This is a genomic window from Mucilaginibacter aquariorum (assembly GCF_024498135.1).
Taxonomy (GTDB): Bacteria; Bacteroidota; Bacteroidia; order Sphingobacteriales; family Sphingobacteriaceae; genus Mucilaginibacter; species Mucilaginibacter aquariorum.
On the sequence record NZ_JANHOH010000002.1, the window covers coordinates 692,057 to 749,727 of the forward strand.

The window sequence follows — 57,671 nt, forward strand, 5'->3', positions numbered from 1 at the left end:
TCAAGCAATATGGCTTCTTTGTTATTGAAATATTCATAGATAACGGGCGGCGTATATTCAATTGCATCAGCAATTTTGCGCATGCTTAAAGACTGCCATCCTTCCTCGATCGCGATGCGCAGCGATGCATCCAGGATATTGATCCGGGTTTCATCTTTTAAGCGTTGAATTCTGTCTTTACTTGCCACTTTTGTGTTATTAAATTGTCTAACGGCGTTACGAAACGGGAACTTTGTTATTTGTGTTGATTTCCTTAAAGTATTTCGATTAGCCGGGAATAAGATCACTGCTCCCGGATCTGGCCGGAAACAGTGATCAGTAATAATTTTAGAAGATCAGGATGTTATACCCCTCATTTCTCAGGTTAAGGAAACTTGGAAGTCCTGGTGTTCCGGGTACTTCGTTATCACCCAACAGGTCGTAACCCGATACTTCGGTTCCGAATACAGCAACGCAGCCTTTGGAAAGCCCGTGAACATGATCCTTCACTTCCTTATAAAGCCCGTAAACCGGATGCTCAGGTTTCTCCAGTTGCTCAGGCCACCTGATGCCGGCACCCTGGAAAATAATTTTTACATCTTCACCAGCATGTTTGAATTCATATGCCGATGCCAAAGCGTTGAATACGCGTCCGAGTGCTTCTTCTGAACCAGCCTTGGGATCAGACAGAATTATGATAGCTGTTTTGCTCATATTATCTTTTGTATTTATTTACAATGCAAAGATGCCCTGCTATTCATTCGTCATGAATGGAGGATTCCTACTATCTAATGGATGATTTTTATAAAGCTGGCACCGGTGCGCTAACAGAAATGACCCGTATGACAGACCGGCTTTCATTGACCGGCCACATCATTTTTTGAAAATAAAAAGGCCTGCAAGTAGAATACTCGCAGGCCTTTCCATATGGTTTGACAGATACTAAGGCGACGGTGAAACAGACAATATCACCTTTCAGTGTGCATAAGATCAGCGTTTATAACTGACAATAGTTCACGGATCATTTTAGCCGTGGCGCCCCAGATCTTGTGGCCCTCTACTTCATAATGCGGTGTTAAAACCCGGTCACCAGGAATCAGGATTTCGCTGCATCCGACGCTGTTTGGCTCCAAAAAATGATCAATCCGGGTTTCAAAAACAGCTTTGACTTCTCTGGGATCGGGCAGGAATTCCGGCCTGTAATTGAGGTAGCCGATGACCGGAAGCACCAGAAAATCGCTTGGTGCGATATAGATCTCGGTGAGCGTTCCCAATATTGTTACGTCTGCTATCTTCAACCCGATCTCTTCCTGCGCCTCGCGGAGCGCGGTTTGGATCAGATCGCTGTCAGTCACTTCGTGCCTGCCGCCCGGAAATGCAACCTGCCCCGAATGAACGCCATCATAGGAATTCCGCAATATCAAAGGCAAATAGATCCCATCCCTGAAAGGATATAACAACATTAATACAGCGCTCTTCCGGGATCCCTCGTTAGGTTTGATACCAAGATATGCCGCGGATGTGGCTTCCATCATCTGGTGAGCCGCTTCACCGGGAAGCTGCTCTTTCAGGTTACAACTAAGCTTTTCTATAAATGAAGAGAATATTTTTTTTGCAGCCATATCAGGTATTTTAAAACGGTTCATTGCCGTAGTGAGAGTTAGCAGCCATTGATCACGGCGAGTTTGGAAAAACGATCGTCTGCCATCCCCGTAAGTGATTGATAAAGCGCTCGGGAAGTCCTCCCTGACGTAAATGTTCTGCCATCACCGGCATTTTTACGCTTTCGTATGCCGGGTTTGCCTTTACCTGAAGCGGAAAGTCCCGCTGAATAATTCCTGCCCGCGCGATCAGCACAAAATCGCAGCCTTCATCCAGCAACTCTCCGGCACGCCGGGCGGTCATGATCTTGCCGGCTACACCCAGGCGAACGCCCTTGCGGGGAAGCTCTGTAAAAAGACTGAGCATGCTTTTTCCCTTGAATTGTCCTTCGTGAACGACCTGGGCTGAATCCCATAAAGCCAGGTCCAGGTAGTCGATCAGTTCGCGATCAAAGATATAAGCGGTAACAGCACGCAGTTCTTCCAAAACCAGTCCATATCGCTCGATAGATAAGCGCCAGCCGATTTGAAAATCAGGGCCGCATTCCCGGCGGATGCCCTCGATGACCTCGATTGTCAGACGTGCACGGTTCTCCAGGCTTCCCCCGTACTTATCATTACGGTCATTCAAATAGGGTGACATAAATTCTGAAAGGATCCAACCAAAAGCTCCGTGTACGGCGACGCCATCGAACCCTGCGAGCTGGGCTCTCTTTGCGGCCGTGATAAAGCTGTCGCGGATCCGCTCCACCTCTTCGGTGGTGATCGCATCAACTCCAGGTACCGTGTCGCTCGAAGCGGGTGCAGGTATCCCTCCTAAGAGCGGGTTGGCACGGTGTCCGGCATGGTGTAATTGCACCGCGGACAAACCGCCGCCCACTCGTATGGTTGACGCTATCCTTGTCAGTCCCGGCAAATGTTCATCGCTGTGAATACCAAGCTGGCGGGCAAACGCAATGCCACTTGCTTCCACAGTAGTAGCACAGGTTTGGATCAGTGCATAACCGCTTTCTGCAAGCTGTTCGTACCATATATGGTCAAATTCGGATGCCGTGCCGTCGAATTCACTTTGTTGATTCGTAAGCGGTGCCAGCATGAAACGGTTTCGCATGGCCGGACCATGTAGCAGCGGCAGCGGCTTAAACAGATCAGATACAGCCATCTTGATTATATTTTACTTTATACATCATTTCTATTGTTTAGCTTTCACAAGTATCACCTGAACACGATCCCCCGTTACTTGGCAGCGGAACATGTTGACTGTTTAACCAATCGTCGACAACGATTTTCAGGCCGTCATAATCCTGAAATCCACGGGTGATGACTTTAATCTTTCCGTTATCGATGGTAAGCAGCGTCGGAAAGCCCTGAACGCCTAGCTGACGGCTAAATTGAAAGCCCTGATTTGTTTTTAGCTTCGTTTCTTCGGAGTGGAACCGCTCCAAAAAGACCGGCTTCTCAACGCCGATTTCTGCAGCCAGTTCTGCGAGTACCGCGCCATTGGTAATATCCTTTCCTTCTACGTAGAATGCTTTTTGCATCAGGCTCAGAAACACGAAGTCCTGATCAGGCAACAATTCCTTTATCACCATTAATGCACGGCTTGACGGTTCGGTATCATAGCGGAAGGTATCAGAGATGAACTTCATCGAGTGATCGAAAAACTGTCCGCTCCGCGCGTTTACATTGTTCCAGTGATAAGCCAGGAATTCCTTATATTCATCGTCAACAACTTGCTTGCTATAGGGCGAAAATCCGCCTGAAATGATCTCAAGGTCTATATCTTTGTAGTTCTCTTTCAATTTTTTTACGGCAGGACTAAAGCCATAGCACCACGAACACATTGGGTCTGTAAAATAATACATTTTCATAATTCCAACTTTTACTTCTGAATAGTTTTGTTTACTTAGCAAAGGTGCCGTGTCAATCCTTTTAATAGAATGGAGGATTTTTACTATCTGATGGAGGATTTTTTAGAAGTTGACAAGTCCGCGTTGACTTATAGCCGGGGGTGATGAAGGATGCTGACCAAGGTATTTGGCATAGGCATTCACACTATTAAATTTAATGTGGTGCTGATAAGACCGCCTTATGGTCTGAAAGGTAGCCTTATTCATTAAGAAATCACAGTACCGCTTCCTGAACTAGAACTTTTTGTTCAGCCGCGATCCGGTACATGTTATGGTTTTTTCCCTGACAGTTTCTTACGAATCCATCGTAGTGGAACGGGTAGAGATCAAGGAAGATTATTATACAGAACTGCTGGAGCAGCACCTGATCGGCTTTCTTACTTTACAGGCTGAATAGTCGTGATCAAACAAGGAGCGGGTGGATCTGCCAGCTTCATCTTTGATTTACTTATTCTTTATAATTTTTGATAGTGTCCTCGAAGCGCAATTTCGCTCTTTCGGGATTATCGATTATCTCCTTTATAATGAGTATCGATATGAGCACCGCGAATCCACCAGCAAGTTGTTTTGGCATTATCAAAACGTAACTTACTTTGCCGCTTTACTTCATGAAATATAGGGCGAGTTTAAGGGGACAATTTAAATTGCCTTATAATAAGTAAGACTTAGTTTTTGAATTGACCAAAATTTCCGCATAATCAAATTATTTAAGGCTTAATAATTACAATCGAGCCAAAGACAATTTCGCAACTTTACTGTTACATTCACATTGCTTGAAAATTTCTTATCAACTTTGAGCAAAAATTGCGTTATTAGACGTATGAGTGCGAAAAAATTCTGTTATCTCTTATTTTTTGCCGTGTTCATGCTGGCTGCAAAGCCATTTCTGGGCTTTCTTGCCGTTAAGAAAATCAAAGACGGTAAACCTATTGGCATTTGCATAAAGGCTTTCACAAAACGGAAGATAGAATATGTTCAAGATAGTGCCTTCGATGTTTCCGCCGTCCAAAAACGTTTAGCAAATCCACTGCTGCCGTTGACTATCCTATTCACATTCTTTATCAATGCTTTTTTTCCGTCGATTTTCGGGAAATTACGTCAAATCACGATCGGCTTTTTATCGACTATACATTTAAGTTTGTTCCCTCCGCTGCATCGTTATCTACTTTCAGGTATATTGATCATTTGATATAATATCTCCCCAATACTTCCGGGACATTCTAACCTAGCCAATGACTAGGCTATACTGATTTCTATTTCTTTATTTTTTTCTAACAAATTATCAGATGCACTATCTTAAAAGATATGGGTGCGTGGCAATATTGTGTTTCATTGCAATAAATGTCCATGCCCAGCAACGGGTTACGCTCAAATACCTGTTAAACAGAGTAGAGCAGAGAGCGCCGGCTTTAATCGCAGATTCAGCTTCAATTGCCGTCAGACAGGCGCAGGCGGTTGAGACCCGCAACAATTGGCTGCCTAATTTAAAATTGAATTACCAGGCTGATATTGGTACAAATAACAATACCGCCGGCCCTTATTTCGGCTTTGGACTAATACCCTCTAACTCGCGCGGGGTGCGTACGGAAAATAATACCTCCGCAGTTTTAACAAACCTCGGCATCGCTGCCCTGGATTGGGAAATTTATAATTTCGGCGCATATGCGGCACAAAATAAAGTAGCCGGATCTGATATTGCAGTTGAACAAAATCAGTTCCAGCAATCTAAATATAAACTTCAGGCCTACACCATTGGTAACTTCTTGCAGCTGCTTCGGTTGCAGGATTACATTTCTATACAATCGCGCAATATTGACCGTAACCAGCAGATCAGACGGTCTATTCAATCACTCGCTAAAAGCGGCATCAGGCCGGGTGTGGATACAAGTATTGCCGAAGCCGAACTTTCCAAAGCACGGCTGATTTATATCGAACTGGATAACCAGCTCAAACAGACACAGCTTCAATTAGCCGCCGTTAGCGGCTTGCCTTATCAGGCAATTGTTCCCGATACGGTTGCAGAAACCCGGTTGGCACAGGCAAATGTACCTGAAAGCATTGTTATGGATACAGCCAACCATCCCATTATCAACTATTACAAGTCCATTGTTGACAATAGCCGGCAAAGGGAGGAACTTGTTAAAAAGCAATATAATCCGAAGATATTGCTGGAAGCCGCTGCCTGGGGCCGCGGTTCCAGCGTCGATGCTAATGATCAGTTTAACAACTTGTCAAGCGGCTGGGGATTCAGCCGGAACAACTATCTGGTTGGCGTCGGTATCTCCTATAACCTGTTCGACCTGCGGCATAAGCAGCTAAAGCTTCGTACGCAAAAGGCAACGACAAACTACGCTATAAGGGAACTTGATGAACAAAAGTCCCTGCTTGCATTGGGCGTTAGTCAGGCTGATGTGGAACTGAATACAGCAAAACAGCGACTGATGGAAATTCCCAATCAATTAAAAGCGGCAAACGCAGGCTACCGTCAAAAATTGTCACTATATAAAAGCGGCTTAACAGATATTATCGAGTTAAATGCCGCCCTCAATATTTTATATCGGGCGGAGACAGATTACGCCCGGGCAAGGTTTGCATATGCCAGTGCTTTATTCCAAAAAGCGGTTACCGGTAACCAGGTCGGTTCCATCTTAAATCTTTTAAATTAAAAATTATGTCAATGGTCACCTCCGCGCTTAAACGGCCTATTACTGTGGTAGTTATTACCATGAGTTTAATGATCTTCGCCGTGCTCAGCGCTATCAATATACCCATAGATATTTTCCCGCAGCTTAACTTGCCTACTATCTATGTGATCGAATCTTACGGCGGTATGTCACCACAGCAAATGGAGGGCTTTTTCAGTACCCGGTTGCAGGATCAGTTCCTTTATGTGAATGGCATCAAAAATATTTCCACCAAAAATATTCAGGGCCTTACCATGCTGAAGATCAGCTTTTATGAAAGCACCAACATGGCCGAAGCCCAGGCGCAGGTAGCACTACAGGTTAACCGGGCCATGAAGTTCTTTCCGCCAGGGGCGCTGCCACCGCAGGTGGTCAGGTATGATGCATCATCGTTACCTGTTGGCCAGTTGGTATTATCCGCTCCGGGGCGCAGTCTCAAGGAAATATACGATATGGCCGCTACCCGAATCAGGCCAATGTTTGCATCGGTACCGGGGTTATCGGCACCGCCTCCATTCGGGGCCAACTCCCGGTCAATTACGGTTAGTGTAGATCCTGCTAAGATGCGCAGTTATGATCTTACCCCCGACCAGGTAGTGGAAGCGCTGGCTAAATTTAACGCTATGTCGCCATCAGGCAATCTCCGTATTGATAATACGATGTTTACCACGACCATCAATTCGCTGGTGCAAAAGTCGGAGGAATTTGGAGATATTCCCATTAAAACAAAGAACGGTGTATCGGTACTGGTTAAAGACGTTGCCCGTGTAGCGGATGCCTCTGACATTACCGTAGATTATGCCCTGATCAACGGTAAGCGGTCTGTTTATATTCCGATCGTGAAAACGGCAGACGCCTCAACTTGGTCAGTGGTTCAGGGGTTAAAGGCCAAACTGCCCGAAATGCAAAGCTTGCTGCCTGACGATATAAAGGTGTCCTATGAGTTTGACCAGTCAGTCTTCGTAATTAACGCGGTTAAAAGTTTGATGACAGAGGGCGGACTAGGCGCTTTACTGACCGGATTAATGGTATTGCTATTCTTGCGGGATTGGCGAAGCAGTCTGATCGTGGTGGTAACGATACCGGTGTCCATTCTTTTAGGTGTAATGCTCTTAGGGGCATTTGGTCAAACGATTAACATTATGACGTTAAGCGGATTGGCGCTGGCTATCGGGATTCTGGTCGATCAGGCGACAGTAACCATAGAGAATATTCACCAGCATCTGGAAATGGGAAAGTCAAAAAAGCAGGCTATATATGATGCCTGCGAAGAAATATCTTTTCCTTTATTGCTGATCCTGCTTTGTATCCTCGCGGTATTTGCGCCGTCATTCCTGATGAACGGCGTGCCCAAAGCGATGTTCCTGCCGCTGTCCATGTCTATTGGGTTAACGATGATCGTGTCCTATGTTCTCGCCCAAACGCTGGTGCCGATCTTAAGCAACTGGCTGATCAAGGCCGAACAATACCAGCATTACCATCATGGTGAATTGCATGCACATGCTGGGGAAGCATTAAACCGTAAAGAAGAAATACAGGTAAACAAACATCTGAAAGAAGAACAGGAACATCCGGAGGATAACGATTTCTTTGAAAAAGTAAAGATGCGTTTCATGGGTATTATCACCCGCTGGATGCCGAATAAAAAGCTGATCGTACCGGTTTACGTGGTTTTAGTAATCGTATTGGCCGGAATAGGATTTGCCATCATCGGTAAGGATATGATGCCGAAACTCAATAATGGCCAGTTTCTGATCCGTATCAAAGCGCCTGATGGTACCCGTTTGGAACGGACGGAAGATAAATTCAAACAGGTGTTAAGTATTATCGATAAAACTGTTGATCATCACATCGAGATCAGCTCCGGCTATGTGGGTATCATTCCCAGCAGCTATGGCAGCAGCAACCTATACATATTCAATACAGGTACCCATGAGGCCGTCTTGCAGGTCAAGCTCGACGAGAACTACAAAGTCAATATGGATGAGCTTAAAGATGCATTGCGTAAAAACATCGGCCATGCCATGCCTGATCTGCGCATCAATTTTGAGCCGATAGACATGACTGAAAAGATCATGAGCCAGGGTGCTGCCACGCCAATTGAAATAAGGGTGGCTGGTAAGGACATGGCCCAGATTGAAAACTATTCAAACAAAGCAGTCGCAAAATTGAAAAAGATCAGCTACCTGCGGGATGTTCAGATCGTGCAACCGTTAAAAATACCTGTGATCGCCATTAAGCTTGACAGGCAAAAGGTGTCACAGTTAGGGTTGAATGTGACCGATATTGCGCGTTCAGTTACCGCCAGTACATCTTCCAGCCGTTTTACTGAAAAAAACCAGTGGCTGGATGAAGACAAACAATATACTTACCAGGTACAGGTGCAAATACCGGAATACACCATGAATACGATGGATGAATTAAAGGAAATCCCTTTACTAAAAGGACAAAGCACGCCCACCCTGGCTGATGTGGCTGACTTTAAAATGACCTACGCACCGGGAGAATTTGACCGTGCCGGGCCAAGGAGATTTTTAACGGTCAGTGCTAATATTAATAAAATGGATTTGGGTACGGCAACGGCTGACGTGCAGAAGGCGATTAAAGAAATAGGCACACCGCCAAAAGGCCTGGTACCGGAATTAAAAGGCATGACCAGTTTATTAACGGAAACAATGGGCAGCTTACAAAGTGGATTAGGCTTTGCGATATTGGTGATCTTCCTGTTGCTGGCTGCGAATTACCAATCGTTTAAGCTATCGCTTGCGGTACTTTCTACAGTCCCGGCTGTAATTTTAGGATCCCTGACAGCATTGCTGATTACCGGTTCTACGCTTAACCTGCAATCTTATATGGGTATGATCATGTCAACCGGCGTGTCCGTAGCCAATGCGATCCTGATTGTAACCAATGGCGAGAAGCTGCGGTTAGAGTTCAAAGATGCGACCCGTGCTTCGATAACCAGCGCCGCAATACGTTTACGCCCGATCCTGATGACGAGTTTAGCCATGATAGCGGGCATGATTCCGATGGCCTCCGGCATGGGAGAAGCAGGTGAACAGACTGCACCTTTAGGCAGGGCGGTAATCGGCGGCCTGTTCGCCTCTACACTGGCTGCATTATTCATCTTGCCATTAGTGTTTGCTTGGGTTCAAGGTAAAACAACCTATGAATCACCATCCCTGATGCCTGAAGAATCAACAGATATTCAAACCTCAACACTATAAAAAACATGAAAACGAAATTGATCATATTAGCCTCGGCCGTAAGCTTTTTAGCCGCCTGTTCGGGCAATCAAAAGCCGGTTGACCTGACCGAAAATAAGTCATCGGCCAATAAAAAGTACGAAATCGGTAATATAACTGAAAAAGCCTTATCCAGTTATGCGCGTTTACCGGGCAAGTTTAAGCCGTTTAACGAAGTAAACCTGTTCCCTAAAGCTAACGGGTTTGTGAAACAGATCTTCGTTGACCGGGGTTCGCAGGTAAGCAAGGGACAGTTACTGTTAACACTTGAAGCGCCTGAAATGGAATCAGCTTTACAAGCAGCGAATTCCAGGTATCTCCAGGCACAGGAAACCGCGAATGCCAGTAAGGAAAAATATAACCGTTTAAAGCAGGCTGCTGCTGAACCCGGTTCGGTATCACCGCTTGATCTGGATAACGCGCTATCGCGGATGAAGTCCGACCTGGCCATCGCTAATTCTGAAAAATCAAACATGGAATCTGTGCGCACCATGCAGGGGTATTTACGCATTTATGCGCCATTTGATGGGGTGATCGTGCAGCGGAATGTTTCACCCGGTGCATTGGTTGCGCCGGGTAAAGCGACCGATCAGCCGATGCTAACCTTACTGGATACCCGCAAACTTCGTTTAGAGGTTGCCATACCGGAGAATTATGTTGACAAGGTTGATCTCAAACAAGCAGTTAAGTTCACCTTTAATGCTATGGCCGGTGTGGAGCATACTGCTAAAATAAGCCGATCGGCCAACGCTCTGACCAGTATGCGTTCAGAAGCTATCGAAATTGATGTGCTTAATAAAGACGGGCAGCTTAAGCCGGGAATGTATGGTGAGGCGAAGATCCCGATGTTATCAGGAGCGAACTCCTTACTGGTGCCGAATACCGCTATCGTCAGGTCTACCGAAAGGGAATATGTGATCGTCGTAAAAGATGGTAAAGCTAAGCTGGTAGATGTTAAAGAAGGCTTAGCGGGAAAAGAAGATACCGAGGTATTTGGTGCTTTAACAGCTAACGACCGGATCGTGCTGAACGCCGGAGACGATATTAAAGATGGTGACCCGATCCAATAACCACTTTACAGCAGCTGTTTAACAGCTGCTGTAATATTATTTACCTTATATGCAGTTTTTACTTTCTAAAAAGTTTCAAAGATTAACCAGGCTTTATCATACGATTATTGCCAGGGACTTGCCTGAACTTCCTTTCGATAACCTAATTGAAATACTGTTGGTGATCCATCAAAGGTTGACAAATAATACGCATACACAGTTTGCTGAAATACTCAATTTAGACAAATCACGTGTCAGCATACATGTGGAGTATCTCAATACGCATGGATTTACAAAAACTGAGATCAATCCGGAAGATCAGCGGCAACATTTGACCTTTCTGACACCCAAAGGCGAAGCGGCGGTAGCCAAAATTGAAGAAGTAATTGCCAGGGTGAATAAGGTAATCAACCAGGATTTGAGTTTGGTCCAGTTAAACATATTCTATACTGTTATTCGGCAGATGGAACATAACCTTTTAACAAATTTAGATTAATGCCAATCCAATGATTGCAAATGATTTACGCCGGATGAGCAAGCTTTATATCAAAGCGCTCGGTCAGTTTCTTCCGCCTCCTCATTCAGAGTTCATGGCGGAAACGATGCTTTTAGTTGCCTGTAGCAAAACACCGGTAACCGTTGAAAGACTTATCTATCATCTGGAAAACGACAAGCGGACGGTTATAAAATTGCTTGAGGAATTGGTTACTATCGGATATGTGTCCGTAATAAAAGTATCATCTGTTAAAAAAGACGATCAGATCGTTCTAACGGAAATCGGAAGGCAGCTACTGCCGCAAATTCAGGAAGCCATAACACTCACTGAACAACGGTTAAAAGGAAAATTTAAAGAGATTGACCTAAAAGCCTTTACTGACACCTTACTGCGGATGGAAAATAATTTAAAGCCCTACTAAAAACATTATTAAACCTGCACGGATAATTAAATTTCTAAAACATTGAATTGGAAAATATTCGATCATATTCATAAAAGCGATCAAATAATCAACTTTGCCGAATTAAAAGACAAACTATTGCAGGTAAACTCGTATCTATGCTTTCAGGCCGTAACAAGGAACATATTTTCATTGGAAATTATTCCATTTGTCTTCAAAACGAATACTGCCTTTTCGCCAGTTTAGATTAACCTAAGGCGGGTGACGCTAATGGCCCGTCGCTGTTTATAGTTACACTCCAACGACGAAAATTCAATTAGCCAATTAAATGGTTCGAAATTTATTCAGTCTCTGTTTCATCAAAGTGTGTTAATTCGCTCAGAACGCACATTTGCTCAATGAATTGATTCGAAATCTGGTCAGTCTGGGGAGCCACATCGGGCAAGCACGTTAAACGGTCGCTTGCCTAAAATAGAAATGGGGCGCTATCTGTAAAGGATGCACGTGGGCTGATTATTAATGCCTGATTAAAGGTTAGGCAAGTCGCGATTGTTAACACAAGGCAATTTGCGCCTTAAAGTTTGCTTGGTTTCGAATGGCTTGAAATGAGCTGGGCAGTTAGCTGCACCTAAACGCTGATCTTCAATTTGCTGACAAGGTCGTGAAAGTATGCCGGCGACCATATCTCCAGCTTTTTCGCGTCACTAATGAAACGGCTGATATCTGCTTTGACATAATCCATCCTAACGCTGTCGATCTTGTCTGCGAGCAGCCCGCGAAACTCTTCCTCGGTGATGGTTTCCTTTTTCCAGTCCCCGCTATCTTGCGCACGCAACAAGCGCCTTTTCAGGTGACGCAACAATCGCGCGCTGATCCCGGCCGAGAAGTACGGAATTCAAGCCGTAGGCATAATAAGGTAGTGGTAAATGCAGGTAAGTGAACAAACCTAGGGGCATGCGAAAATCACGGCTTGCTTTACTGGTCATCGAAATGGTAGAATAAACTCGCTCAGGTATCAGCCCGTAATGACTTAAAGCGGTATCCGCCGACAGATAACTAGGCCCGTAAAGGTGGTTGGCCAATAGCCCGTTTTCCGGCCGGCTGGCACCAATTGCCTTTCCGGGAATATATAATCCGCGCTTAACCGATTCTATCACGCCCTCTTCTTTCAACGCCTTGATCTTGTCATTCGGCCGCTTGTAATTCCTTAAAATGTTCGACAGCAACTAGTAAGTCAATGGCTGGCCGCTGCAATAGCTTCCTTCGGTTCCATATGTAAAATAATATAGATTATCGGTTTTAATCCGATTATCTAATGCCAAGTTTACAATATATGAATGTAAAAAACAACATGGATAATCGGATTAAAACCGATTATCCATGTGTAAATTTACAATATGCCTGTTGCTGAACATACTAATGTGCTTATTCAATAATTTTTATTCCATCATTGAATAAAAAAAAACAGCCGTCGCCGATCCGATTTTATTCAGTCTTTTGACAAGATAGCGGCATAGCATGTTATACTTATGCAATACTGTAAACAAATAGCTCACAACCAAAAGTTGTAAACGGATCTGGACCGTTTCTCAGTATCTAAAATTTATCGATAGTAAATTGCCAAAAAAAACGCTTCTGGCAGGGCAGTCCTGGTTTGCGATCATATTGTGCCGGTCCCGGTGCCTTGTTGCTGTTTTTGTCGATTGAGAGAAAAGGTAAATTCGGCAAGCGGTTCAAAAAGCATTATGTAATTGCTTTACCTGTAAAGCGAAAGTATAGCGGGTAACAATTTTTCTTCGGTCAGATAGGGAATTTCAATAGTTCTGTTTGATAAATTATCGGCGATATTTTGGATGATTAGTCTTTCAGCTGATGCTCGCTTCCTTAAAAGTGGGTCTTGCAAATTTGGTATGGCGGAAAGACATTGATTAATTACCCATGCATAAGGGACAATCCCGGCTCTTTTCAGATCATTTTGAAGCGCTTCAGCTTCTCTCATCGGCGTTCGTTCCGGTAAGGCGACCAGGAGTATTCTTGCAAAAAAATGGTCTTGCAGCATCATATAGGGCGTGGTGACCTTACTCGGATTTGCCACCATTTTTTTTAAGATTTCCTTATGATAACTGCCCGTTGTATCGAGCAGAAGCAGTGTATGGCCGGTTGGCGCGGTATCCATAACCACGAACTGCCGTTTTGCGCGCTGAATAGCTTTAGAAAATGCGTGAAATACAGCTACTTCTTCGGTGCAGGGCGACTGAAGGTCTTCAAGCAACAGTTTTTTACCCTCCTCATCCAAATGTTGCCCCTTTTGTTCGGCGATTTTATCGATGTAATTCTTCGTTTCAATTTTCGGGTCTATCCGTTCAATGCTTAAGTTTTCCGGAATGGCCGCCAATTGATCCATAAAGTCCCTGATATGTGCTGCCGGATCTGTTGTTGTTAAAAGGACGGTATGCCCGCGTTGGGCCAGCATCGTCGCAACGGCTGCCGCTACGATGGTTTTACCCACGCCTCCTTTTCCCATGGTCATAATTAAGCCGCTATGACGATTTCTTTCCAGTTGGTCTACTAATTCTGTCAAATCAGGCAGCGGCTGGTTAATTTCGTTTATTGCAAATTGCTCCTCCGCCGCGATCTTAGCCTGGAGGGCACTATTGAATACCGAGCGCAGCTTTTCCAGGCCCAGCACGTTATACGGCAGTAAGGGATAATTGGTAGCGGCTAAACGCTTTAATGTCTCTGGCATTTCCTGTAATTCTTTTTCCGCTATCTTTTCCATCTCCAGCGCAAAAGTGTCCGTTTGCTCCTTTGCCTGAAATATTCCGTTGATCAGTAAACCTTGATTGGCCATTCCCAAATCGATCAGTTCCTGGCTTGTTTTCCCGGCTTCTTTCAATGATGGCGTGTCGGGTCGCGTTACGAGGAAAAAAATAGTTTGCAAGGGGTCTCTCAAACTGGACACCACCTTTTTATATCTTTCCCTGCTGCTTTTCAAGGCTGATGCAGGCCCGATGCAGGAAGCCCCGCTCGGGTTATTCCCCAGGAAATCATCCCAGGCAGCGGGCAATTCCAGGAGACGGATGGTATGTCCGGTCGGTGCGGTATCAAAAATGACGGTATCAAATATTTCCGAAAGACCTTCCCCGGTTATAAAGCGTGAAAATTCGTCAAAAGAAGCGATCTCCGTAGTACAGGCGCCAGAGAGTCCTTCCCTTATCTTATTGATCATTTCCGTTGAAGCGCTTCCTTTAAGCGGATCTATCACCCGTTTACGGTAATCTTCCGCAGCGATTTCAGGATCGATATTGACCGTGAACAGGTTATTTAGATTTTGATGCGGAGTTATCTGATCGGTCACAGTGGTGCCTAACACATCTTCCAGATTGGATGCCGGATCTGTGCTGATCAAAAGTACCTTTTTTCCTTTATCTGCCCTGGCCACGGCGGTAGCACAAGCCAGCGTAGTTTTACCCACACCACCTTTTCCTGTAAAAAATAGAAATTTAGGTCCCTGAATAGCCATGTTAGCGTTTACTGGATTATTGAATAACTAAAATTACAGTAAACAGCATGAAAATACTGTGACCGTTAACGGCTCATTTAATGATACTCGTCATTAACCCGATTATGCAGAAGCATACCGTCAATCTTTATCTTTTCCATTTTCTTCCTGCGTCGGTGATACCGGATGGTTTCCGATCTCTGTATGCCTGATCTGTCCTCCTAAATACCCGGTCCAGGCGATGAGCCCAAAGCCAGCTAAAGCCGCTACCAGCGCAATTAAAGCAACCGGCCTGATCAGGGAAGAAGTTTTCCATGTCACAAATATCCCAATCGCAGCGATTATGCCTATGACAATCAAACCAATCAAAGATATTAAGGCTGATTCTTCATGTTCTTCAATAACATTTTTAGATATTCCCTGTATATGTTCAACTGCTTCTTCAGCACCTTCGCCGGTAACATAAGCTATACCGGCGCCAATAGCGGAAATGATCAAAATGTTGTAAGCAGCGATCAACGTAATATTGCTTTTTCTCCATATCCCGTGGATCAAAACAAAAGCACCCAGTACAGCGCCGAGGATGGGCAGGTGGGTGATCAGCAGGTGGATGTGTGTCTCGTTCATGACTTTTTTTATCGAAGTTCAGTATTTAACCGTATTATTTAAGTAATTGTGGTCAGGCGCACTCATGATCTTTGTCATTTATTTTTCGCGGGTAAACCTCCAATTTTATGATCTAAAACAACGGCCGTGAAGACGATCCTGATGCTCACTAAGTTTTCCGAAAATGCGAACCACCCTGGGAAAACCACCGCTAAATTTGTTCCCAATTAAAGGCAGACAGATGCTCTACAATGCCTATTATGACCACCCTATATTGCCGACCTAGGCCGGCCGCCCTTTGGTAGCCGAAGAATTTGTTTTTTTTAGAGTGAAAGCACCGCGCAACTCAGCCAACCGGCCATTTAATTAAGCATACCATGCCCGGCATATCTGAAGTGGACGTAGTCTTTTGCTAATGTTCAGACAATTAGCGCTGGACAGGTCCGGATTGATGCCATCGCCAAAAAAATGAAATTAGGAAGGCGGACACGGATATCATTATCAGAAAGCACTACCGGGACGAAAGTAATTATCAGGTTGCCGGTTCAATTTTCCATGAAAAAGTGTCGGAGATCATCGTCAAACCTGACCCTCGACATCGCCGATTCGACCAGAGCCGTTACCTTTAGCTCATATTTAAGATTGAGCAATATGAGCAATTTAGCGAACAAAGTGGCCCTGATCACTGGTGGTGGCTCGGGAATTGGTAAGGCAATCGCCCTATTGTATGCATTGGAGGGCGCAAAGATAGTTATTGCCGATGTCGATAAAAAAGGCGGAAATAAAACACTCGATGCAATAAAAGTTAACGGTGGCGATGCCATTTTCGTCGAAGCGGATACCGCCCTGCCAAACGAGCACAAGAGATTGGTTGAGCAAACTGTTCGGCGATACGGAGGCTTACATATTGCAGTTAACAACGCGGGGATCGGCGGTCCGTTAAATACCGTTGGTGAGTATCCGATCGAGGGCTGGGACAAGGTGATCGCGATCAATTTATCCGGTGTATTTTATGGGATGCATTACCAGATACCGGCTATGCTAACCTCCGGCGGTGGCAGCATTGTTAATATGGCATCGATCCTGGGCAAGGTAGGTACCAAAGGTTCTCCGGCTTATGTCGCGGCCAAGCATGGCGTGATCGGATTGACGGAGGCTGCAGCCCTTGAATATGCTGATCAGGGAATACGCATTAATGCGATCGGACCTGGTTACATACAGACGCCCATGTTGGATGTGTTGGATGATAGCACGACGAAATTAATTAGAAGTTTGCACCCGATGGGCAGACTAGGCAAGCCCGAGGAAGTGGCGGAACTGGCGCTTTGGCTGAATTCGGATAAAGCGTCTTTTGTGACCGGTGCTTATTACAACGTTGACGGCGGCTACCTGGCCCAATGACGAATGCTAGTCAAGTTGCACCTAGCAATGCGAAACGGTAAGTTTTACAAAAAGTTTCTATGAAAAAGCTGACTTTATATATAATTTGCTTCTCAACAATTCTGCTGTGCAGCCAGGCTTCAGCCCAGCAAACCGACCTGAGTTCCGCTGCTTCCAAAGCGCTGCCTGCTGTGGTCCGGATTCAGTCTTTTGTGTCTGACAGCCTATATGTGAAACACGCTAAGCTGGCGACGCGAATGGGAATCAGGTCGCTCGGATCGGGCGGAAGTACACTTGCCGGCAGTGCCTCCGGGGTTCTAGTCAGCCCTGATGGCTATATCTTAACCAATGCCCATATCTTAAATGGCGGCGATAGCCTGGTGGTGATCTTACCCGACCGCAGGACTTACCGCGCCGTTTTGACCGGGATAGATGACGAAGCCGATCTGGCCTTGCTGAAGATACCTGAAAACGGTTTGGATTTTCTGGAACCGGGAAACCCGGACCACGTGAAAATCGGTGAACCTGTACTTGCCGTAGGCAATCCGCTCGATCTTACCTCGACTGTAACTGCGGGGATACTAAGTGCCCGCTACAGAGCCCTGGACGATCGCACAACTCCGGCCCGGATCAATTCTTATCTGCAAACAGACGCCGCCAGCAACGAAGGCATGAGCGGAAGTGCATTGGTGGATCGCTCCGGGAAACTGATAGGGATCAATTCGGCGATTGTTTCTCCCAGCGGGACTTTCGCGGGATACGCTTTTGCTATTCCTGGCGGCGTCGTGAAGAAAGCCTTGCACGACCTGCTGGCGTATGGTATTGTGCGGCATGCTTATCTGGATGCGTTATTCAGCGATATGGATGACGTTCAGTACAAAAAGCTGGATAACAAAAATTTAACCGGCGTGCTGATAACCGGCGTTCAGCGTGCCGGTGCGGGTGAGCGAGCCGGGCTTCGCAGGGAAGACGTCATTATAAGGTTTGATCAGCACCAAATAATTGCCGCTCCCCAATTGCGGGAACTGCTGGCGCAATCCGCCCCTGGCGATTCCGTGAAAATAACCGTCATGCGCGGAAGTATTGCACTCGAAATTTCCGTGGTGCTTTCGGGTGGCAAGGTGGATCAAGCGAGAAATCTGCCGGGTGGCTGGCCGGCTACACGTACCAACCGCATTCACTGATGCGTTGAATGAATTCTCCGGGTGCCTGCAGGCTCGCGTTTCCGGAATATTCACTGTGATATTTACCACGCCACTATCTCTTTTACTGGGCAATCTGCCTGCCCGGATATGCTTATCGCCACCGTGGAATATGGACCAATTTAGGCCACCTGATCTTTGCAACCTCAGTTAATCGGCCCGACGGATTTTGTCAAACACCATGCAGACAATGCACGTCAAAACAGCGCTAGGATAGATATTCTTTTACCTGAAGGAGCAAGTCATTTATATCAAACGGTTTGGAAATATAAGCATCGGCAGCACAGTCTTTGGCTATTTGGTGCAGGTTAGCTTCGGCGGAAATAAGCATTACCGGCAAGTTTTTGGTTTCATAATTGCTTTTAAGCTCCCGGCACATTTCCGTTCCGCTTTTATTCGAACCGGCGATACGGATATCCAGCATAACCAGGTCAGGACGGATCTCTTCAATGTGGCCGGCCGCTACGCCTGTATTGGACAAGATGACCTCATAGCCGGCTTCCTGAAATATCACGTTGAGAATTTCCAAAATGTCCTCGTCATCGTCAATAATCAGTATACGCTTAGACATAGTGGTGTTATTTTATGTACATAGCCATCATTACAAAAGGTAATCCAATAAATGGTTAATTGGAAAAAAAACTAGAATGAAGTCAAATCATTTGGCGGTAGCGCCAGCCGCAAAAAGCAGCTATAGACCCATGTTGTCGTTTGAATACAAACTGTAGCTTAAACCATAACTGTCGACAAAGAGGCGATAGAAACGAAGCCTGGACGCTGATTAGCAGCATGGGTGGTGTCTCTCACAATTCTTACCGATGAGGTATAAGATTCAATGATTTCACGAAACCAAACCAGATAATTTGTGTTATGGACTTCATGGAAAAACAAATACCCGCGTCAGAAAAAACGAGATATTCAGATAATGAGCTGGCTGAGTTCAGGGCTCTGATCAATAGTAAAATAAAAATAGCGAGGGAAGAGCTGGATAGCCTGGTTTCCTCTATGAATAGTACCAACCCTAACGGTACAGATGACACATCGGGCGCTTATCAAACTCTGGAAGACGGTGCCGCGACGCTGGAAAAAGAGTCACTTCACCAACTGGCTGCAAGGCAAAAAAAGTTCATTGAGCAGCTGGAAGCGGCGTTGGTTCGCATAGCTAATAAAACTTATGGCGTCTGCCGTTCGACCGGAAAGCTGATTCAGAAAGAACGGTTAATGGCGGTACCGCATACAACCATGAGCATGGAGGCAAAGTTAAGGGGCGATTAGATCCAGTTAGTTTGGATGGCGCCGGTTTACTTTATTCGGCAAATAATGAGCCGAGGGAATTCACCGGGCGCTGGCAGCGGTAAAAAGTCCAATTGGGAATAATAATAAAGCCGTTTTTACCGGCTAATTGCCCCTAACTAGGCATAACGAGAAATGGACATGGCGGTACGGCCTGTTGTACACGTTAAACAGCAGTAAGTGTGGCTGCGGCCACTTCCTATTTTGACCTTTCCATTAAGTGGATAGAAATTGAATAAATGGTTTCGCTATTCCGTCAAGGATGAAGAATTAACGCTAGGATCCCAAAATATGGACCGTCACGGACTGAGTGGAAACCGCTCACGTGAATCCATTTTCAATACATCCTTGCACATGATACTGCGCCGTCCTGATCCTGTTTATGGAAGGCAGGCTATTTTGTGAAACAACGATTATATAATCCCAACCGTTTCGCGACAATGTTATAACCATCCTCCAACTGATGACAGATTCCTTCCCGGTCAAATTAAAAGTACAATGAGGTTTTCCAATGAAACCCCGACCTTAATTTTCACACCAGGCATTCGACCCTTAACCGCCGGTTCAAATTGCAACGGGTGTGCCAAAATCGTATACAATTCGTCAGTTAATGTGATTGACATTGGTTTAACTATAAGATAAATTTGATATATCCTTAAATGTAATTCCCGCCACAATGAAAAATCAAAACCGCCTGCTTGTAATTTTTTTGTTGATCGGATTGGCCGCATGTAAAAAGGAATTTTTGCCAAGCCAGCCAATAGTTGAAAAAGAAGTTTCAGATCTTGCTCCATTTCCCTCAACCACAAATTTTAATGTGACATTTCCCGGCTACGGTTATAATCGTTTTACCCCGTTTATCAGCGCTTACGCGGATAATGGCTATATTCTGGCCTGTAACATAGGTGTCGACCAACCTCATATCGCGCTCATTAAAATAAACCAGCAGGGGCAAAAAGTATGGGTAAAAACAATTGCCGGTTCCGGCATGGAAGAAGCAGAATCTATAATAGCTATTGCAGATGAGGCCTATTTAATAGGTGGGGTAACTTCCAGCAGAGACGGCGATTTTGCTGCTTTAAAGGAGGAGGGCGGTATGAGTACAAGTTTTATTATGAAAGTCGATTGTAAAGGAAAGGTTATTTGGGTGAAGAGCTTTGGTGGGATTACGAATTTAATCAGCTCTATAATTAGCACCTGTGATAATAATTATGCAGCGGTGGGAGAATCGACCATATTAAAGATTGACAAGGACGGAAAACTGTTATGGAACCGGAAAATTAGTTCCGGCATTGACTTAAGCCGGGTGGTGCAGGATAAAAAGGGCAATTTTGTGATAGGGGGAACTACCTTTAACGGGCCATCTCCAGATTTTTTGCTAATAAAATTAACCGACCGGGGCATCCCGTTGTGGCAAAAATTTTATGGCGGTTCTGGTGTTGATCTGGCTCATGACATGATCATTGATAAAGACAATAATTATATTTTAGTAGGTTCTACATTAAGTAAAGATGGGGATGTGGTAGGTTTGCACCCCCCATTTGAACCGGGCATTGAAAACGTGGATGGTTGGGTGCTAAAAGCAGATCAGGACGGAAATAAGTTATGGGCAAAAGTGTTTGGCGGAACGCTCGTTGACGAAATCAGAAGTTTGACAAGCCTTAATAACGGACAATACCTGGCAGTCGGTTTTTCCAGTAGCTACGATTTTGATTTGGCATCATTTAATTTTACTGAAGTGTTTAGGGGCTGGGCGCTAAAAATCAATACCGATGGAACACTTCATAGCGAACAGGTTTTTCAGCCCGGAGCTACGATTGGCGGTGAATTATTTTATGTCCTAAAGGGGGATGGCAATAATTATTTAGCCGCGGGCCTTTCGCTTAATACTTCGCCATTTTCTCCCTGGTTAATCAGCATACCTAACCCTTGATAAGGGCATGAATTTAACTGTGAGTCAACTTGCCGTGTATTCAATTTAAAGAAAGTCTTCCTGTCATGAAGATCATTCCGCTGTGAATTTTGGCGGAAAAATAAGCAGTGACTGCCTTTGATTAGCCAGCTCCTTCGTGGTTTGACTGGCGTTAAACAGCCGGGAAAAGAACCCCTGGTGATAATGGACGACGGCAAGGATATCGGCGCCGCATTCCTCGCAGTAGCGATTAAGTCGCGGAACAACGTCTTTACCACGTATAGCATGATAAGTAATATCCTGAAATTTTAGTTCGTTGGCAAACTTCTTAAAATCCATTTCCGCTATGATATCCTTATTGGCATCTTCACCAAACACATTAATATGTACAACCTGTATCCGGAAGGTTAAGAGCTTCGCCAGATCGATCAGGTAATTCAGGGCCGCTTTGTCCTTTGCATTGTAGTCGGTAGCGAAAACGACATTTTTGATTTTTTCAAGGTTAACAGCCGGCGGAACGATCAGCAATGGCCTGTCTGTGTTCCTCAGCACTGATTGGGTTTCGCTGCCCGCTAAGAAATGATCCAGATAGCTGCCGGATCGGGCGCCCATAATGATCAGCTCAATATCATTATGTTTTAACAGGTCTTTTATGTTTGGTCCGAGGCCACCGTCGCCCTGAAGGTGATGTATTGACAGGCGGCTTTCCGGGTTGAGTCTTTTAACAAATTCTTTAAGTTTAGCCGAATGTTTGGTCATTTTTTCTTTGCCTTCTTCGGTATAAATGCTGGTTAACTCCCCGGCGTACGGTCCGCCCCCGTCATATGGTGTGATAGGTATCACCTGAGATGTGTGATAAAGCAGTATATCTGCATTCAACTTTACGCAAATATAGGCTGCATTTTCAGCCGCATGCTCTGCATTCGCTGAAAAATCGGTTAATATCAAAATTTTTTTCATGACGATAATTTTTAGACTTTATTCAGGCGATTAATTTGGATCGCCGTTTTGATCAAATATTCAAATAATCTTATAACAGGCGAATGATTCTGATCACCGGATTACATGATTAACGACATATTTAATATTTTAAGCAGCTGATCTTTCGCAGTTCAGCGGATTCGGGTAGCATAACTTCACAAGGCCCGGTACGTCTATCAAATTCATCATCTAAAGAGTTCAAGGATAGGCAAACGGATAATTTTTGTCCGCGCAAAAGATCGAACAGATATTTATAAGGCGAAGACTACAAGGTCGCAGACGATCCCGTGGTGCTCGCAGCTGCCTGCCCGTTCGCCGGTTGATGAGCGGTGACCGTGTATAAAGGTATTTTTTGATACTGTTCCGGGATGATCACTTTTAGCTTCAACTCGTCTTTGATTTTGATCCTTAGCGCTTCCTGCGCGCAGGGTTCGCCATGTACGAGATAAACCTCCGGCGTTTTTTCCTTGAATTGACCTAACCATTCCAATAATTCCGTCTGATCGGCGTGGGCCGATAGGCCTTCAATCTCGATAACCTGCGCCCTTACCGGATAATATTGTCCGTGGATCTTTATTTCGTAAGCTTTGTTGAGCAGGGCTCTGCCACGGGTGCCTTCCGCCTGGTAGCCTATGATCACTATGGTATTTCTGGCATCGCCTATATAATGTTTCAGGTATTCTAAAACGCGCCCCCCTGTCATCATGCCGCTTGCCGCCAGTACGATCTTGCTGCCACGCTGATGAATGATCGCCTGGGTATGCTGATGATTATCATTAATGGTTACCCCGCTGAACATCTGAGCGCATTCTTTTTCACTGATGGTGAACCAATCGGGATAATGCAGTAAAACCTTGCCCGCGGACGCAGCCATAGGACTGTCTAAAAATACAGGTATCGCGGATGGTATGCCTTGCTTCTTTTTTAAACGATATATCAAATGCATAACTTCCTGTGCCCGTCCCACCGCAAAACAGGGAATCAAAATATTGCCATGGTTGAAAACGGTGTTATTGATCACCATTGCCAGTTCATCAGCTGCATCCGTTTTGGCATGCAGGCGGTCGCCATAGGTAGACTCCATCACTACGTAGTCTGCTGGCGGAACGTGTGCAGGTGGCGGCAAAAGTTCGGACTGCTGACGGCCAATGTCGCCCGAGAAAACAATGCATTTGCCGAAACAATTCAGGTTCACTGAACAGGCCCCCGCAATGTGCGCGCTAATATAAAGTGTAAAGTCAATATCTGAATTCACCCTGATGGTTTCTTCCGGGCTGATAACCTTGAAAAAGGCAAGGGCTGCTACAGCATCTGACACTGTATACAACGGCCGGGCCGGTTTATGCCTGGAGTATCCGTTCCGGTTGGCTTTCTCGGCATCTTCTTCCTGTAGTTTAGCGCTATCCCGCAAAATCAGTTCTGCCAGGTCACGGGTGGGCTGCGTCATATAAATTGGCTTCCGGTAACCGTTTTTGACAAGCAAGGGGATGTATCCACTATGGTCAAGGTGAGCATGTGTGAGTATCACCATATCAATTGCCGAAGCGGAGACCGGAAGTGGCTCCCGGTTTTTTTCGCGAAGCGACTTGATCCCCTGGAACAGGCCACAGTCGATCAATATATTCAGTTCAGGGGTGATCAGCAAATGTTTAGAGCCTGTGACCGTTTGTGCCGCCCCCAATGATTGCAAATAAACGGTCTGATCCCGTATGCCCGGTTCATTATCTATTAAGCTGCTCATATATTTATTGTTTAATGAATATAAAAGTAGGGAGATGAACCTAATAAAAATTGACGAAGATCACCTTAAGCAATGATGGCGCTCATTTGCCTGAAAAATCATTTGCCCGAAATTTGACGGTAAACAAAATTTGAAATTATGTCAACTTTAGCAAAAACAAATGGCTTTCCGTCATTAAAGTCAATGATGGAAGATTTCTGGAACACCGATGGCTTTTTTAGCCCTGCGGTCTTTAACCGCGAAGTGCTCCCCGCAGTAAACATTAAGGACACGAAGAAAGGTTTTGAGCTCGAGGTCGCGGCACCCGGCTTCCAGAAGGAGGATTTTAAAATTACGACCGAAAACGGCGTGCTGACGATTAGTGCCGAAACAAAGAATGAGCAAAAGGAAGAGACGGATAACTACACCCGCAGGGAGTTCACCCGCAGTTCATTTACCCGCACATTCAGTCTTCCGGATAACATCCTGGCAGATAATATTAAAGCCAGTTACAAGGATGGCCTGCTCAGCGTAGAAATGGAAAAAGACCAAAAGGCCGCTGTGAGCCGTAAACAAATTGCAATTGCCTGAAAGCGTAACGGGATACCTGCGGTAGCCGGCCGCAGGTATCCCGTTTTCATGCCCGGTCTTTGTCGGGCGAGATACGGCTGAACAATAATTTAGTTGTATAGGACTTTTACCGGGCTGATGACCACTTACATCCATTTGGAAGCAAATCGGTTGAATTCGTGTCTTAGCTGGTTGATCATGTTTTCTTCTGTATGGTACTGTTCCGCCAGCTCATCGTGAACAAGGACTGTGCTTTCACTAACATTGCCGCTGCTTTGCCTGATCTCAGATTCAGCTTTCCGGACATTGGTTTTTATGCGGTGAGCCAAGCCATCGAGATAGTCCCTGTGAATGATCAGTTGATTCTGATAATGCTCAATTCCCTCCGCCACATCTTTTCCTGTATTATCAAAGGCAATTTCTTCCAGCCTTTCCTGCAGGATATGAAGCTCCAGTTTATAAAATTCAATTGCCCTTAGCCATGCGTTGTGCGCAAATTGTAAATGTTTGATACTTGCTGTTTTCATGAAACAATAATACCTCCTGCAAGCCAATTGAAAAATGATGCCGCTCATTAATATTTATGACCGGCAACAAGGGCGGCAACTGAAAAGTGTTCCGAATGAACAATCTGACCACTGTCAGTTCTTTAACTGACAGTCATCATTATTCATACCGGCGATTAACCGGAAATTTACGATGTAAGAACTCTAAAAACGTTTGTTATGGAACCATATATCAAAAAGTTCAAAGATACCGGCATCAAAGACATTGGACTGGTGGGCGGTAAAAATGCCTCATTAGGAGAGCTCATTAATTTTTTGGCACCATCCGGTATCCTGATACCGGATGGTTTTGCGGTCACCGCAGCGGCCTACCGTTATTTTATAAGCGCTAATAACCTGAGTGCAAAACTCGGCGGCCTTATGAAAAGTTTGAACAGGACCGATTATTCAAATCTTTCGGAAATTGGCGGCGGGGCAAGAAAACTGATCCTGGACGCCCATATGCCGGAGGACCTGCAATTGGCAATCTTTGATGCTTATGACTATTTATTCAATTTCAGCGATCAGCCGGTTGCGGTTCGCAGCAGCGCCACTGCGGAGGATCTGCCTGACGCCAGTTTTGCCGGCCAGCACGAATCCTACCTCAATATTAGGGGCCATTGGCCAATTGCTAACGCGGTAAAAAAATGCTTTGCGTCGTTGTTTACCGACCGCGCAATAAAATATAGGGAGGATAAGGGGTTTGATCATCACAAGGTATTTTTGTCTGTAGGTATCCAGGAAATGGTCCGGGCGGATAAGGGCTGTTCAGGAGTCGGTTTTACGCTGGAACCGGAGTCCGGCTTCCGTGATGTCGTGCATCTGACAGGCGTCTGGGGGCTTGGAGAAAACATGGTGCAGGGCACAGTGGTTCCCGATGAGTTTTTATTATTTAAACCAGCGCTCATCAGGAACAATAAGGCGATCATCCAGAAAAATTTAGGTAGTAAAAGCAAGATGCTCATCTATGCGGACGATGACAATGATACACAGTATACCGTCAACCTGGATACGCCATGGGAAATGCGTGGCAAGTTCGTCCTGAACGACGCGGAAATTGAACATTTGGGGCGCTGGGCGCTTTTGATTGAAAAGCATTATGGCAAACCAATGGATTTTGAATGGGCCAAAGACGGTGTTAACCATCAGCTCTATTTAATACAGGCCCGTCCCGAAACAGTACATAGCCGCGAAAAGAAGCTGGAGATAAAAACCTTTACTATCGCTGAAAAGGGCGATATCATAACCAGCGGGGCCGCTATCGGAGACAAGATCACCGCTGGGTATGCGCGTGTGCTCCATTCTCCCGACCAGGCGGGAAGCTTGAAAGAAGGCGATATACTGGTAACAGATACCACCAGCCCCGACTGGGACCCAATTCTGAAAAAAGTGGCCGGTATCATTACCAATAAAGGCGGCCGCACAAGTCATGCGGCGATAATTGCACGCGAACTGGGCGCCGTCGCTATTGTGGGGACTGAAAATGCCACCTATAATATCAAAGACGGAGAACTGATAACCTTAAGTTGCGCCGAAGGTAAAACAGGGAAAGTCTACCGTGGCAAGCTGGAATGGGCTGAGAAGGTAACTGACGTCAGCGATATACATTTACCGGCACATCCGAAAGCACAGTTGATTATTGCTGATCCGGGGCAGGCGTTTCGGCTGGCCCGATTTCCCAATGATGGGGTAGGGCTGATGCGCCTTGAATTTATCATTGCCAACCATGTGCGCATCCATCCTATGGCTCTCGCGCATTTTGATCGGGTAACCGATGAAATCGACCGCGTGAAAATTGCCAACCTTACGGCTGGGAGCAGCAGTAAAGAACAATATTTTATAGATAAGCTTTCGCAGGGCGTGGCCACCATTGCAGCGGCATTCTACCCTAAAGAGGTGATCGTCCGGATGAGCGACTTTAAAACCAACGAATATGCCGGCCTGATCGCGGGTAAGTATTTCGAACCGGAAGAGGAGAACCCGATGATCGGTTTCAGAGGCGCCTCGCGTTATGATCACGACCGGTACAGGGATGGCTTTAAGCTCGAGTGTGAGGCGATGAAAGTGGTGAGGAACGAAATGGGTTTTACAAACGTGAAATTAATGATCCCCTTTTGCCGGACGGTGGCCGAAGGGGAGAAGGTAATCAGGCTAATGAATAGTTATGGTCTAAAAAGGGGCGACAATGGCCTCCAGATATATGTGATGGCCGAAATACCGAGCAATGTTTTACTAGCCGATGAGTTTGCCAGGTCATTTGACGGTTTTTCAATAGGTTCTAATGATCTTACCCAGCTGACGCTGGGCATAGACCGTGATTCAGCCCTTATCGCCGATCTGTTTGATGAACAGAACGCGGCCAGCAAAAAACTTATCGCCATGATGATCACCAGGGCAAACGAACTGCATAAAAAGGTTGGCTTATGCGGTCAGGCACCGAGCGATTCGGAAGCATTTACCAGGCTATTAGTCACCGCAGGTATCGACAGCATTTCCTTTAATCCGGATGCGCTCATTTCAGGAATAACAAATATCAATAAAGTGGTATCGGAGAACCCCGAATTTCATTTAAGGAAAATCACTCCGGACGAGGTGGTACTTTATCCGACGACTTTGCCTTGAGATGCAATTAAAAAGCCGTTGCCGCGGACAGGTAGGGAAAGCACAAATGTTGCTTAACAGCTATATCAGATTTTTGATCGTGGCAGGGCCTTTATGTCTTTGCATTTGCCGGCTCTGTGGGCAGTCATTTCCCGAAAATCAACTAATGCCGGGAAATGACAGCTTAATTAAAAAGGCGCTACCTGCAGCTGATCGAAGGTATTTTCGCCGGGCCGCAGCGCAGTTGCTGCTTGCCGACGCGGTCCCCTACGCGGTAGACCGGTATGTTTTCCATGCCGACTATGCACGGGTCTCGTTCAAAAGTATCAGCTATAATCTCAACCCCGGAAATTGGGCATGGGATCACGATTCGTTCCAGACCAACCAGTTTATGCATCCTTATCATGGAAGTATCTATTTTAATGCCTTCAGGTCAAATGGTTATTCGTTTTGGCAGTCAGTTCCGGCTGCTTTTGTCGGGAGTTATATCTGGGAAACTGCAGGGGAAAATGAAGCGCCGTCTCCTAATGATTTTATCAATACGAGCTTTGGCGGAATTGTCCTGGGCGAAATGACACATCGCCTGGCCAATGAAATAACCAATAATCATAGCCATGGATTCAGGCGGCAGTTAAGTGAGGTGTTCGCCTTGCTGGTCAATCCTGCCAATGGTTTTAACCGGATATTAACAGGCAAATGGGGGAGAAGGACGCCTTCCCTGACGGAGAAGGATACCTCGAAGATTAATGCGGAATTTAGTTTAGGTTTTCGCCGGTTTGAAAGTAATAATGCGAATCGGACCAGCGACAGGGAGTTCAGCTGGTATGCACGAGCCAGGCTGAGCTATGGGCTTCCTCATCAGAATTACAGAACGCCTTTCAGCAATATCTATATCGGTACAGAGATCGGAATGAATGATAAATCCCGTTTCAATGTTAATCTAATTACCGTATACGGTTCACTGGCAGGATGGGAAATCTCAGCTAAAAGCAAGTTCAACCATTTAGCCATTCTTTCGACCAATTACGATTATGTGCAAAATGAGGCTTTCTTTTACGGAGCACAAAGTATAAAAATGAATTTATACTCATCGCTGCAATTACCGGCTAAGGTTCGTCTTACAACGTCTTTAGGAGCCGGACCTGTTATACTGGCTGCGGTACCGAGTGCCTATCCCTATTATGACAGGAATTATGATTATGGCCCTGGCCTGGGGCTGAGTGCCGGCGGTGAAATAGATGTTGCAGGCAAGGCTTATTTTAGTGTCAGCTACAGAGGCGGATGGTTTAAGACGGTGAATGGTAACAGGTCCCATTATTTTTTGCATGCCCTATCCGGGGAACTGAGATACAAAGTAATCCGGCAATTATCCATATGTGCTGAACCCGGATATTTTACCCTGCGCGGTTATTACAAATATTATCCGGAGGTCAACCGGAATTATCCTTATGTTCGATTTTCCGTCAGGTATGACTGCAGGCTTTGAGCCTGTGTAATTAGTTGCCTGACTTGATTGTATTCTTGCTGGCTTCTTTGGCCTGCTTTTTAAAATAACCTCTGAACAAAAAACTGTGCTTCAACGCCTCCATATTTTGATTAAATCCATCGGTTCCTTTTCTGATATTGTCCAGGCTAAGGCTAAAATTTCTGTTCATTGATGTGTCTTTTAGCAACAAATGGTATATCCCCTGATCTTTGTGCAGGTCATAATTGATCTGCAGGGCCAGGCTGTCCAGATGAACCGTCAGACGATTCGCATTTTGGCTTGCCAGTTTGAAATTAGTTATAGCAGTTTTCATATTTGCAGCCATGCCTGTATCTGACAGGAATGCACCGGCAACTCCTTTGCCCTTCTTTGCCTGGGTCATTAATTCGTTTAACGTCCGGGTCATCAAGCGGGCGTTTGCGCTCGCGCTGTTTACATTATCTAAAGAAGACCGCAATGATCTGCCTATGGTTTTGTCATCCAGCAGATCTAATGCCGGACTTCGGCTGATGCGCAGGACCGTTTCTCTGAGTGTACCCGAAATGACTGCAATGTCATTATTGGTTTTGGATAACGTTTGCAGTAAATCATCCGTATTTACCGGCTTTTGAACAGGCAGGATGTCGCCGGCAGATGCAATTTTGCCGTTGCTCTTCGCAGGGGTTATATTAATAATCTTATTGCCCATCAGACCTTCTGTGCCAATTGACGCAACCGCATTGGACCGGATATGGCTTTTGATATCTTTATCAATGCGAATAGTTACCTCTATAACCGTGTCGTTTAGCAACTTAATATTTTTTATGGTACCGGCCTGAATTCCGGAATACCAGACATTATTGCCCTCCATTAGTCCGTTTATGTTGGTGAACCTGGCTTTGAGTTCAAAGCTTCCACCAAAAAGATTTTGATTTTTGCCAATCAGGAACAGCGAAAAGACCAGCACGGCCAGACCACTGATCACTAATATGCCGAGCTTAATATTGTTGATTTCTGTATTTGCCATTTTGCTATTCAAAAAATTGTTTAATCTTCGGGTCCTCTGCGTTCTCCAGCTCTTTGTAAGTGCCTTCTGTGTAACAACGTCCATTGAGCAGGAGCGCTACGCGATCTGCTGTATTTTTAACGCAATGCATATCGTGAGTGATAATTATAGAAGCCGTATGATACTTTTTCTGCAACGCTACGATGAGCTTGTCGATCTCTCTTGCTGTGACCGGATCAAGTCCTGTAGTAGGCTCATCATATAGGATAATCTCCGGCTTCAGGATTAATGTCCTTGCCAGCGCAACGCGTTTTAGCATTCCTCCTGAGAGCTCTGACGGCATCATTTCTGTTGTATGTGGGAGCCCTACATTTTCAAGGGCTTCCGCAACCAGCTCGTTGATCTGGTCCTGACTATAGTTCACTGTATGACGGCGCAAGGGGAATTCCAGGTTTTCTCTGACTGTCATCGAGTCATAAAGCGCATTTCCCTGAAACAGGAATCCGATCTTCATTCTGACCTGGTCCAGTTTTTCCTCATTCAGGTCAGGGACACTTTCTCCGAGTACGATGATGCTTCCCTTGTCGGGTTTTAAAAGACCGATAATGCATTTGATCAGCACAGATTTGCCCGAACCGGATTTACCAAGCACGACCAGATTTTCCTGTCTGTGGAGCGTTAGGTTAAAGTCTTGCAGCACATGGATTTTGCCAAATGATTTATACAAGTGTTTCACCTCGATCATGATCTGGCCGTCTTTAGGTTTCCGTGGTATGGCTGATATTGTTGTGTCCATCTCTTGTTTAATTTAGGCCAAGAAGGTCGGTGATTTGAACAGCCAAAAGATCGATCACAAAAATGAGCACGGAGGAGAGTACCACTGCGGAGTTTGCTGAGCTGCCTACCCCCCTTGTGCCTTTACTGGAAAAATACCCTTTATAACAACCAATAATACCTACGGCGAATCCAAAGAAAAAGGTCTTAATAACTGCCGGAACCAGATCGCCATAACTTAAGCTTTGAAAAACCTGGGTGAAAAATAACTGAAAGCTGGTGACTGAGCGAATATTTACCCCGATATACGCGCCAAAGAGCGACACGGCATCGCCTAAGACAGTGAGTACCGGGAGCATCAGCGTAGTTGCTATAACCCTGGTAGTGACCAGGTATTTGTAAGGATTGGTGCCGCTTACATCCATTGCGTCGATTTGCTCGGTTACCTTCATCGATCCCAGTTCTGCGCCGATACTGCTCGCTATTTTGCCTGCGAAGATCAGAGCAGTAATCACCGGGCCTATTTCGCGAACAATAGCGATTCCCACCATTACGGGTAATTGCGATTGCACACCATATTCGACTAGGGAGGGACGCAACTGCATGGTGAGGACAAGCCCCATAATAAAGGCGGTTAAGGCAATAAGTGCAAGGGATTTATATCCTATCAGGAAACACTGATTAAAAAACTCAGCGGTCTCAAAGCGGGGTTTGGCCACCGAGGAAAAGAAGCGCCCGGCGAAATTGCTTATTTTGCCCGTCTGGTCAAAGAATTCCCTGGTGTTTGTGCCGAACTGCATGTTACATGATATAAGTTGATACTACTAATATGTCCGATGTTTGTGCTGTAAATTTACGGGCGGCGCCGGAGTTTAGATATGATGCCTGTCACGAATAACGGTGCCCTGTATCATTATTCGTACATTGGTTTCATCGCTTCATCGCGTGGACAGTGTAACCCACTTCTCAAAGCTGGACTGTCAAGAATGAAAAGCCAAACTTTAATGAGTCAAACGATAAAGAGCTTTATTGTCAGCGAGGCACAGACGTAAGGTCTGTTAAAGGATAGGATAGCGCACAAATTAAATGATGCCTACAGTGAATCAGGCGAAATCTCAAGCCTTGTCTGACTATTGTTTAATCGCCCGTTCATTATCTGCTGTCAGCTTCTCTATCTAAATCGCCTGGTGGCAAGCTTTTAAATGCCGTAATTGGCCCGCCCATTTCGATCAAGACTTTCCATGATAATCTTCGCACACTCCTCAGGTGAGTTTATTGAAGTATCCACCTCCAGGTCATAGATGCCGGGGTTGTGAACAGCCTGTTGCCATAACAATACTGGTTTAATAAAAACTGTATCGTTTAATTCTTATACTGAAAATATAATCATCATTAAGCCGGCGGATTTCCCAACAAACCCTGTAAATCCCATTTCAGAGCATTCATGATTATCACAACTAATGTGGCAGCTTGTTTTTAGTTATTCCGTACAGGTAGGTCCCCAGTAATGCACCCAAAATGACAATGACCATCGTCGGGTAACCATAACCGAAGTTAACAAACATAGGTCCAGGGCATGCACCGGCGAGGGCCCAGCCCAAACCGAATATCAACCCGCCTAAAATGTATTTCGGCCAACTTTTTTCTTTATGAGGAAAAACGATCGGATGGCCATAAAAATCTTTTATTTTCAATTTTTTGATCAGGAATACGGCTATGGCGCCTAATCCAACCGCAGTGCCGATTATTCCGTACATATGAAAGGACTGGAAGCGGAACATTTCCTGTATGCGATACCACGATGCTGCTTCCGATTTTACCATAATCACACCGAACAAAATGCCGGCAATTACAAATTTCACTCCTTTCATTTTTTCAGAATATTAATGGAAATAAAACATGAGTCATCATCAGGCCACCCGCAAAAAATCCGATAACGGCCCATAACGAGGGCAGCTGCAAATTAGAGAGGCCGCTAATGGCATGCCCCGAGGTACACCCTCCGGCATAGCGGGAGCCGAAGCCAACCATCAGACCGCCACCCAGTAGGGTAATCAGTCCTTTAGGGCTGAATGCGAAAGACCAGTTAAAAATGGACGATGGGTTTAACCCGCCATCAAAAGGCACCCCGAGGGTTTGCAGATCAGCAATGGTGGAAGGAGCGAGTTGTAATGGCTGATCGCTTTTTAACCAGACGGCTGACAGGTATCCACCGAAAACAGCCCCAGCCATAAACAATAAGTTCCAGCGCTGCGTACGCCAGTTAAAGTCAAAAAAATGATGAGTTTTACCGGCACCGGCTAATGTGCAAAGGGTACGCAGGTTGGACGAAAAACCAAATGATTTGCCAAAATACAATAGCAACACCATTATAAAGGTTATAGCTGTACCGGAGGCATACCATGGCCAAGGTTGTTTTAATAATTCTATCATGATCCATTAACTGTTGTACATATAAGCGAATTTAAGAAGTATGCTGTCTGCTAAAGCATTGTGCCGGGGCAAACGTAGGGGCTTATTTTGAATTTGCCACTTTCTTTAAGTGCTGTAAAGCCGCCGCTCACATTAATAAGGTTGTGATAACCACGCGTGCGCATAATAGAATTGAAAATCATGGAACGGTAGCCACCGGCACAGTGTACATATATGGGTTTATTTTTATCGACCTGGCTCATATGCTTATTTATGTAGTCCAGCGGTATGTTTTCGGCACCGATCACATGCTCGGCAAGATATTCACTTGCCTTACGCACATCTATTAAAGCCGCTTCTGCGTCTGAGTTGGCCAGTTCTTCCGCGCTTACCGATGTTATATGATCCGTTTCTTTGCCGGCCGCCTTCCAGGCGTTCATGCCTCCTTTCAGGAAGCCAAGCGAATGGTCATATCCAACTCTTGCCAGCCGCGTTACGACCTCTTCTTCCCGCCCCTCATCAGCTACAATAAGTATAGGTTGCCGGATATCTGTGATCAATGCGCCAACCCATGGTGCAAAGTTGCCATCTAGTCCAATATTAACCGAATTTGGAATAAACTCCTGTCCGAATACGGCCGCATTTCGGGTATCCAGTATTACGGCCCCCGTTTCGTTGGCAGCCGCTTCAAAGGCTTCCGGAGACAACGCCCGCGTACCCTGGCCTAACACCGCGTCTATACTTTCGTAACCTTCTTTATTCATTTTCACGTTCATCGGAAAATAAGCCGGCGGCGGCGTTAAACCCTGTGTAACTTCCCTGATGAATTCCTCTTTTGTCATATTTGCCCGCAAGGCATAATTGTGCTTTTTCTGATTCCCAAGCGTGTCTGTAATTTCCCTACTCATATTCTTTCCACAGGCCGAACCCGCGCCATGCGCCGGATAAATTGTTACATCATCATTGAGAGTCATCACCTGGTTGCGCAGGGAATCGTAAAGCGTTCCTGCCAGTTCTTCCTGCGTCATGTGGGCTGCTTTCTGTGCCAGGTCAGGACGTCCAACGTCGCCAATAAAGAGCGTATCGCCGGAAAATAATGCCTTTTGCTCGCCATGTTCATCTAATAATAAATAGCAGGCCGATTCCATAGTGTGGCCGGGCGTATGTAGCACGCGGATGGTTACTTTACCCAGCTTAAATTCTTCCCTGTCCTTAGCCACATGAGCTTTAAAACCAGGCTGTGCGGTAGGGCCATAAATAATTCGGGCACCGGTTTGCCTGGAGAGGTCAAGATGGCCGGAAACAAAGTCGGCATGAAAATGTGTTTCAAATACATACTTGATGACAGCCCCGGCAGCTTTTGCCTTTTTTATATAGGGTTCCACTTCCCTGAGCGGGTCAATTATTGCCGCTTGGTTTTCCGATTGGATGTAGTAAGCCCCCTGGGCCAGGCATCCGGTATAAATTTGTTCGATGATCATGACTTAATAGATTTCTTGTACAAATTTCTGTTAATGAATAATATTAGACGGTGATCAAAGTCACTTAAGCAAAATTTCTTTAATGATAATGCCAGTTCCTGTTATCAGTACAAACCAGCCAAAGCCACGTTTTAGCTTTAGCCCTTTAATTCTGTTATTAATTAACCCGCCGGTGAAGACGCCTGTTATCGTAATTGCAGTTATTTTCAAGAGAAAGAACCAGCTGATCTGAAAATGACCAAGGTCACCGGTAAAACCGATGAGGGAATTAAGCGCAATTATCAATAATGAAGTACCAACCGCCTCTTTCATGGACAGTCCTACCAGCATAACAAGGATTGGGATAAGGAGAAAACCACCACCGGCACCCAGTAATCCAGTGGCAATTCCAATAACTGTCCCGAAAAATAACAAGCTCGTCAGGTTCGGGTTTTTCTTACTAATCCTACCTTCGGGGTCAATTTTACCGCCGCGAATCATGGCAGTTCCGGCAACGACCATAAGAAAAGCAAATAGTGTCATCGTCAGCAAATTGTGTGTTACCGTGAAGCTACCGATCCTGAAAAAAGTACCCGGGATCAAAGGCAGGATAAATCTCCGGATAAGAAAAACGGTGCTTACAGAGGATAGTGCAAACAGCAGCGCTGTTCGGACACTCACCAGCCCCCTGCGAAAGTTTTGGACTGCACCGGCCAAACTTGTTGAGCCGACGATGAAAAGTGAATAGGAGGTCGCTAGCACCGGATCAAAACCGAAGAGGTAAACCAAAACCGGAACGGTGAGTATAGAACCGCCGCCACCGATAAGGCCCAGCGATATGCCGATCAGTGCCGACGCGATATAAGCTAAAAGTTGCATATTTTTTTATTTACCTCAAAAGTGCGACTTGACGCAACCGGCAACGGTGACTTATGTCACTCCGGCTAAGTTTTTAACCATTCTATGAATTTACGGTGAAGTTTTACATCGCCGCGCTGCTCCATTTTTTTAAGCAGCCTGGAGATTACTTCGCGGGAAGAGTTCAGGTCTTTTGCGATATCCAGGTGTGACAACACAAGCTTATTGGTTTTTAGTTGCCGGTATTGTTTTTGCAGGTAAAAGAACAGCCGTTCATCCATCGCACGAAAGGCGACATCATCGATTACCGTCAACAGTTCCTCAAATCTGGCCCGGTAGGTTTCCAGCACAAAATAATACCAGGTCTTGTATTGTTTCATCATATCGTCCATAAAGATGATGGGTATCATCAATAATACGGTGTCCTCGACTGCCCTGGCCGTAACCTGGCTGGTTTCCTGTTTAATCGCGCAGATCATCGACAAAGCACATGCGTTGCCCGGTTCGAGGTAATACATAAAAAATTCGCCACCGTCATCACTTTCACGGTACAGTTTAACCCTGCCCTCAAGTACCAGCGCGGAGGCTTTCAGGTGTTGCCCGGTTTGCATAATTATCTCCCCGGCCATGAACGTTTTAACTTTCCCGTGATCAGCTATGAACTGTCGCAGCCCGGGTTCAAAATGAGAAAACAGCTTGTCAAAGTAAGTTGAATCAAAAATTGGAGTCTTCATTGGCGTAAAGCGAGTTGATAAAATGTTAAAGCAAATTAACGTTAAAAAAGCATCCGGGCAGGAGCGGCCATGGCGATTTTCGTAGCCACCGCAGCGGCTTTGTTTCCACCATTCAGCTGCGTTCCCTTCTGCGCCGAAGTTATAATAGGATCTTTCCGTCTTCCATCTGAATGATCCGGTCAGCCCGTTTGGCAAAATCGGGATCATGCGTCACTACGAGCGTTGTCTGTTTGTTTTCAAGGCAAATCTCTTTAAAGATACCAAAAACGATATCGCTGTTTTTTTTATCCAGGTTGCCGGTGGGTTCGTCGCCCATAATGATCAGCGGGTCATTAATCAGCGCCCGGGCAATGGCCACACGCTGCTTTTGCCCTCCGCTCAGCTGGCTGGCATTTTTCAGGGCCTGGTCGTATATACCTAAGGTTTTTAAATGCTGCATTGCCTTTTGTTCTATCATCTCGTTGGAAAATTTACCCAGTTTCATTGCAGGGAGCATTACGTTTTTAAGGACATTAAACTCTTCGATCAGGTAATGGAACTGAAATACGAACCCGATCTTCTGATTACGAACAAGAGCAAGCGCTGCGTTATCTTTTTCCTGAAGAGCTTCATTGTCCAGGAATAACTCGCCCTCATAATCAGTATCCATAGTGGATAGGATATATAATAATGTGGATTTACCGCAACCTGATTTTCCCGTAATGGAAACAAAACTACCCCGCCCGATGGAGAAGCTGATATCCTTCAATACACGGAAACGGACCGGGTCTAAAAAATACTTATTGATATTGATCGCCTGTAAAACCGGTGTTTCCATTACTTTCCTCTTATGATGACCACCGGATCAACTTTCGCCGCCTTACGGGCCGGAAACAGACCGGCCAGATAAGTGGTTATTAGCGCAAAGCCAACGCCAATTAAATAATAAGTAACTCCAAAATTTACCGGATAGGTTTTAATCGTAGGCAATGCCGATGTCTCGAACGGAATGTGGCTAATGATAAGCGATAAACCATAACCCAACAGTACACCAACAATACCGCCAACCACACCCAGCACCATGGATAACTGAATAAAGATCGTCTTAACATCATTACCGGAAAATCCTGTAGCTTTTAATATCGCTATCGCGTCCATTTTTTCATAGATCAGCATATTCAATATATTATATATTCCGAATCCGGCAACCACCAGCAAAGTAACACTGACACTATAAGCTATCGTATTGCGTACAGTGGTGCCGGTTTCAAACTGGGCATTGGCAGTTTGTACATCGGTGGCATCCATATCAAAAAGACGGGCATATTCTTTTGCAACAACCGGGGCGAGGGTTATATCTTTTAATTTAACCTGTATATCGGTAATGTAGCCGGCCGGCTTACCCTGCAGCTTTTGCGCCGTTTGGAGAGAAGTAAAACTTTGCACATCGTCTACTTCGGCTATCCCAAACTGCACTATGCCCACTATTTTAAGCATAGCAATATCGCCATCGGGTGTGGTAACCTGTACCACGTCTCCCGGTTTGACAATAAGCTTGTCTGCAAGTCCTTTGCCAATGATTATACTGTTATTCACTGTACCCAGATCGGAAATAGTACCCTGAATAATGTTATCGTTCAGGTGAAACAGCTTCTGCTCCAGCTGAACGTCGACGCCATCAATCATGCCTGACAGCTGAATGGTGCCGCTGTTAAAAAAAACGGTCGTACTGATTTTTGGGGCAACATCAATCACTCGGCCATCAGCCCTGATGGCTTTAATGATGCGACTCGCGTTATAGAGCCGCTTTCCTTCATCCTTTGGTTTCACCGACTGGATAAAATTTCTGAAGCCTGCAAACTCGCCGGCCCGGTCAACAGGCTGCGTTTTGGAAGGCGCAACAGCGTTGTACAGCCGGATATGAGGCGTACGGTTGATGATCAGGCTGTCCAGCATTTTGTTTAGACCCGTCATGAAACTGATAAGCGCAATAAACATGGCAATGCCAAATGTAACCCCGGCAGCAGCTACAATCGATTGCTTCAGGCGTGCCATCAGCAGTGCGAGCGCAATATTTAAAAGCAGTCTTGTTTTCATTTAATACGGTTTATAAATGGTTTCCTGCGGATTAAGGCCATGCAGTATTTCCACGTTTTTTTCGTCCAGTGCGCCCGTGATCACCTTCTTTTTAATATCACCCTTTAACCACACGCAATTATCCTTATCAAGGAAGCTCCTGGGGATGAGTAAGGCTCTTCTCTTCACACTGACGATGATATTGACCTCTGCTGTTAAGTTCGGATAAAGCTTTGCCGGCGGGTCTGAAAAAACAGCTTCAACGTTAAATGTACGTGACCTTTCGTCCATTATCGGATAAATTTTACTAACCCTGCCCCGGAAGAGTAGTCCTTTATAACTATCCATGGTAATTTCAACCAGCTGGCCCGGTTTAACCCCCGTAATATCGTTCTCATCGACATTCATCTCCAGGTAAAACTGATCGGGCTTCCCTAAAATGCCGAGCGCGGTTTGTGTAGTCACCAGTTCGCCTTTATTTTTAATCGCATCAAAGGCTTTTCCGTCAATTTCACTTTTGATCAAATAATCGGTTGCCCGCTTTTGAGTAATTAGGTAATTGATCCTCGACAGTTCAAGATCATTTTTTAATTTCTTTTTCAATTGCGTTAAATGCTTAACGGCTACATCATAATTTATTTTTGAAGTGGTAAATGCCAATTGACGCTGATCAAAATCTAAAAGAGTACCGATATTTTGCTTCCATAAATTTTTTTGACGGCCATAAAAAGCGGAGTCGAGCCGGTATTTATCTTTGGCGGCCTGTACCTCGAACAGGGCTTCCTGCAATTGCTCTGAATTGGCCTGACTATTTGAAAGGGAAAAATCCAGAACCTGGCGGGCGTTAGCAGCATTTAATGTGGCTTCTCGGCTTTCCAGGACAAAAAGCACATCTCCCGCTTTAACCAGGTCGCCGGGCTGAACGTTAATTTGTTTAATGATGCCCGGCACAGTGGATATAACGGTGTACTGGTCTTTGGCTTTGACATTTGCAGAAGCGTATAGTGAAACGGTGAGATCATGGATAACCGCTTGCGTATGCTCTTTTTTATTTGAACATGCACTGATCAGAAATACCAGCGGAATAGCGTAATTAACCAGCTTCATTCGAATGTAAGTTTGCATCTGACCTATGGGCAAGACTATGTGCGTATATCTTATTAAACCCATGGCCTTCTGTGACAATTAAAAAACGGAACCGGGTCCTCCGGTTCCGTAATGCGCAGGGGTACCTTGAGGGGCTTGTCTGACACACTTACCGAAATTGGAACACGTTCCATCCATCGGGTATACAAATATAGATTTTGTGTACCCTGCTGAATATGAACTATATCACGTTTTAAGCTGATCCCTGTCATTTTTATCGCAGGCCAGGTTATTCACTTTTATGATCATGAAACCGCAAAAACCACAAAAAACAAAAAATTTCCGTAAAGTCCCGGCTAAAGACCGTTTCAGCTGGTTGTGGGTATACATCCTGCTCCTGCTGTTTGCGATTGTTTTGCCTTATTTTATCTCTTCCAGAGCGGTCAGCGGTCAGCAAATTACGTGGCAGCAATTTCAAAATGATATGCTCCGCCGAAACGCAGTAGAAAAGCTCGACGTATTAAATAACGAGCGGGTAAATGTCTATATCAAGAAAAGCTTCTCCGCCGAAAAGGCATTTGAAAAAGTATTCAAGCCGCTGTTTGGTGACAGTTTAAATACAGGACCTCATTTTTACTTCAATATAGGATCTGTAGATTCATTTGAACGGAAAATGGATGAGGCGGAAAGGGGCACACCGATCCCGCAAAGGATCCCGGTAGCTTATAATTATAGCAGCGGAAGCAGCGGTTTTTGGAACATTGCCGCCTGGTTGCTGCCTGTTATCCTGCTTTATTTTTTTATCCGGTTCGCGCTACAACGAACCGGTGGTTTGGAAGGTGGTGGTTCTTCGGTTTTTAATTTTGGCAAATCACCGGCCACGCTCATAGAAAAGGAAAACAGTAATATAACTTTTGCGGATGTTGCGGGTCTGGATGAAGCGCAGATAGAGGTGAAGGAAATTGTAGACTTTTTAAAAAGTCCGGAATCATTTACCAAGCTGGGCGCAAAAATTCCCAAAGGCGTTATTCTTGTCGGGCCTCCCGGAACAGGAAAAACCTTATTAGCGAAAGCGGTGGCGGGCGAAGCACAGGTGCCTTTCTTTTCTATTTCCGGGTCTGCCTTCGTGGAAATGTTTGTTGGCGTCGGCGCCTCACGGGTGCGTTCTCTTTTCCAGCAGGCTAAAGAAAAGGCGCCATGTATTATTTTCATAGACGAAATTGATGCTATAGGCCGTTCCAGAGGAAAAGGCGCCTTCTTAGGTGGCGCCAATGATGAGCGGGAAAGTACCCTTAACCAGTTGCTAACCGAGATGGACGGGTTTGGAACCAATACGGGCGTCATTGTGCTGGCAGCCACCAACCGGGCTGATATGCTTGATCCCGCATTGGTCCGGACAGGCAGGTTCGACCGGCACATTTACCTGGAACTGCCGAATATGAATGAGCGTGCATCGATTTTTAAAGTGCATATGCGGTGCCTGATTTTGGAAGAAGACATAGATACCGTTTTTCTGGCCGGGCAAACGCCGGGTTTCTCGGGAGCTGATATAGCCAATATATGTAATGAAGCCGCTCTTATTGCGGCCAGAAGAAAAGGACTGAAAATAAATAAACAGGATTTTATGGATGCTATCGACCGGGTTATAGCTGGTGTGGAAAAGAAAAGTAAGATCATTTCGCCCCAGGAGAAAAAGATCATCGCTTACCATGAAGCCGGGCATGCGGTACTAAGCTGGTTGTTAAAACAGGTGGACTCCCTGGTAAAAGTTTCCATTATTCCACGTGGTAAATCTTTAGGCGCTGCATGGTACCTGCCGGAAGAAAAGCAATTGCGCGGCGAATCTGCATTTATGGAGCACCTGAGCGCTACGTTGGGAGGGCGGGCAGCTGAGGAGATTATTTTCGGTGAAGTTTCTTCCGGCGCACTCGATGACCTGGAAAAGGCGACCAAGGAAGCGTATATGATGGTTGTTTACTACGGTTTTAATAAGAAATTAGGCAATGTCAGTTATTTTGATTCAACCGGCAGGACCGAAGGCGCCCTTCAGAAGCCGTTTAGCGAGGATACCGGAAAACTTATTGATGAGGAAATCCGGAAGCTTATTAACGAATGTTATATGACCGCCAAAACAGTGCTGGGGGAAAATAAAGTTGCATTAACCAGCGTAGCCGAATTATTGCTAAAAAAAGAAGTCATCTATAAAGAAGATCTTGAAAATATATTAGGCAAACGAAATGCAAATACGGCAATTGGACAACAGGCTTCTGCGGTAGCCGGTTAATGAGGAAGACCGTTTGTGTTTAGAAAAATGAAAAGAAATGACCGCTATAACCTATAATAATGGATTAAATATGAACAACACCAATAACCCGATCGGGGTATTCCAGCAGGAAGCTCCGGAAGTATCCAAGGCTTTTGATGCGTTGATCGAAGCATTGAAAAATACGCCCGGCCTGGACGCGAAAACCAAACAGCTTTTGTACATTGGCATTAAAGCGGCCCACGGCGATACAGCCGCCATCTATTATCATGTAGCTATGGCAAAAAAAATGGGTGCCACCAGGGATGAAATTAAGGATGCTATTCTTATTACCCTAACAGTTTGCGGCTTAACAGGCGTAGTTACCTGTTTACCTGTGGCATTGAGGGTATATGATGAAACTGTATAATGAAAAACTAATTGCGGTGATAAGGATGCGATAGGGCAAAGCAAGCATTTTCAACAGCTATCGGGTGGAATGAAAGCCAGCTGCGCTAAAAAAAATAAGATAAGTTCCAACTGGGCTGGGGTGCCGGTTGCAGTTTCTAAAACAGGAATGGCAACAGATTATACGCTTATTTTAATCAATGTTATATGCGGGCAATCCTTGAAAGATCGTCATGCATTGCTATTCAACAAAACAAGCTAACAGCATTCCATCCGGTCAATAAAGATTGCGTCGTTTTTTACCTCACAGCGATTTTCGGGTATTCGTCACCGTAACCCATAGCCATGGTAATTTGCACCCGCTCAGCCGCGGGGACTTCCAGCTTAATGACGGGAGTCATACTCCTGTATGATTGAGTGCATACATAACCCGAACCCTGTCGCACAACGAAGAGGGATGCTCAGGATAGTTTGATAAATGTGTCTATCATCACAAGTTTGCGAAATTATAAGATATTGATTGTGACCACGATCATGCCAGCTGCTGACCGCTATCATATGTAGTTTCACGGAGTAATCAGTCATTTGTGGTAAGAAATACTACATCTTTATTTAATTATTAAATTATGAAAACAGACATTCAGATTCAAAAAGACGTGATGGACGAATTAAAGTGGCAGCCATTTTTAAATTCATCAGAAATCGGCGTGGCGGTAAAGAACGGGATCGTTGCTCTTTCAGGTATTGTCGATTCTTATTCCAAAAAGCTCTCGGCGGAAAAAGCAGCTAAAAAAGTTGCCGGCGTAAAAGCGATAGCGGAGGACATCCAGATCGGCGTATCGCCTGCTTACCGTAAAACGGATGCTGAAATTGCCGAAGCGGTATTGAATGCGCTTAAATGGCATTCGGTAGTGCCGGATGACAAGATTCAGGTTAAAGTGGAGGATGGCGTCGTGACCCTGGAGGGGCAACTTGAATGGGAATACCAGCGCACTAGTGCCCGGGCCGCAATCCAGCACCTGGCCGGGGTGCGTTTGGTTGCCAATCTGATCACAATTAAACCGAGGACCTCACCTTTTGAACTCGAGCAGAAGATCAGCGCTGCCTTTCACCGCAGCGCCACGATCGATTCGGGTAAAGTGCATGTGAGCGTAACCGGTGATAAGGTAACCCTTACCGGGAAGGTACGCTCATCTTCAGAAAGTGACGATGCTGAGAATGTGGCCTGGGCTGCACCCGGTGTTTTCCAGGTAGAAAATAAGCTTGACATTGAAGAACCGGAACTTGTTTATTAACGGGCTATGAGCTGCCCGCTTTTTCGGCAGGCAGCTCATAGCCATTCTATTTATAAAAATTAAAATCATGAAAAGATTAAAATTAATTGCAAGTCTTAGCCTGATCCTGTTTAGCTACGCTTCGCCGACGCTCGGGCAGATCAATTTACCTGAAGTTAAAATTGTCGCTACGTCCTATAAGTATAAATACCTAAACGCCGTAGACAATAAGGAATTACCTCAGCCGGTAAGGATGCTGGAGCGCCTGGCGGCGACCTATGACGTCAGAAAAGCAGATTTTTATGAAGACGCTTATGATACTTACTTTGTATCCTTTTACATTCCAGACGGTTCCATCCTGGCCTCTTATGATAAAGATGGGAAACTCTTACGCACGGCCGAAAAATTCAAAAATACCAAGCTACCTGCAGCGGTAAGAGAGGCTGTTGAAAAAAGGTTTCCACAATGGGCCATTTCAAAGGATACTTACCTGATTAACTACTATAGCGAAGGCGGGGCGAAGAAGAAATATAAGCTCCTGCTGGAAAACGGAGATAAACGGATGAGGGTGGAAACGAATGACATTGGAGAATTTAATTAATTGCACAGAAAAAGGGGTACCGGAAAAAACGACTCTTTCATTTTAACTATGTCCTCTATAAGAGCCGAATGACTCCGGTAACTAAAATGATATGAATACGCAAAACACATCCCTGCTTCTTATATTCTATGGGTTTTCAAATATTGCAGGTTTACTCATCCTTTGGGCGGCCTTTCGCCAACCCAAACTTGCACGGCTAGCGCTTGTAATGATGTTTGGGTCGGCAGCATGGGTCAACTACTCAGCTGCACAGGAAAACCCGGAAGTATATTTGAATTATAGCCGGTATGCGATCACATGGTACGCTGATTTCATCAGCGGCTGGTTCCAGGCACATATCACTTTGATGGTTAGCCTGATCGCCGTTGGCCAGGGTATGATCGCCCTGGGGATGATTTACAGCGGTATCTGGATGAAAATTGCCTGCCTGGGTGTGATTGTATTTCTAATTGCCATCGCACCGCTGGGTTTTGGGGCGGCTTTCCCGTTTTCCCTGACTGTGGCATTTGCTGCCTGGAAAATTATTCACAAAGACGATGGCGCTCCTCTCTGGTCACGCGGGGCTTTTTTCTCCGACTAAAGCGGAGTTATAATAAACATAAAAGGATTAAGTCATGAAAAGAATTTTGTTGGCTATTGATACGGAAAAGCTGGATAGGAAAAGCCTTGATTTTGGCTGCTACCTTGCGCAGCTCACTCATTCGGCATTGACCGGTGTATTTCTAGGGGAGCGTCGGTTTGAACCAGAATCAGGTGTGAAATTTGCATACGGAGGCATTTATGTGGAAACCATTGACGCGCGTGAGTTGCCCGAGACGCAATACAGGCAAAAGGTCCGTGAGAAAAACCTAAAGCTTTTCAAAAGTACCTGTGAAGAACTTGGCGTAGCGTATCATATTCTCCGCGACCAGACAGATCCTGTTAAAGACCTTATCGCGGAAAGCCGGTATGCTGATTTGCTGGTTGTTGATCCCGAGCTGCTTTCCACATCCCCGCTTGACCGACCCTCAGCCTTTGTAAAGGATGTCCTGGCCGGGGCGGAATGCTCGGTGATCATTTCACCATATTACTTCAATGAGGTGAATGAGATCGTGTTCGCTTACGACGGCCAGCCTTCTTCTGTATTTGCGATCAAACAGTTCACCTATCTTTTTCCTCAACTCTTCTGCAAAAAGATCACGGTAATGCAAGCAAACGAGGCCGGGGTTTTCAGGAAGGAGAGTGAAGAGAAGATCCATACCTATCTAAAAGCACATTACGTGAACATTGAATTTCAGGATCTGGTCGGAAAACCGGATGATCAATTATTTGATCATCTATTGAGAAAAAATGACGCATTCGTAATTATGGGCGCCTATGGGCGGACAAAACTCTCCAACTTTTTTAAGCACAGCACCGCCGAACTACTGATCGAGGTGAATGGTTTACCGATATTTATTGCACATCATTAAAATAATTGACCATGAGTAACACAAGCAACCCAACAGAAATACCGGTACCGGCTAAACCGCCGGAGATTATACCGCAGAAAGAGCCGTCACAACCCATGAGCCCACAAGAGGATCCTGCCGGCTATCCAATGGAGAACCCCGACCTGCCTTCTCCGGAAGAACTTCCCAGGCCACAAACGAGTGAAGACTGGTGAGAACCCTTGGTTTGACTGCTTAAACAAAACGTCATGATAAAGTATCGTAGTGCTACCAACTGGAACTTGTTCATCGCCATTGTTCTGATCCTGGTCTTGGTGATAATTATGATTATGGCCGGGCTCAAAGTGTATGTTGCCGATTTTTAATAAAGAACCCGAACGATAGACAGGAGTATAGATATGATCGGACCAGGCAGTTTATTTTAATGAAAGTAAAACTGTTTTAATCATTCTAATGATCGCTATATTCTGATGAGATTAACACTATGGAATCTCGCTTTGCCATAAGCATGCATCTGAGCTGGTAGCGACGCCAGGACAGCAATTAAAGACATCGAAAAAACCTGGTGGCAGCTGCCGTTTAAGGGGGACATACCAGTCTTTCAATACCTTGCCTGAAAGGCACCAGGCGTTACAAAAGTGAGGACGTTAATTTGTCCTGTGCACTTTCTGCATCTGCTTCGATGATCAGTATAATAAACAGGCAGCAGTAAGGATTTGGTTGGAGGGGATTTGTAATCAGAGCAACAGCATAGGTTTGCAGCAGACCTGGGTTGTTTTACCCATATTGATTTGCGGACAACCGTAAGGGGGGCTACAGCAGATTAAGGTTCCATGAGGCCGGAATGAAATCTTATTGCAATGCGGGCCTGGATGTAGATTGTTATTAGCCAAAAAGGATGGACTTTCTGCCGTGCATCACCTTTTATTAACAACGACGGCCCACTGCCCGTATTAAATATGCCTATGTGTTTTTAATAATAAAAAATATCTTTTGTACGTATATACCTATAATTGTGGTGGAATGCATCCAATCACATGCTTTCTGAAGAAAACTATTAGGATGAGGATGTTACAAAGGTCATATAATCAGCCATCTTTTTTATTGTCAACCTCAATCCTGCTATTGCTATGCCTGTCTGCCTGCGGCCAGCAGCAAGCTCAAAAAGTATCCAGCTCCGATACGACGATCCGGAAATGGAATCAAACGATACCGGGCAACTTCAGCAGTCAAAGTAAAACGACATTTGATAGTCTCAAAATCGCTGATTTCCTTCGCCTGTACCCGGCCTTTAAGCCTCATGCACAGGAAATCTATACTTTTTACAGCCACCGGCGCTATACATATGCATGGTTTGAAAACGGGCGTCTGATCGAGTATGCATCTAATTTATCCAACCGTATACTCAACTTTCAGCACGAGGGGGTGCTTGAGAAGCCGCCTTACCAACGGAAGCTGGATTCGCTGATGTTTGCCGGGGAACCGATAAAAAAGCAGCCGGACACAGAGCTTGAACTGATGTTGACGGCCCAGTATTTTGTACTTTCAAAGCTCGCCTGGTCAGGTCAGGATGCGACAACGAGCCGCTCCGTAAACTGGAACCTGCCAAGGAAGAAAGTCAATTATGAAGAATACCTGGACAGCCTGATAAGCACCCGTTCGACCGATTTTAGCAAGGATGAGCCGGTGTATCGCCAGTATGAGCTTTTGAGGAAATATCTGATCAAATACCATACGTTGGCAACACAAAAATGGCTGCCAATAAACATAACGCCGGGGATAAAATATGGCGATACTTCCCTTGTTGTATGCGCTGTGAAGGACCGACTCTTTAAGTTAGGGGATTTCAAAGGCGATACAAGCGGTAAAAGCTATGATGAGGGATTGAACGAAGCGCTAAAACGGTTTCAGGACCGGCACGGACTGGCGGTAAACGGCGTTTTAAATAAGGAAACCCTGGCAGAATTGAATGTGCCGATCCAAAAGCGCATCCAACAGATCGTGGTCAATATGGAGCGGAGCCGATGGCTTCCGGTAAGGCTCAATAGTGATTACCTCGCCGTAAACATTCCGGAATTTAAATTACATGTCTATCATGCCGACAGTTTGCTTTGGAGCTGTAATGTTGTGGTGGGTCAAACGATGCACCGCACCAGTATATTTTATGGCGATATAAAATACGTTGTATTTAATCCTTACTGGAATATTCCGCCAGGCATTGTCAGAAATGAGGTACTGCCGGCTATGAGCCGCAATCCGGCTTATCTGGCTACTCATCATATGGAAATCACCGACTATAGGGATGGACTGCCGGTAATACGACAAAAGCCCGGATCAGATAACGCCTTAGGGCGCGTAAAGTTCCTGTTTCCCAACAGCTATAATATCTATTTGCACGATACCCCCTCCAAATCACTTTTTGGAGAAACATCGCGTGCTTTTAGCCATGGATGCATACGCGTGAGCGAACCCGCCCTTCTGGCCGCTTTTTTACTAAAAAGTCGTGAGGAATGGACGCCGGAAAGAATTGAGCAGGGGATGAGGGGCGGGCCGGAAAAAGTGATAACACTAAAACAAACGGTGCCGGTATTTATTGCGTATTTTACCGCTTTTATCGACAGGAATAACCGCCTGAATTTTCGCAAGGACCTTTATGGGTTCGATGTGCGGTTGTCTGAGGCATTAACGACCTCGGGCAAGACGATTAACCAGCACCCTTAGCCGCCGCCTGCAGTTGAGCAGGGAAGACCATTTTAAAGCTTGTTTTTTGTCCCGGTTTACTTTCAAAAGTTATTGTTCCTTTCATGAGACCTGTATAACGCTGGACGATAGTCAGGCCAAGGCCTGTACCTGGAATGGTCCCGCTTGAATGGATTCTGTAAAACGGCCGGAACAAATTAGCCTGCTCTGCTTCCTGAATCCCGATTCCATTATCCGTTACCCGAATAACTGTTTTATCTGGGCAGGTGGATACCTTCAACTCAATTATTGCCGGCGCTCCGGCGTATTTAATCGCATTGGAAATCAGGTTGATGATGGCGTTTTTGAGAAGGTTTCTATCTAGGTTGACACTCCGTTCTACGTCACAGATCAACCGAAGCTTTTGGTCAGGCAAAGCCATTTCCTGCATCTCTTCGATAATTTCGTTGCTCAACTCCGCCAGGTCGAATGTTTCGAAGGCAGCTGTTACCTGTCCCGTATCAAGCTTCTCCAACGAAAGGAAATCTTCCAGAATGCTTTTTAGATTTGTGATCGTGTTTTTGATTTTCCTGGTTTGTTTAAAAATAAGTTCAGTCTGCTGTTGCTGCGTATACTTTTCAATCAGTGAAACAGAAAGCAAAATCGAACTTAGCGGTGTTCGGATCTCATGTGAAGCCACAGAAACAAAATTTCTTTTCAGTTCTATACTGTTCATATCCACCTTGTTTTCTGTATCTATTTTCATCACCATGTAACAATAACTAAAATTGCGCATAAACAATTCCGTGAAAAATGACCATGGGCACATGCAGAAGTAACTGATTGCACAAATTCTGATAGTTAAAATAAACGGGCTTTAGCATCGGGGATCCTGTCGTATTTTATTCAACAGATACGGAGCAAGCTTTTAATTATTCCGGCCGCCCGCAAACAGCAACCTCATCCGCGCATTTTGCGCGGTTTAATAAGAGAAAAAAGCAATGGCGGTATGCTTTAAACGGATGTGCGTGATATGACAAATAATATATAATTGAGCGCTGGGAAACTTCAGAGCTTTTTTTTGATAATCAGATGCATTAAGCCGGGATTGCTTAATAATTTTTCCATTTCCGTTTGAATGATATGTGCCATATCCTTTTTAATGTCAAGATAATTATAATGAACGATGGCATTGTCAATCTTACGTATCAACGGCAGTTCTTTATACCCGTTAACCTCCTTTTCAATCGCATGGTGGTCATTGAGGATTTCCGCGTGAAAGGCTTTCAATTCTATTTTACAATCCGGGTTATCTGCTATCATACTGACAAATTCGCCCGAATTTAGCGAAGATATCCGCGAGGGCGGTACCGCCGCTTCCAGTTGTTTGGATTTACTTATTTAGGTATCAGTTAACCCATAATTCATTCTATACGGGTTAGGTGGTATAGTATGATACAGTTTTTAAAATGCTTGTTAGGTTTTGTTATTAATTTGGCTGGCATGATCTAAGAGATGTCTGTTCTTTTGCGTGTTTGCCATTTAAGCAACTCAAACCAGGCGACTGAAATCAGGCCAATGGTTATACTGATCGCCAGTTCTCCGGCATGCAGTGGTTCGAAACCAAAGAACTCTGTTAAGGGGCTAAGATAGATCAGCGTCGTTGAAATCAGCAGGGTGATGCCGATGATCAGTAACACGAGGTTATTTTGATACCTGATGGTGGTAAACAGCGAGTAGTAAAAAGACCGGTTTACCAAAGTGAGGAATATATTGGCCGCTATCAGGCATGTAAATACCATGGTACGGGTGAGCTGTTCATCGGCACCATTGCTTACGGCATATTGATAAGTCGCCAGCGTTCCGATAGTGATCACGATACCCTGTACAATACTTGTTGTTAATTCCTTCCAGTTAAAGAAAGTGGTACTGAACGGACGTGGCTTTTGCAGCATGGTATTCTTTTCCATGGGCTCGTTCTCATAAATGATAGAACAGGTTGGCCCCATGATCAATTCCAGGAAAATAATATGGACCGGAGAAAAAATATTAGGGTAGACCCAGCCGAGGGCCAGAGGGGTGAACACGGTCAATATAATAGGTATATGGATGGAAATAATGTACTGGATCGCCTTTTTCAGATTGGCATAAATGCGCCTGCCCATGGCTATTGCATCAACCATTTTTGAGAGGTCATCTTCCAGCAAGATCAGAGACGCCGCCTGCCTGGCAATTTCGGTGCCTTTTTTACCCATAGCGATACCTATGTGTGCGGCTTTTAAAGCAGGACCGTCGTTTACACCGTCCCCGGTCATCGCCACTATCTCATTATTAGCCTTTAACGCATTAATGATTCTCAGCTTGGCATCCGGGAACATCCGGGTAAAAATATTTACTTTTTTTACTTCCTCTTTAAGCTCTTTGTCAGACAGCTTCATCAGCGCATCTCCGCTCATGCAGCTGTCAAATCCGGCAAAACCAATCTGCCGGGCAATAGCACCGGTGGTTTCCGCGTTGTCACCGGTAATGATCTTGACGGCAATACCCGCCTTATAAAAGCCCTCCAGCACTGCGCCAATGTTCTTTTTAGGCGGATCATAAAAGGCAACCAATCCTTTAAATGCCCACTGAAACTCCTGTTGTTTTGCCGGGAAATCATCACCCGAAAAATTCGCTTCTCCTACAGCCAATACCCGGTACCCTTCTGCAGCCATTGTTTCAATGGCGGATGCCACCTGCTTATTTTCCAGACTGCTTAGATTACTGATGCTGATCAGCGCTTCGGGAGCGCCTTTGCCCGCGATAATGCGCTGTCCGCCTGAATTTTCGAAAACATGGGTCATCATAGGCGGCTTACCACCCAGCGGGTATTCATGGATCATTCGATAATCAGCACGCTCGTCAGTGACAACTGTTTTTACATAGGCATCATGCAGGGCGATCTCCATGGGATCGAAAGGTATTGGTTCACTGGCCCACATGGCCAGCCTTATCAGTTTCCATTCCGGATCATTTGTCACCTTTTCCGTAGTATCAGTGATATGGTTCTCCTGCAATGTAAATACCTTCGCCAGGCTCATCCGGTTCTCGGTCAGCGTGCCGGTTTTATCGGTGCATATTATGGAGGCGCTGCCCAGGGTTTCCACTGTTTTTATTTGTTTAACCACGATACCCATTTTCATCATCCGCCAGGCGCCCAGGGCCATAAAAGTGGCGAATGCCACCGGAATTTCCTCAGGCAGGATGCTCATAGCCAGTGTCAGCGCTTTAATAAGGCTATCTAAAACATCTGCTGAATGAAAATAGTTGATAATCCACACACCCAGGAACACGACAAGGCCGGCAATAACCATTTTCTTTACAAAATTGTTGATCTGTAATTCCAGCGGTGTTTTTTCCTCATCGATTGACTCCAGGCTCTTGCCGATTTTGCCCAACCGGGTTTGGTTGCCTATTGCGGTTATCGTGGCGATGGCCAGGCCGCTCGCTACGGTGGTCCCATGAAAAATTAAATTGTCTGCCGAAGAACGGTCTTTATAAACGGGCAGGGATTCCCCGGTAAGAATGCTTTCATTAACAGAAAAATCGTTGGAGTGTACAATAATCCCATCTGCAGTTATGGAAGTTCCTTCCTCTACCATCAGACTGTCCCCAACTACAAGTTCTTCACTTTTTATGTCCAAAACTTCCCCGTTCCTGATTACTTTGCATTTGGGTTGCGAGAAATCCTTCAATTTTTCGAGCGCGTTGCGGCTGCGGGAATCCTGGTATAAAGAAATGCCGGCAACCAGCACAATGGCCGAAGCCAGAAAAATGCCATCGCCTATATTTCCGCTAATAAAGTAGATACACGAGGTAACCAGCAGCAGGATCACCATCGGCTCTTTGGCCAGTCCTTTCAGGGCATCGGTAAATCCGTTTTCCTTTTTAAACGACAGGCTGTTTACTCCATATTTTGACCTGGCGTCTATTACCTCCCTGTCGCTGAGTCCCTGTACGTCAAAATTATTTGTTGCCATTTTATATATCGGTCTAAAATTGAAGGCTTGATCGGGCTACTCCATATGGGAATGCCACTAAAGGGAAACGTGGTTTTCCATGCTGCCGTTATTCTAATCCAGCCGAATAGTGTGGCAAAGAAAACGCTTAGTAATGAACCAACGCCCCCATAGCGAACGAATGTTTTTGCACAACCCGGTTAATCGCTTAGAAGATACCTCCCCTGATTTGAAGATACGTTTTATTATCTTTTTGATAACATTATTATTGGACTGATTTTACAGGGCTATTGCGTCAGCGAAGAACATTTGAGGGCTGGTACAACTTAATTATCGAAAAACAGACGCGACCGAAAATAGTGCCGGCTGAAAAAAGTTCAGCATCTATTCGGATCATGTCTTAGCAGCAGAGGCGCATGGCCTGCATATGCGTTCGACACCATGCGTAACTCAGGTGTCACTGTAAGCCTAAACTGATGTCTTCCAATGAATACTAATAACTCAATGACTGATCATTCACAAGCCCTATCACTTTGTCGACAATTTCACGGCCATCAAAAGGTTTGCGGATATAACCGTTGGCCTGGCATTCGGTTGCGATGAGTTCAATATCGTTCGCCGTGGAAAGAACAATCACCGGGATATCCCTTAGCCCGCTTACCTGTTTGATCTTGTGGCACAAACGGTGCCCGGGCTTGTTATTGATAAATTCATCGATGAGGATGAGGTTGGGGCCAAATAACAGGATCTGTTCGAGGTTTTCAGGTTCCCGGGTGCTCATCGTGTTAAACCCCTCAGCCTCCAAAATATAAGTGACCAGTTCCCGTATATCCTGGTCATTTTCAATGATCAATACTTTTTTTTTCACGCGCCGCAATTTAATCTGTCAGTGTTATTCAAAGGTATTGATTTTTCTTTAACTGGCGGAGCCCCACCACCTGGGAGCAACACTATTCCCCCGTGCTACAGATGAAAACGGCTGGCGAAGCTTCTGATAAAGAACGAGTGCTAATTGAGCTGGATATTCCATGAGTTCGATGCTTACGTCACAGAAGGCACCAGATTACACTAATTTTAGCGATACCACAGGATATGATTGTCTTCAAGCGGTACCGAAATGCCTTTATAAGCCGGAACGACCCTTGGTGTAAAGTCGCCCACCGGGCGTTTGGTATTAATTGATGCCAGGTATATATGTGCGCCATCCGCTGCCCGCTCCACTTGTAAAAACATAGGGGTAATCATGGGGGCGCCACCGTTCAGATCGTCAGCAAATAATTCTACTTTTACATATTCCGGATTTATGCCGTTGATCCAAACACTGATATGGAACTTATAGGCATCATTCGCGTTGTCGATTTGCAAGGTTCTGAATGCCACCTCAGCCCATCTGTTTTTTAAATCGCGTTGAATGGCCCTGATTGACCATCCCTTTATTCGTTCGTTAAAACGGGAGGCCGCAGGTATATAATATTGTTCGGAATATTGCCTGACCGTGCGGTTGGCGGAAAATACCGGCGTGAGCTTAGCCATGCTTTGACGGACACGTTCCACCCAACGGACCGGTATCCCGTTGCTATTTCTCGTATAAAATTCGGGAATTACTTTATTTTCCAATAACTCGTAAAGCTCATTTGCTTCGGTTGCATCCCATCCGAAATCCTGGTGTTCCCGTCCATCACCCAGCGCCCATCCGACGGATGGCGAATAAGCCTCGGCCCACCATCCATCCAGTTCCGAAAGGTTAAGCCCCCCGTTAACAAGCACTTTCATTCCGCTGGTGCCGCATGCTTCCCAGGGCCGTTTAGGCGTGTTCAGCCAAACATCTGCACCCTGTACCAGCATTTCTGTTACCAGCATATCGTAATCGCTCAGAAAAACAACATGATCCTGGAGCTGATAATCCTGTATGAAATTTACCCACTGCTGGATCAACTGCTTACCCGGTTCGTCATGGGGTGGAGCTTTGCCCGCAATAATTAACTGAACAGGAAAATCCGGATTTCTCAGGATTTTGACAAGCCGGTAAGGATCAGTTAGCAATAGGTTAGTTCGTTTATAGGGTACGAAACGGCGCGCGAACGCCAGGGTTAACACTTCCGGGTTAAAAATATGGTTGGCATATTCAATCAAGCTGCATGGATAACCGGCCAATGTTAATTGCCGGAACAATCTGTTACGGGTATAGTCTACAAGTTGCCCGCGTGACTTTTGCCGGAATTCCCAGAGGGTTTCGTCAGACAGGTCAGCGATGCTTTGCGACATCGTTGATAATTCACCCCGCCAGCGGTTCTTTCCGCAGGCATTTGTCCAGATCGCATCTGCCATTTCTGAATCCCAAGTCGGCATATGCACACCATTTGTTACATGCCCGACCGGTATTTCGCTTATCGGCCAGCGTGGGAAAAGAGAAGAAAATAGTTGCCTGCTTACAGATCCATGCAGTTCACTTACGCCGTTTATGGTCATGCTACCGCGTATAGCGAGATAGGCCATTTTAAATTCCTCCGATTCGTTTGCAGGATCATGACGGCCAAGTGACATCAAGTGATCAAATTCTATATCAAGCTCTTTTTGCGCATAAATGGCCAGGTACTGCTCCATTAAAGGTACGCTGAATTGATCGAACCCCGCTGCAACAGCAGTATGGGTGGTGAATATATTTCCAGCCCGTGTCACAGCCATGGCATCTTCAAATGAACAATTATTCCTGCGCATAAAATCCCCGGCCCGTGCCAGTACCACGAATGCGGCATGGCCTTCATTCATGTGGCATACTTCCGGGTTGATGTCCAAAGCTGCCAGTAATTTCCATCCGCCAATACCTAATACCAGCTCCTGCTGGATGCGCATGTCCGGCCCGCCTCCGTATAGTTCATTTGTAATGGCACGGTGTACAGGGGCATTTGCCGGGTCGTTACTATCAAGCAGGTAGAGCCGGGTACGACCCACCCGTACTTCCCATGTGCGTAGCCAGACTTCGGATCCGCATAAAGAGATTTTCAGACGCAGCCATTCGCCGTTCTCCAGCCGGAGCGGCACAATGGGTAACTGTCCGGGGTCATTGTAGGAATACAAGGCCTGCTGCCTGCCATAGGTGTCGATGACTTGCCTGAAGTATCCCTGCTGGTACAATAAGCCCACACCAATGACCGGTACGCCAAGGTCGCTCGCTGATTTTAACTGGTCTCCCGCGACGTTTCCCAGTCCGCCAACATAAATTGGCAATGCCTCACTCAGCATAAATTCCATACTGAAATAGGCGACTGCATTCAAGGTGCTTTGACTATGAGTTGCCTGGAACCATGCCGGAGCAGTAGATAAGTCACCTTTTAACCGGATAAGCTCTGTCAGCTTGGTTTGAAAAGCGGGATCTCCCAGTTTTTCAATGAGTTTGTCTTTAGATACCGTTTTTAAAATAATCCAGGGATTACGGGTCTGTTGCCACAAATCCTGGTCAAGTTCTCGCCACAACTGGTCTGAAGAGTGGTTCCAGGACCATCGCAAGTCAAGCGCCAGTTCAGCAAGCTCACTGATGCCTTGAATGTCAGATCTGGAAAAATCAAATAAATGATGGATATTAAAAGGTTTACCTTGCATATCTATGGGTGATCTTCGTAGTTAAAAATTCTGACCTATTCCTCAAAACGACCTGTTTTTCTGCTTAAAACAACCTTAAATACAACGGGATCTATGGTTGTACCGATGTCGTTCTCATTTTCGGCAATCCCGTGGGAAGCATGATTGGACGGATTATTCGCCAAAGGCATCAGCCGGTGTGTTATTCCCTGCATGGCCTGTTGTTTTTCATCCGGATCAGTAATTTCTTCGAACAGTCCCCAGGCAATAACACTTTTCCAGCGAAAGACACTCCGGATGTCGTCAACCTGGAAGCAGACCTGCGGATTCCTGCGCATCATTTCTATTTTTTTTCCGGCTGCCGAATGGCAATAGATAACGGAATCTTTGTAGAAGTAATGTAAAGGAACCACGTAGACAGTACCTTTATTGTGACAGCCTAAACGACCTATTACCTGTTGCTTCAACAGGCCTTCTATTTGTTGTTCATTTAATTCGCCTAACATTTCGATATAAGTTTAATTTGTAATTTTTTATGTCTTGGTTTATCAGTACGCCGGCACTTCGTTTATTATCCGCTAGTTTGACTGCCGGGCGCTAAAATATCGCCGGGTTTTAATTGCATTGGTTCATGAAAAAACCTGGCAAGCAATATCATCGAACCAGGCGCGGTGATCAGCCAGGGAGAAGCGACCAGTAACAGCCCGGGTGAAAAATGAGGATAAAAATAGACAAAGGAGATAACCGGAACCATTAATCCATTCGCTATCAGGAACCACCTTAGCCAGAACCGTGGGTTGCCTTTATTGAAGGTGAAACCGGCAAACAGCGTAGATGTCCCCATGCAAATGTAGCCCAGCGCATCTATTGTCCAGAAGAAGGAGCGCGGGCTTACTGTCAGTATATTGGGTTTAGGATCATACAGTGACATCGGTATGACCACCGCCAATTGAACTGTGTACATCAAAATCACATAGACCGCGTACAACACCGCAAAGAGCAGCGCCGCATGGCTCCAGATCCGTTTTTTGTTTGTTGTAGAATAATGAAGTGCCAGTATTGCCAGTAAGAACGGGGGGGCTATACCCAGGGAAAAGCCATAAATGAGCGAATCCGCCAGGGGATAGCCAATGACTTTTAACAGTTGAAGCAACTGTACAGCACCATAACCGACAATGGCAATAAATGCCGTCAGCGCAGCGTAATATCCAAGTTTGCTGACATCGTTTCTCATTTGCTGTATTTTACGGTGAAGAAAAGGGTGACAAGGAATGGATTGCTTGCCAGCCAAAATTAGGCGGCTTTGGAGTTCCGGAAAAAGATGCTGATCATTAAAATAAATGAGATTGGTCAGGTTCGGTATGAACCGTTCGGTTAAAAAGGTATCAAAACCTTCATAACCGCTTAATCATTGATTTAAGCGTTTTATGCCAATCCTATCGTTGCCGAAGTGACACTTCCTTGCCTATATTATAAATACAGATTTAACAAGCGCCACATATTGAAGGGACAAATAACAGGTGATTACGCTCTGCTTGTAGGTCAAACTGACCATCTTGCATGTCTTTGTTCAGTTTTAAAAGAAAAGAGGAGCCAGGAGAAAGTCGTTTGGATCTGCTATTGAGTTCATCTTTATGATGGTGCCCCTTTTTTAGAGTACATAGACCGCTAAAAGCGCGGGAAATAGACAAAATATCACTATCGGGTTGGCTTTTTATTAGGCGGCTCTTCATTAGTTAAATGATAGTGCGATCAATGCGCATCCGCTGTATTGCAGCTTTTTCTGATGAGAAAACGCTGGTTTTTTATGCCGAAAAAACGGCTGCAAAATCTGCGTGAAGCTGAAGACTGACAGGAGAGCAAAAACTAAAATTTAATGAACTATCAGCGCATTAAAAAAGATATTAAATACTAACAGAAGCCATCAGCGCTGA

54 protein-coding genes (1 of these 54 cut by a window edge) are annotated in these 57,671 nt (G+C 45.3%); 22 read left to right on the forward strand and 32 right to left on the reverse strand.

The genetic code is table 11. The annotated features are described in order from the left end of the window. The 5 genes from NPE20_RS14110 to NPE20_RS14130 all read right to left on the reverse strand — a co-directional run. Positions 1 to 287, reverse strand: partial view of a TetR/AcrR family transcriptional regulator gene (locus NPE20_RS14110; RefSeq protein ID WP_354003250.1) — the start only. It extends 421 nt beyond the left edge of the window; 287 of the gene's 708 nt are visible here — the first part of the coding sequence; it begins with the start codon at positions 285 to 287; its stop codon lies off the left edge, out of view. A gap of 40 nt (positions 288 to 327) precedes the next feature. Then, positions 328 to 693, reverse strand: a complete 366-nt coding sequence (locus NPE20_RS14115) for a DsrE family protein (RefSeq protein ID WP_256539309.1) — start codon at positions 691 to 693, stop codon at positions 328 to 330. A gap of 254 nt (positions 694 to 947) precedes the next feature. Continuing rightward, positions 948 to 1,625, reverse strand: coding sequence for an NUDIX hydrolase (locus NPE20_RS14120; RefSeq protein WP_256539310.1), 678 nt, complete (start codon positions 1,623 to 1,625; stop codon positions 948 to 950). A gap of 28 nt (positions 1,626 to 1,653) precedes the next feature. Then, the gene (locus tag NPE20_RS14125) at positions 1,654 to 2,742 is read right to left on the reverse strand and encodes an NADH:flavin oxidoreductase (RefSeq protein ID WP_256539311.1); all 1,089 of its coding nucleotides are present in this window, start codon (positions 2,740 to 2,742) and stop codon (positions 1,654 to 1,656) included. 37 nt (positions 2,743 to 2,779) lie between these two features. After that, a complete protein-coding gene (locus NPE20_RS14130; RefSeq protein WP_354003251.1) occupies positions 2,780 to 3,451 on the reverse strand; it encodes a DsbA family protein in 672 nt (223 codons plus the stop codon). A 310-nt stretch (positions 3,452 to 3,761) separates the two neighbouring features. On the opposite strand from NPE20_RS14130, the gene NPE20_RS14135 reads away from it, so the two are divergent. The 7 genes from NPE20_RS14135 (at position 3,762) to NPE20_RS14165 (ending at position 11,385) form a co-directional block, all read left to right on the forward strand. Then, positions 3,762 to 3,887: a hypothetical protein gene (locus NPE20_RS14135; RefSeq protein ID WP_256539312.1), complete on the forward strand. Its 126-nt coding sequence runs from the start codon at positions 3,762 to 3,764 to the stop codon at positions 3,885 to 3,887. Positions 3,888 to 4,310: 423 nt separating this feature from the next. Beyond that, a complete protein-coding gene (locus NPE20_RS14140) occupies positions 4,311 to 4,679 on the forward strand; it encodes a hypothetical protein (protein WP_256539313.1) in 369 nt (122 codons plus the stop codon). A gap of 124 nt (positions 4,680 to 4,803) precedes the next feature. Continuing rightward, positions 4,804 to 6,156 (forward strand): TolC family protein, encoded by a 1,353-nt coding sequence (locus NPE20_RS14145; protein ID WP_256539314.1) that lies wholly within the window; start codon positions 4,804 to 4,806, stop codon positions 6,154 to 6,156. Positions 6,157 to 6,167: 11 nt separating this feature from the next. Then, positions 6,168 to 9,401, forward strand: coding sequence for an efflux RND transporter permease subunit (locus tag NPE20_RS14150; RefSeq protein ID WP_354003252.1), 3,234 nt, complete (start codon positions 6,168 to 6,170; stop codon positions 9,399 to 9,401). A gap of 5 nt (positions 9,402 to 9,406) precedes the next feature. Further along, a complete protein-coding gene (locus NPE20_RS14155) occupies positions 9,407 to 10,489 on the forward strand; it encodes an efflux RND transporter periplasmic adaptor subunit (RefSeq protein WP_256539316.1) in 1,083 nt (360 codons plus the stop codon). A gap of 49 nt (positions 10,490 to 10,538) precedes the next feature. After that, positions 10,539 to 10,964, forward strand: coding sequence for a MarR family winged helix-turn-helix transcriptional regulator (locus NPE20_RS14160; protein ID WP_256539317.1), 426 nt, complete (start codon positions 10,539 to 10,541; stop codon positions 10,962 to 10,964). 10 nt (positions 10,965 to 10,974) lie between these two features. Beyond that, entirely contained in the window at positions 10,975 to 11,385 is a 411-nt protein-coding gene (locus tag NPE20_RS14165) for a winged helix DNA-binding protein (RefSeq protein ID WP_256539318.1), read from the forward strand. Positions 11,386 to 11,992: 607 nt separating this feature from the next. On the opposite strand, the gene NPE20_RS14170 is transcribed toward NPE20_RS14165, so the two are convergent. From NPE20_RS14170 to NPE20_RS14185, 4 genes are all read right to left on the reverse strand, one after another. Beyond that, complete coding sequence (locus NPE20_RS14170; RefSeq protein WP_256539319.1) at positions 11,993 to 12,199, reverse strand: hypothetical protein; 207 nt, start codon at positions 12,197 to 12,199, stop codon at positions 11,993 to 11,995. Then, entirely contained in the window at positions 12,183 to 12,590 is a 408-nt protein-coding gene (locus tag NPE20_RS14175) for a type IV toxin-antitoxin system AbiEi family antitoxin domain-containing protein (RefSeq protein WP_256539320.1), read from the reverse strand. Before NPE20_RS14175 ends, NPE20_RS14170 begins: the two co-directional genes overlap by 17 nt. Positions 12,591 to 13,120: 530 nt before the next feature. After that, the gene (gene arsA, locus NPE20_RS14180; RefSeq protein ID WP_256539321.1) at positions 13,121 to 14,887 is read right to left on the reverse strand and encodes an arsenical pump-driving ATPase; all 1,767 of its coding nucleotides are present in this window, start codon (positions 14,885 to 14,887) and stop codon (positions 13,121 to 13,123) included. 120 nt (positions 14,888 to 15,007) lie between these two features. Continuing rightward, positions 15,008 to 15,493 (reverse strand): DUF2231 domain-containing protein, encoded by a 486-nt coding sequence (locus NPE20_RS14185; protein ID WP_256539322.1) that lies wholly within the window; start codon positions 15,491 to 15,493, stop codon positions 15,008 to 15,010. A 534-nt stretch (positions 15,494 to 16,027) separates the two neighbouring features. Between NPE20_RS14185 and NPE20_RS14190 the strand changes: the two genes are divergently transcribed. Both NPE20_RS14190 and NPE20_RS14195 read left to right on the forward strand, forming a co-directional pair. Beyond that, positions 16,028 to 16,873 (forward strand): SDR family NAD(P)-dependent oxidoreductase, encoded by an 846-nt coding sequence (locus NPE20_RS14190; protein WP_354003253.1) that lies wholly within the window; start codon positions 16,028 to 16,030, stop codon positions 16,871 to 16,873. A 59-nt stretch (positions 16,874 to 16,932) separates the two neighbouring features. After that, on the forward strand, positions 16,933 to 18,036 hold the full coding sequence (locus tag NPE20_RS14195; protein WP_256539323.1) for a S1C family serine protease: 1,104 nt from the start codon (positions 16,933 to 16,935) through the stop codon (positions 18,034 to 18,036). Positions 18,037 to 18,262: 226 nt separating this feature from the next. Here the strand turns inward: NPE20_RS14195 and NPE20_RS14200 are convergent, their stop codons facing one another. Next, entirely contained in the window at positions 18,263 to 18,625 is a 363-nt protein-coding gene (locus NPE20_RS14200) for a response regulator (RefSeq protein ID WP_256539324.1), read from the reverse strand. Between the two features lie 308 nt (positions 18,626 to 18,933). Here NPE20_RS14200 and NPE20_RS14205 point away from each other — a divergent pair, with 308 nt between their 5' ends. Both NPE20_RS14205 and NPE20_RS14210 read left to right on the forward strand, forming a co-directional pair. After that, positions 18,934 to 19,329, forward strand: a complete 396-nt coding sequence (locus NPE20_RS14205; RefSeq protein WP_256539325.1) for a TraR/DksA family transcriptional regulator — start codon at positions 18,934 to 18,936, stop codon at positions 19,327 to 19,329. A gap of 694 nt (positions 19,330 to 20,023) precedes the next feature. After that, complete coding sequence (locus NPE20_RS14210) at positions 20,024 to 21,280, forward strand: hypothetical protein (RefSeq protein ID WP_256539326.1); 1,257 nt, start codon at positions 20,024 to 20,026, stop codon at positions 21,278 to 21,280. Between the two features lie 72 nt (positions 21,281 to 21,352). On the opposite strand, the gene NPE20_RS14215 is transcribed toward NPE20_RS14210, so the two are convergent. Beyond that, the gene (locus tag NPE20_RS14215; protein WP_256539327.1) at positions 21,353 to 22,219 is read right to left on the reverse strand and encodes a universal stress protein; all 867 of its coding nucleotides are present in this window, start codon (positions 22,217 to 22,219) and stop codon (positions 21,353 to 21,355) included. A 286-nt stretch (positions 22,220 to 22,505) separates the two neighbouring features. Continuing rightward, the gene (locus tag NPE20_RS14220; RefSeq protein ID WP_256539328.1) at positions 22,506 to 23,981 is read right to left on the reverse strand and encodes an MBL fold metallo-hydrolase RNA specificity domain-containing protein; all 1,476 of its coding nucleotides are present in this window, start codon (positions 23,979 to 23,981) and stop codon (positions 22,506 to 22,508) included. 138 nt (positions 23,982 to 24,119) lie between these two features. Here NPE20_RS14220 and NPE20_RS14225 point away from each other — a divergent pair, with 138 nt between their 5' ends. Next, positions 24,120 to 24,551 (forward strand): Hsp20/alpha crystallin family protein, encoded by a 432-nt coding sequence (locus NPE20_RS14225; RefSeq protein WP_256539329.1) that lies wholly within the window; start codon positions 24,120 to 24,122, stop codon positions 24,549 to 24,551. A gap of 125 nt (positions 24,552 to 24,676) precedes the next feature. Here the strand turns inward: NPE20_RS14225 and NPE20_RS14230 are convergent, their stop codons facing one another. Continuing rightward, a complete protein-coding gene (locus NPE20_RS14230; RefSeq protein WP_256539330.1) occupies positions 24,677 to 25,057 on the reverse strand; it encodes a hypothetical protein in 381 nt (126 codons plus the stop codon). A 198-nt stretch (positions 25,058 to 25,255) separates the two neighbouring features. Here NPE20_RS14230 and ppsA point away from each other — a divergent pair, with 198 nt between their 5' ends. Together ppsA and NPE20_RS14240 are read left to right on the forward strand one after the other, a co-directional pair. Next, a complete protein-coding gene (gene ppsA / locus NPE20_RS14235) occupies positions 25,256 to 27,697 on the forward strand; it encodes a phosphoenolpyruvate synthase (RefSeq protein WP_256539331.1) in 2,442 nt (813 codons plus the stop codon). A gap of 145 nt (positions 27,698 to 27,842) precedes the next feature. Further along, on the forward strand, positions 27,843 to 29,162 hold the full coding sequence (locus NPE20_RS14240) for a DUF3943 domain-containing protein (RefSeq protein ID WP_256539332.1): 1,320 nt from the start codon (positions 27,843 to 27,845) through the stop codon (positions 29,160 to 29,162). A 10-nt stretch (positions 29,163 to 29,172) separates the two neighbouring features. Here NPE20_RS14240 and NPE20_RS14245 read toward each other — a convergent pair whose 3' ends face one another. The 12 genes from NPE20_RS14245 to NPE20_RS14295 form a co-directional block, all read right to left on the reverse strand. Next, positions 29,173 to 30,168 carry an MlaD family protein gene (locus tag NPE20_RS14245; RefSeq protein ID WP_256539333.1) on the reverse strand — a complete coding sequence of 332 codons (996 nt, stop codon included), beginning with the start codon at positions 30,166 to 30,168 and terminating at the stop codon, positions 29,173 to 29,175. A 4-nt stretch (positions 30,169 to 30,172) separates the two neighbouring features. Then, positions 30,173 to 30,943, reverse strand: coding sequence for an ABC transporter ATP-binding protein (locus NPE20_RS14250; protein ID WP_256539334.1), 771 nt, complete (start codon positions 30,941 to 30,943; stop codon positions 30,173 to 30,175). A gap of 7 nt (positions 30,944 to 30,950) precedes the next feature. After that, positions 30,951 to 31,721 (reverse strand): MlaE family ABC transporter permease, encoded by a 771-nt coding sequence (locus NPE20_RS14255; RefSeq protein ID WP_256539335.1) that lies wholly within the window; start codon positions 31,719 to 31,721, stop codon positions 30,951 to 30,953. Positions 31,722 to 32,119: 398 nt separating this feature from the next. Continuing rightward, positions 32,120 to 32,257, reverse strand: coding sequence for a phosphotransferase-like protein (locus tag NPE20_RS26965; protein ID WP_354003254.1), 138 nt, complete (start codon positions 32,255 to 32,257; stop codon positions 32,120 to 32,122). Positions 32,258 to 32,378: 121 nt separating this feature from the next. Beyond that, positions 32,379 to 32,792: a DUF6691 family protein gene (locus NPE20_RS14260; protein WP_256539336.1), complete on the reverse strand. Its 414-nt coding sequence runs from the start codon at positions 32,790 to 32,792 to the stop codon at positions 32,379 to 32,381. 4 nt (positions 32,793 to 32,796) lie between these two features. Then, positions 32,797 to 33,354 (reverse strand): YeeE/YedE family protein, encoded by a 558-nt coding sequence (locus tag NPE20_RS14265; protein WP_256539337.1) that lies wholly within the window; start codon positions 33,352 to 33,354, stop codon positions 32,797 to 32,799. Positions 33,355 to 33,404: 50 nt separating this feature from the next. After that, positions 33,405 to 34,814 (reverse strand): MBL fold metallo-hydrolase, encoded by a 1,410-nt coding sequence (locus tag NPE20_RS14270; protein ID WP_256539338.1) that lies wholly within the window; start codon positions 34,812 to 34,814, stop codon positions 33,405 to 33,407. Positions 34,815 to 34,874: 60 nt separating this feature from the next. Beyond that, on the reverse strand, positions 34,875 to 35,672 hold the full coding sequence (locus NPE20_RS14275) for a sulfite exporter TauE/SafE family protein (protein WP_256539339.1): 798 nt from the start codon (positions 35,670 to 35,672) through the stop codon (positions 34,875 to 34,877). Positions 35,673 to 35,737: 65 nt separating this feature from the next. Beyond that, positions 35,738 to 36,385, reverse strand: coding sequence for a Crp/Fnr family transcriptional regulator (locus NPE20_RS14280; protein WP_256539340.1), 648 nt, complete (start codon positions 36,383 to 36,385; stop codon positions 35,738 to 35,740). 139 nt (positions 36,386 to 36,524) lie between these two features. Next, entirely contained in the window at positions 36,525 to 37,202 is a 678-nt protein-coding gene (locus tag NPE20_RS14285; RefSeq protein WP_256539341.1) for an ABC transporter ATP-binding protein, read from the reverse strand. Beyond that, positions 37,202 to 38,461 (reverse strand): ABC transporter permease, encoded by a 1,260-nt coding sequence (locus tag NPE20_RS14290; RefSeq protein ID WP_256539342.1) that lies wholly within the window; start codon positions 38,459 to 38,461, stop codon positions 37,202 to 37,204. Before NPE20_RS14290 ends, NPE20_RS14285 begins: the two co-directional genes overlap by 1 nt. Next, positions 38,462 to 39,547 (reverse strand): efflux RND transporter periplasmic adaptor subunit, encoded by a 1,086-nt coding sequence (locus tag NPE20_RS14295; protein ID WP_256539343.1) that lies wholly within the window; start codon positions 39,545 to 39,547, stop codon positions 38,462 to 38,464. It abuts the gene before it with no gap. Between the two features lie 286 nt (positions 39,548 to 39,833). Here NPE20_RS14295 and ftsH point away from each other — a divergent pair, with 286 nt between their 5' ends. The 8 genes from ftsH to NPE20_RS14335 all read left to right on the forward strand — a co-directional run bounded on the left by ftsH (position 39,834) and on the right by NPE20_RS14335 (position 48,202). After that, positions 39,834 to 41,810, forward strand: a complete 1,977-nt coding sequence (gene ftsH, locus NPE20_RS14300; protein WP_256539344.1) for an ATP-dependent zinc metalloprotease FtsH — start codon at positions 39,834 to 39,836, stop codon at positions 41,808 to 41,810. A gap of 37 nt (positions 41,811 to 41,847) precedes the next feature. Beyond that, entirely contained in the window at positions 41,848 to 42,198 is a 351-nt protein-coding gene (locus tag NPE20_RS14305; protein WP_256539345.1) for a carboxymuconolactone decarboxylase family protein, read from the forward strand. A 604-nt stretch (positions 42,199 to 42,802) separates the two neighbouring features. Beyond that, positions 42,803 to 43,471 carry a BON domain-containing protein gene (locus tag NPE20_RS14310; RefSeq protein WP_256539346.1) on the forward strand — a complete coding sequence of 223 codons (669 nt, stop codon included), beginning with the start codon at positions 42,803 to 42,805 and terminating at the stop codon, positions 43,469 to 43,471. A gap of 67 nt (positions 43,472 to 43,538) precedes the next feature. Continuing rightward, entirely contained in the window at positions 43,539 to 44,051 is a 513-nt protein-coding gene (locus NPE20_RS14315) for a hypothetical protein (protein ID WP_256539347.1), read from the forward strand. Between the two features lie 91 nt (positions 44,052 to 44,142). Beyond that, positions 44,143 to 44,631: a hypothetical protein gene (locus tag NPE20_RS14320; RefSeq protein ID WP_256539348.1), complete on the forward strand. Its 489-nt coding sequence runs from the start codon at positions 44,143 to 44,145 to the stop codon at positions 44,629 to 44,631. A gap of 34 nt (positions 44,632 to 44,665) precedes the next feature. After that, entirely contained in the window at positions 44,666 to 45,502 is an 837-nt protein-coding gene (locus NPE20_RS14325) for a universal stress protein (RefSeq protein ID WP_256539349.1), read from the forward strand. Between the two features lie 11 nt (positions 45,503 to 45,513). Next, positions 45,514 to 45,696, forward strand: coding sequence for a hypothetical protein (locus tag NPE20_RS14330; protein ID WP_256539350.1), 183 nt, complete (start codon positions 45,514 to 45,516; stop codon positions 45,694 to 45,696). 853 nt (positions 45,697 to 46,549) lie between these two features. Further along, positions 46,550 to 48,202 (forward strand): L,D-transpeptidase family protein, encoded by a 1,653-nt coding sequence (locus NPE20_RS14335; protein WP_256539351.1) that lies wholly within the window; start codon positions 46,550 to 46,552, stop codon positions 48,200 to 48,202. Here NPE20_RS14335 and NPE20_RS14340 read toward each other — a convergent pair. From NPE20_RS14340 to NPE20_RS14370, 7 genes are all read right to left on the reverse strand, one after another. Further along, positions 48,186 to 48,926 carry a sensor histidine kinase gene (locus NPE20_RS14340; RefSeq protein ID WP_256539352.1) on the reverse strand — a complete coding sequence of 247 codons (741 nt, stop codon included), beginning with the start codon at positions 48,924 to 48,926 and terminating at the stop codon, positions 48,186 to 48,188. The genes NPE20_RS14335 and NPE20_RS14340 overlap by 17 nt on opposite strands. Before the next feature lie 302 nt (positions 48,927 to 49,228). Then, positions 49,229 to 49,483, reverse strand: a complete 255-nt coding sequence (locus NPE20_RS14345) for a hypothetical protein (protein WP_256539353.1) — start codon at positions 49,481 to 49,483, stop codon at positions 49,229 to 49,231. A gap of 185 nt (positions 49,484 to 49,668) precedes the next feature. Continuing rightward, a complete protein-coding gene (locus NPE20_RS14350) occupies positions 49,669 to 52,179 on the reverse strand; it encodes a cation-translocating P-type ATPase (protein ID WP_256539354.1) in 2,511 nt (836 codons plus the stop codon). Positions 52,180 to 52,651: 472 nt separating this feature from the next. Continuing rightward, positions 52,652 to 53,026 carry a response regulator gene (locus tag NPE20_RS14355; RefSeq protein WP_256539355.1) on the reverse strand — a complete coding sequence of 125 codons (375 nt, stop codon included), beginning with the start codon at positions 53,024 to 53,026 and terminating at the stop codon, positions 52,652 to 52,654. Positions 53,027 to 53,232: 206 nt separating this feature from the next. Further along, complete coding sequence (gene glgP, locus NPE20_RS14360) at positions 53,233 to 55,758, reverse strand: alpha-glucan family phosphorylase (protein ID WP_256539356.1); 2,526 nt, start codon at positions 55,756 to 55,758, stop codon at positions 53,233 to 53,235. A gap of 35 nt (positions 55,759 to 55,793) precedes the next feature. Next, entirely contained in the window at positions 55,794 to 56,243 is a 450-nt protein-coding gene (locus tag NPE20_RS14365; RefSeq protein ID WP_256539357.1) for a pyridoxamine 5'-phosphate oxidase family protein, read from the reverse strand. Between the two features lie 65 nt (positions 56,244 to 56,308). Continuing rightward, positions 56,309 to 56,971, reverse strand: a complete 663-nt coding sequence (locus NPE20_RS14370; RefSeq protein WP_256539358.1) for a hypothetical protein — start codon at positions 56,969 to 56,971, stop codon at positions 56,309 to 56,311. Positions 56,972 to 57,671: the final 700 nt, after the last annotated feature.

What these genes read in the sequence shown, in the direction of transcription:
- NPE20_RS14370 (WP_256539358.1), bottom strand. Translation starts at nt 56,971, where the DNA reads ATGAGAAACGATGTCAGCAAACTTGGATATTACGCTGCGCTGACGGCA.
- NPE20_RS14285 (WP_256539341.1), bottom strand. Translation starts at nt 37,202, where the DNA reads ATGGAAACACCGGTTTTACAGGCGATCAATATCAATAAGTATTTTTTA.
- glgP (WP_256539356.1), bottom strand. Translation starts at nt 55,758, where the DNA reads ATGCAAGGTAAACCTTTTAATATCCATCATTTATTTGATTTTTCCAGA.
- ftsH (WP_256539344.1), top strand. Translation starts at nt 39,834, where the DNA reads ATGAAACCGCAAAAACCACAAAAAACAAAAAATTTCCGTAAAGTCCCG.
- NPE20_RS14350 (WP_256539354.1), bottom strand. Translation starts at nt 52,179, where the DNA reads ATGGCAACAAATAATTTTGACGTACAGGGACTCAGCGACAGGGAGGTA.
- NPE20_RS14245 (WP_256539333.1), bottom strand. Translation starts at nt 30,168, where the DNA reads ATGGCAAATACAGAAATCAACAATATTAAGCTCGGCATATTAGTGATC.
- NPE20_RS14305 (WP_256539345.1), top strand. Translation starts at nt 41,848, where the DNA reads ATGACCGCTATAACCTATAATAATGGATTAAATATGAACAACACCAAT.
- NPE20_RS14325 (WP_256539349.1), top strand. Translation starts at nt 44,666, where the DNA reads ATGAAAAGAATTTTGTTGGCTATTGATACGGAAAAGCTGGATAGGAAA.
- NPE20_RS14340 (WP_256539352.1), bottom strand. Translation starts at nt 48,926, where the DNA reads ATGAAAATAGATACAGAAAACAAGGTGGATATGAACAGTATAGAACTG.
- NPE20_RS14250 (WP_256539334.1), bottom strand. Translation starts at nt 30,943, where the DNA reads ATGGACACAACAATATCAGCCATACCACGGAAACCTAAAGACGGCCAG.
- NPE20_RS14125 (WP_256539311.1), bottom strand. Translation starts at nt 2,742, where the DNA reads ATGGCTGTATCTGATCTGTTTAAGCCGCTGCCGCTGCTACATGGTCCG.
- NPE20_RS14115 (WP_256539309.1), bottom strand. Translation starts at nt 693, where the DNA reads ATGAGCAAAACAGCTATCATAATTCTGTCTGATCCCAAGGCTGGTTCA.
- NPE20_RS14310 (WP_256539346.1), top strand. Translation starts at nt 42,803, where the DNA reads ATGAAAACAGACATTCAGATTCAAAAAGACGTGATGGACGAATTAAAG.
- NPE20_RS14265 (WP_256539337.1), bottom strand. Translation starts at nt 33,354, where the DNA reads ATGATAGAATTATTAAAACAACCTTGGCCATGGTATGCCTCCGGTACA.
- NPE20_RS14120 (WP_256539310.1), bottom strand. Translation starts at nt 1,625, where the DNA reads ATGAACCGTTTTAAAATACCTGATATGGCTGCAAAAAAAATATTCTCT.
- NPE20_RS14365 (WP_256539357.1), bottom strand. Translation starts at nt 56,243, where the DNA reads ATGTTAGGCGAATTAAATGAACAACAAATAGAAGGCCTGTTGAAGCAA.
- NPE20_RS14210 (WP_256539326.1), top strand. Translation starts at nt 20,024, where the DNA reads ATGAAAAATCAAAACCGCCTGCTTGTAATTTTTTTGTTGATCGGATTG.
- NPE20_RS14165 (WP_256539318.1), top strand. Translation starts at nt 10,975, where the DNA reads ATGATTGCAAATGATTTACGCCGGATGAGCAAGCTTTATATCAAAGCG.
- NPE20_RS14335 (WP_256539351.1), top strand. Translation starts at nt 46,550, where the DNA reads ATGTTACAAAGGTCATATAATCAGCCATCTTTTTTATTGTCAACCTCA.
- NPE20_RS14190 (WP_354003253.1), top strand. Translation starts at nt 16,028, where the DNA reads ATGAAAAAGTGTCGGAGATCATCGTCAAACCTGACCCTCGACATCGCC.
- NPE20_RS14255 (WP_256539335.1), bottom strand. Translation starts at nt 31,721, where the DNA reads ATGCAGTTCGGCACAAACACCAGGGAATTCTTTGACCAGACGGGCAAA.
- NPE20_RS14150 (WP_354003252.1), top strand. Translation starts at nt 6,168, where the DNA reads ATGGTCACCTCCGCGCTTAAACGGCCTATTACTGTGGTAGTTATTACC.
- NPE20_RS14205 (WP_256539325.1), top strand. Translation starts at nt 18,934, where the DNA reads ATGGAAAAACAAATACCCGCGTCAGAAAAAACGAGATATTCAGATAAT.
- NPE20_RS14295 (WP_256539343.1), bottom strand. Translation starts at nt 39,547, where the DNA reads ATGAAGCTGGTTAATTACGCTATTCCGCTGGTATTTCTGATCAGTGCA.
- arsA (WP_256539321.1), bottom strand. Translation starts at nt 14,887, where the DNA reads ATGGCTATTCAGGGACCTAAATTTCTATTTTTTACAGGAAAAGGTGGT.
- NPE20_RS14260 (WP_256539336.1), bottom strand. Translation starts at nt 32,792, where the DNA reads ATGAAAGGAGTGAAATTTGTAATTGCCGGCATTTTGTTCGGTGTGATT.
- NPE20_RS14185 (WP_256539322.1), bottom strand. Translation starts at nt 15,493, where the DNA reads ATGAACGAGACACACATCCACCTGCTGATCACCCACCTGCCCATCCTC.
- NPE20_RS14275 (WP_256539339.1), bottom strand. Translation starts at nt 35,672, where the DNA reads ATGCAACTTTTAGCTTATATCGCGTCGGCACTGATCGGCATATCGCTG.
- NPE20_RS14330 (WP_256539350.1), top strand. Translation starts at nt 45,514, where the DNA reads ATGAGTAACACAAGCAACCCAACAGAAATACCGGTACCGGCTAAACCG.
- NPE20_RS14215 (WP_256539327.1), bottom strand. Translation starts at nt 22,219, where the DNA reads ATGAAAAAAATTTTGATATTAACCGATTTTTCAGCGAATGCAGAGCAT.
- NPE20_RS14320 (WP_256539348.1), top strand. Translation starts at nt 44,143, where the DNA reads ATGAATACGCAAAACACATCCCTGCTTCTTATATTCTATGGGTTTTCA.
- NPE20_RS14270 (WP_256539338.1), bottom strand. Translation starts at nt 34,814, where the DNA reads ATGATCATCGAACAAATTTATACCGGATGCCTGGCCCAGGGGGCTTAC.
- NPE20_RS14195 (WP_256539323.1), top strand. Translation starts at nt 16,933, where the DNA reads ATGAAAAAGCTGACTTTATATATAATTTGCTTCTCAACAATTCTGCTG.
- NPE20_RS14130 (WP_354003251.1), bottom strand. Translation starts at nt 3,451, where the DNA reads ATGAAAATGTATTATTTTACAGACCCAATGTGTTCGTGGTGCTATGGC.
- NPE20_RS14280 (WP_256539340.1), bottom strand. Translation starts at nt 36,385, where the DNA reads ATGAAGACTCCAATTTTTGATTCAACTTACTTTGACAAGCTGTTTTCT.
- NPE20_RS14160 (WP_256539317.1), top strand. Translation starts at nt 10,539, where the DNA reads ATGCAGTTTTTACTTTCTAAAAAGTTTCAAAGATTAACCAGGCTTTAT.
- NPE20_RS14140 (WP_256539313.1), top strand. Translation starts at nt 4,311, where the DNA reads ATGAGTGCGAAAAAATTCTGTTATCTCTTATTTTTTGCCGTGTTCATG.
- NPE20_RS14290 (WP_256539342.1), bottom strand. Translation starts at nt 38,461, where the DNA reads ATGAAAACAAGACTGCTTTTAAATATTGCGCTCGCACTGCTGATGGCA.
- NPE20_RS14135 (WP_256539312.1), top strand. Translation starts at nt 3,762, where the DNA reads ATGGTTTTTTCCCTGACAGTTTCTTACGAATCCATCGTAGTGGAACGG.
- NPE20_RS14225 (WP_256539329.1), top strand. Translation starts at nt 24,120, where the DNA reads ATGTCAACTTTAGCAAAAACAAATGGCTTTCCGTCATTAAAGTCAATG.
- NPE20_RS14240 (WP_256539332.1), top strand. Translation starts at nt 27,843, where the DNA reads ATGCCGGGAAATGACAGCTTAATTAAAAAGGCGCTACCTGCAGCTGAT.
- NPE20_RS14315 (WP_256539347.1), top strand. Translation starts at nt 43,539, where the DNA reads ATGAAAAGATTAAAATTAATTGCAAGTCTTAGCCTGATCCTGTTTAGC.
- NPE20_RS14230 (WP_256539330.1), bottom strand. Translation starts at nt 25,057, where the DNA reads ATGAAAACAGCAAGTATCAAACATTTACAATTTGCGCACAACGCATGG.
- NPE20_RS14220 (WP_256539328.1), bottom strand. Translation starts at nt 23,981, where the DNA reads ATGAGCAGCTTAATAGATAATGAACCGGGCATACGGGATCAGACCGTT.
- NPE20_RS14155 (WP_256539316.1), top strand. Translation starts at nt 9,407, where the DNA reads ATGAAAACGAAATTGATCATATTAGCCTCGGCCGTAAGCTTTTTAGCC.
- NPE20_RS14345 (WP_256539353.1), bottom strand. Translation starts at nt 49,483, where the DNA reads ATGATAGCAGATAACCCGGATTGTAAAATAGAATTGAAAGCCTTTCAC.
- ppsA (WP_256539331.1), top strand. Translation starts at nt 25,256, where the DNA reads ATGGAACCATATATCAAAAAGTTCAAAGATACCGGCATCAAAGACATT.
- NPE20_RS14200 (WP_256539324.1), bottom strand. Translation starts at nt 18,625, where the DNA reads ATGTCTAAGCGTATACTGATTATTGACGATGACGAGGACATTTTGGAA.